The organism is Thalassospira mesophila (genome assembly GCF_002115755.1).
In the GTDB taxonomy this organism is placed as follows: domain Bacteria; phylum Pseudomonadota; class Alphaproteobacteria; order Rhodospirillales; family Thalassospiraceae; genus Thalassospira; species Thalassospira mesophila.
On sequence record NZ_JFKA01000001.1, the window covers coordinates 804,753 to 862,423 of the forward strand.

55 protein-coding genes, 1 tRNA gene and 2 riboswitches (2 of these 58 cut by a window edge) are annotated in these 57,671 nt (G+C 55.3%); of the genes, 32 read left to right on the forward strand and 24 right to left on the reverse strand.

Translation table 11 applies throughout. The features are described from left to right. The 4 genes from TMES_RS03555 to ispH all read right to left on the reverse strand — a co-directional run. Positions 1–353 carry the beginning of a putative bifunctional diguanylate cyclase/phosphodiesterase gene (locus TMES_RS03555; RefSeq protein ID WP_245835187.1) on the reverse strand. The gene continues 2,065 nt to the left of window position 1, outside the view, so 353 of the gene's 2,418 nt are visible here — the first part of the coding sequence; it begins with the start codon at positions 351–353; its stop codon lies beyond the left edge, outside the window. 239 nt (positions 354–592) lie between these two features. After that, a complete protein-coding gene (gene rnhA / locus TMES_RS03560; protein WP_085579872.1) occupies positions 593–1,036 on the reverse strand; it encodes a ribonuclease HI in 444 nt (147 codons plus the stop codon). Between the two features lie 4 nt (positions 1,037–1,040). Further along, positions 1,041–2,018 (reverse strand): homoserine kinase, encoded by a 978-nt coding sequence (locus tag TMES_RS03565; RefSeq protein WP_085579424.1) that lies wholly within the window; start codon positions 2,016–2,018, stop codon positions 1,041–1,043. Between the two features lie 14 nt (positions 2,019–2,032). Further along, the gene (ispH, locus tag TMES_RS03570) at positions 2,033–2,980 is read right to left on the reverse strand and encodes a 4-hydroxy-3-methylbut-2-enyl diphosphate reductase (protein ID WP_085579425.1); all 948 of its coding nucleotides are present in this window, start codon (positions 2,978–2,980) and stop codon (positions 2,033–2,035) included. Positions 2,981–3,287: 307 nt separating this feature from the next. Here ispH and TMES_RS03575 point away from each other — a divergent pair, with 307 nt between their 5' ends. The 7 genes from TMES_RS03575 (at position 3,288) to TMES_RS03610 (ending at position 10,395) form a co-directional block, all read left to right on the forward strand. Further along, a complete protein-coding gene (locus tag TMES_RS03575; RefSeq protein WP_085579427.1) occupies positions 3,288–3,842 on the forward strand; it encodes a hypothetical protein in 555 nt (184 codons plus the stop codon). Between the two features lie 108 nt (positions 3,843–3,950). Next, positions 3,951–4,054, forward strand: a riboswitch (glycine riboswitch). Positions 4,055–4,057: 3 nt separating this feature from the next. Further along, positions 4,058–4,170, forward strand: a riboswitch (glycine riboswitch). Between the two features lie 58 nt (positions 4,171–4,228). Continuing rightward, positions 4,229–5,344 (forward strand): glycine cleavage system aminomethyltransferase GcvT, encoded by a 1,116-nt coding sequence (gcvT, locus tag TMES_RS03580; protein ID WP_085579429.1) that lies wholly within the window; start codon positions 4,229–4,231, stop codon positions 5,342–5,344. Positions 5,345–5,413: 69 nt separating this feature from the next. After that, positions 5,414–5,791, forward strand: coding sequence for a glycine cleavage system protein GcvH (gene gcvH, locus TMES_RS03585; protein WP_085579874.1), 378 nt, complete (start codon positions 5,414–5,416; stop codon positions 5,789–5,791). After that, on the forward strand, positions 5,791–7,146 hold the full coding sequence (gcvPA, locus tag TMES_RS03590; protein WP_085579431.1) for an aminomethyl-transferring glycine dehydrogenase subunit GcvPA: 1,356 nt from the start codon (positions 5,791–5,793) through the stop codon (positions 7,144–7,146). The genes gcvH and gcvPA overlap by 1 nt, the downstream gene beginning before the upstream one ends. Next, complete coding sequence (gene gcvPB / locus TMES_RS03595) at positions 7,143–8,639, forward strand: aminomethyl-transferring glycine dehydrogenase subunit GcvPB (protein WP_085579433.1); 1,497 nt, start codon at positions 7,143–7,145, stop codon at positions 8,637–8,639. The genes gcvPA and gcvPB overlap by 4 nt, the downstream gene beginning before the upstream one ends. 216 nt (positions 8,640–8,855) lie before the next feature. Further along, positions 8,856–9,788 (forward strand): protein phosphatase CheZ, encoded by a 933-nt coding sequence (locus tag TMES_RS03605; protein WP_085579437.1) that lies wholly within the window; start codon positions 8,856–8,858, stop codon positions 9,786–9,788. Positions 9,789–9,984: 196 nt separating this feature from the next. Next, positions 9,985–10,395, forward strand: a complete 411-nt coding sequence (locus TMES_RS03610) for a hypothetical protein (RefSeq protein ID WP_085579876.1) — start codon at positions 9,985–9,987, stop codon at positions 10,393–10,395. 195 nt (positions 10,396–10,590) lie between these two features. Here the strand turns inward: TMES_RS03610 and TMES_RS03615 are convergent, their stop codons facing one another. Both TMES_RS03615 and TMES_RS03620 read right to left on the reverse strand, forming a co-directional pair. After that, on the reverse strand, positions 10,591–11,073 hold the full coding sequence (locus TMES_RS03615) for a peroxiredoxin (RefSeq protein ID WP_085579439.1): 483 nt from the start codon (positions 11,071–11,073) through the stop codon (positions 10,591–10,593). A 141-nt stretch (positions 11,074–11,214) separates the two neighbouring features. After that, complete coding sequence (locus TMES_RS03620) at positions 11,215–13,482, reverse strand: protein-disulfide reductase DsbD family protein (RefSeq protein WP_245835188.1); 2,268 nt, start codon at positions 13,480–13,482, stop codon at positions 11,215–11,217. Positions 13,483–13,739: 257 nt separating this feature from the next. Here TMES_RS03620 and TMES_RS03625 point away from each other — a divergent pair, with 257 nt between their 5' ends. Then, positions 13,740–14,318 (forward strand): YqgE/AlgH family protein, encoded by a 579-nt coding sequence (locus TMES_RS03625; RefSeq protein ID WP_085579443.1) that lies wholly within the window; start codon positions 13,740–13,742, stop codon positions 14,316–14,318. A 36-nt stretch (positions 14,319–14,354) separates the two neighbouring features. On the opposite strand, the gene TMES_RS03630 is transcribed toward TMES_RS03625, so the two are convergent. Continuing rightward, positions 14,355–15,278, reverse strand: a complete 924-nt coding sequence (locus TMES_RS03630; protein ID WP_085579878.1) for a LysR family transcriptional regulator — start codon at positions 15,276–15,278, stop codon at positions 14,355–14,357. A 105-nt stretch (positions 15,279–15,383) separates the two neighbouring features. Here TMES_RS03630 and TMES_RS03635 point away from each other — a divergent pair, with 105 nt between their 5' ends. Beyond that, positions 15,384–16,556 (forward strand): MFS transporter, encoded by a 1,173-nt coding sequence (locus tag TMES_RS03635; protein WP_085579445.1) that lies wholly within the window; start codon positions 15,384–15,386, stop codon positions 16,554–16,556. Positions 16,557–16,686: 130 nt separating this feature from the next. Here TMES_RS03635 and TMES_RS03640 read toward each other — a convergent pair whose 3' ends face one another. Both TMES_RS03640 and TMES_RS03645 read right to left on the reverse strand, forming a co-directional pair. After that, on the reverse strand, positions 16,687–16,986 hold the full coding sequence (locus TMES_RS03640; RefSeq protein WP_085579447.1) for a putative quinol monooxygenase: 300 nt from the start codon (positions 16,984–16,986) through the stop codon (positions 16,687–16,689). Positions 16,987–17,030: 44 nt separating this feature from the next. Beyond that, on the reverse strand, positions 17,031–18,050 hold the full coding sequence (locus TMES_RS03645) for an NADP-dependent oxidoreductase (RefSeq protein WP_085579449.1): 1,020 nt from the start codon (positions 18,048–18,050) through the stop codon (positions 17,031–17,033). Between the two features lie 89 nt (positions 18,051–18,139). Between TMES_RS03645 and TMES_RS03650 the strand changes: the two genes are divergently transcribed. Continuing rightward, entirely contained in the window at positions 18,140–18,757 is a 618-nt protein-coding gene (locus TMES_RS03650; RefSeq protein WP_085579451.1) for a TetR/AcrR family transcriptional regulator, read from the forward strand. A gap of 111 nt (positions 18,758–18,868) precedes the next feature. Here the strand turns inward: TMES_RS03650 and TMES_RS03655 are convergent, their stop codons facing one another. Then, positions 18,869–19,684: a hypothetical protein gene (locus TMES_RS03655; RefSeq protein ID WP_085579453.1), complete on the reverse strand. Its 816-nt coding sequence runs from the start codon at positions 19,682–19,684 to the stop codon at positions 18,869–18,871. 1,124 nt (positions 19,685–20,808) lie between these two features. Here TMES_RS03655 and coxB point away from each other — a divergent pair. The 12 genes from coxB (at position 20,809) to TMES_RS03710 (ending at position 32,268) form a co-directional block, all read left to right on the forward strand. Next, the gene (gene coxB / locus TMES_RS03660) at positions 20,809–21,660 is read left to right on the forward strand and encodes a cytochrome c oxidase subunit II (protein WP_085579880.1); all 852 of its coding nucleotides are present in this window, start codon (positions 20,809–20,811) and stop codon (positions 21,658–21,660) included. An 11-nt stretch (positions 21,661–21,671) separates the two neighbouring features. After that, positions 21,672–23,276, forward strand: coding sequence for a cytochrome c oxidase subunit I (ctaD, locus tag TMES_RS03665; protein ID WP_085579455.1), 1,605 nt, complete (start codon positions 21,672–21,674; stop codon positions 23,274–23,276). 79 nt (positions 23,277–23,355) lie between these two features. Then, on the forward strand, positions 23,356–24,282 hold the full coding sequence (locus TMES_RS03670) for a heme o synthase (protein ID WP_085579457.1): 927 nt from the start codon (positions 23,356–23,358) through the stop codon (positions 24,280–24,282). Continuing rightward, the gene (locus TMES_RS22745; protein WP_158091179.1) at positions 24,279–24,422 is read left to right on the forward strand and encodes a hypothetical protein; all 144 of its coding nucleotides are present in this window, start codon (positions 24,279–24,281) and stop codon (positions 24,420–24,422) included. The genes TMES_RS03670 and TMES_RS22745 overlap by 4 nt, the downstream gene beginning before the upstream one ends. 56 nt (positions 24,423–24,478) lie before the next feature. Continuing rightward, complete coding sequence (locus tag TMES_RS03675) at positions 24,479–25,123, forward strand: cytochrome c oxidase assembly protein (RefSeq protein ID WP_158091180.1); 645 nt, start codon at positions 24,479–24,481, stop codon at positions 25,121–25,123. A gap of 71 nt (positions 25,124–25,194) precedes the next feature. Then, a complete protein-coding gene (locus TMES_RS03680; RefSeq protein ID WP_085579461.1) occupies positions 25,195–25,995 on the forward strand; it encodes a cytochrome c oxidase subunit 3 in 801 nt (266 codons plus the stop codon). A gap of 53 nt (positions 25,996–26,048) precedes the next feature. After that, complete coding sequence (locus TMES_RS03685) at positions 26,049–26,417, forward strand: DUF983 domain-containing protein (RefSeq protein ID WP_085579463.1); 369 nt, start codon at positions 26,049–26,051, stop codon at positions 26,415–26,417. A 7-nt stretch (positions 26,418–26,424) separates the two neighbouring features. After that, positions 26,425–27,147 (forward strand): SURF1 family protein, encoded by a 723-nt coding sequence (locus TMES_RS03690; protein WP_085579465.1) that lies wholly within the window; start codon positions 26,425–26,427, stop codon positions 27,145–27,147. A 167-nt stretch (positions 27,148–27,314) separates the two neighbouring features. Further along, positions 27,315–28,802, forward strand: a complete 1,488-nt coding sequence (locus TMES_RS03695; protein ID WP_085579467.1) for a carboxypeptidase M32 — start codon at positions 27,315–27,317, stop codon at positions 28,800–28,802. A 113-nt stretch (positions 28,803–28,915) separates the two neighbouring features. Further along, positions 28,916–29,317, forward strand: a complete 402-nt coding sequence (locus TMES_RS03700) for a cyclic nucleotide-binding domain-containing protein (protein ID WP_085579469.1) — start codon at positions 28,916–28,918, stop codon at positions 29,315–29,317. A gap of 239 nt (positions 29,318–29,556) precedes the next feature. Continuing rightward, entirely contained in the window at positions 29,557–30,954 is a 1,398-nt protein-coding gene (gene thrC / locus TMES_RS03705) for a threonine synthase (RefSeq protein ID WP_085579471.1), read from the forward strand. Positions 30,955–31,008: 54 nt separating this feature from the next. Beyond that, positions 31,009–32,268 (forward strand): M16 family metallopeptidase, encoded by a 1,260-nt coding sequence (locus TMES_RS03710; RefSeq protein ID WP_085579473.1) that lies wholly within the window; start codon positions 31,009–31,011, stop codon positions 32,266–32,268. 80 nt (positions 32,269–32,348) lie between these two features. Here the strand turns inward: TMES_RS03710 and TMES_RS03715 are convergent, their stop codons facing one another. Further along, a complete protein-coding gene (locus tag TMES_RS03715; protein ID WP_085579475.1) occupies positions 32,349–35,414 on the reverse strand; it encodes an ATP-binding protein in 3,066 nt (1,021 codons plus the stop codon). 199 nt (positions 35,415–35,613) lie between these two features. On the opposite strand from TMES_RS03715, the gene TMES_RS03720 reads away from it, so the two are divergent. From TMES_RS03720 to TMES_RS03740, 5 genes are all read left to right on the forward strand, one after another. After that, positions 35,614–36,276 (forward strand): amino acid ABC transporter permease, encoded by a 663-nt coding sequence (locus TMES_RS03720; RefSeq protein ID WP_085579477.1) that lies wholly within the window; start codon positions 35,614–35,616, stop codon positions 36,274–36,276. After that, entirely contained in the window at positions 36,276–36,947 is a 672-nt protein-coding gene (locus TMES_RS03725) for an amino acid ABC transporter permease (RefSeq protein ID WP_085579478.1), read from the forward strand. The genes TMES_RS03720 and TMES_RS03725 overlap by 1 nt, the downstream gene beginning before the upstream one ends. A gap of 13 nt (positions 36,948–36,960) precedes the next feature. Next, on the forward strand, positions 36,961–37,695 hold the full coding sequence (locus TMES_RS03730) for an amino acid ABC transporter ATP-binding protein (protein WP_085579480.1): 735 nt from the start codon (positions 36,961–36,963) through the stop codon (positions 37,693–37,695). A gap of 37 nt (positions 37,696–37,732) precedes the next feature. Then, the gene (locus TMES_RS03735) at positions 37,733–38,656 is read left to right on the forward strand and encodes a glycosylasparaginase (protein WP_085579482.1); all 924 of its coding nucleotides are present in this window, start codon (positions 37,733–37,735) and stop codon (positions 38,654–38,656) included. Between the two features lie 104 nt (positions 38,657–38,760). After that, positions 38,761–39,561 (forward strand): transporter substrate-binding domain-containing protein, encoded by an 801-nt coding sequence (locus TMES_RS03740; RefSeq protein ID WP_085579484.1) that lies wholly within the window; start codon positions 38,761–38,763, stop codon positions 39,559–39,561. A 64-nt stretch (positions 39,562–39,625) separates the two neighbouring features. Here TMES_RS03740 and TMES_RS03745 read toward each other — a convergent pair whose 3' ends face one another. Next, positions 39,626–40,735 carry a LacI family DNA-binding transcriptional regulator gene (locus tag TMES_RS03745; protein WP_143589515.1) on the reverse strand — a complete coding sequence of 370 codons (1,110 nt, stop codon included), beginning with the start codon at positions 40,733–40,735 and terminating at the stop codon, positions 39,626–39,628. Here TMES_RS03745 and TMES_RS03750 point away from each other — a divergent pair. Beyond that, on the forward strand, positions 40,723–41,724 hold the full coding sequence (locus tag TMES_RS03750; RefSeq protein WP_085579486.1) for an ROK family protein: 1,002 nt from the start codon (positions 40,723–40,725) through the stop codon (positions 41,722–41,724). The genes TMES_RS03745 and TMES_RS03750 overlap by 13 nt on opposite strands. Then, positions 41,721–42,422, forward strand: coding sequence for a copper homeostasis protein CutC (locus tag TMES_RS03755; protein ID WP_085579488.1), 702 nt, complete (start codon positions 41,721–41,723; stop codon positions 42,420–42,422). The genes TMES_RS03750 and TMES_RS03755 overlap by 4 nt, the downstream gene beginning before the upstream one ends. 47 nt (positions 42,423–42,469) lie before the next feature. Here the strand turns inward: TMES_RS03755 and TMES_RS03760 are convergent. The 5 genes from TMES_RS03760 to TMES_RS03780 all read right to left on the reverse strand — a co-directional run bounded on the left by TMES_RS03760 (position 42,470) and on the right by TMES_RS03780 (position 47,993). Then, positions 42,470–42,544, reverse strand: a tRNA-Gln gene (locus tag TMES_RS03760). A gap of 93 nt (positions 42,545–42,637) precedes the next feature. Continuing rightward, positions 42,638–43,573, reverse strand: coding sequence for a 4-(cytidine 5'-diphospho)-2-C-methyl-D-erythritol kinase (locus TMES_RS03765; RefSeq protein ID WP_085579490.1), 936 nt, complete (start codon positions 43,571–43,573; stop codon positions 42,638–42,640). Positions 43,574–43,599: 26 nt separating this feature from the next. After that, the gene (locus TMES_RS03770; protein ID WP_085579492.1) at positions 43,600–45,315 is read right to left on the reverse strand and encodes a tetratricopeptide repeat protein; all 1,716 of its coding nucleotides are present in this window, start codon (positions 45,313–45,315) and stop codon (positions 43,600–43,602) included. Positions 45,316–45,526: 211 nt separating this feature from the next. Then, positions 45,527–46,150: a DJ-1/PfpI family protein gene (locus TMES_RS03775; protein WP_085579494.1), complete on the reverse strand. Its 624-nt coding sequence runs from the start codon at positions 46,148–46,150 to the stop codon at positions 45,527–45,529. A 205-nt stretch (positions 46,151–46,355) separates the two neighbouring features. Further along, complete coding sequence (locus TMES_RS03780; protein ID WP_085579496.1) at positions 46,356–47,993, reverse strand: electron transfer flavoprotein-ubiquinone oxidoreductase; 1,638 nt, start codon at positions 47,991–47,993, stop codon at positions 46,356–46,358. Positions 47,994–48,225: 232 nt separating this feature from the next. Here TMES_RS03780 and TMES_RS03785 point away from each other — a divergent pair, with 232 nt between their 5' ends. The 3 genes from TMES_RS03785 (at position 48,226) to TMES_RS03795 (ending at position 52,069) form a co-directional block, all read left to right on the forward strand. Continuing rightward, entirely contained in the window at positions 48,226–49,140 is a 915-nt protein-coding gene (locus TMES_RS03785; RefSeq protein ID WP_085579498.1) for a uracil-DNA glycosylase, read from the forward strand. A gap of 352 nt (positions 49,141–49,492) precedes the next feature. After that, positions 49,493–51,340 carry a lytic transglycosylase domain-containing protein gene (locus tag TMES_RS03790; RefSeq protein ID WP_085579884.1) on the forward strand — a complete coding sequence of 616 codons (1,848 nt, stop codon included), beginning with the start codon at positions 49,493–49,495 and terminating at the stop codon, positions 51,338–51,340. Positions 51,341–51,784: 444 nt separating this feature from the next. Continuing rightward, on the forward strand, positions 51,785–52,069 hold the full coding sequence (locus TMES_RS03795) for a hypothetical protein (RefSeq protein WP_143589516.1): 285 nt from the start codon (positions 51,785–51,787) through the stop codon (positions 52,067–52,069). 198 nt (positions 52,070–52,267) lie between these two features. Here TMES_RS03795 and TMES_RS03800 read toward each other — a convergent pair whose 3' ends face one another. From TMES_RS03800 to TMES_RS03830, 7 genes are all read right to left on the reverse strand, one after another. Beyond that, a complete protein-coding gene (locus TMES_RS03800; protein WP_143589517.1) occupies positions 52,268–53,347 on the reverse strand; it encodes a tetratricopeptide repeat protein in 1,080 nt (359 codons plus the stop codon). 90 nt (positions 53,348–53,437) lie between these two features. Continuing rightward, entirely contained in the window at positions 53,438–53,941 is a 504-nt protein-coding gene (locus tag TMES_RS03805) for a cytochrome c-type biogenesis protein (protein ID WP_085579502.1), read from the reverse strand. Next, a complete protein-coding gene (locus TMES_RS03810) occupies positions 53,938–54,477 on the reverse strand; it encodes a DsbE family thiol:disulfide interchange protein (RefSeq protein WP_085579504.1) in 540 nt (179 codons plus the stop codon). Before TMES_RS03810 ends, TMES_RS03805 begins: the two co-directional genes overlap by 4 nt. Beyond that, a complete protein-coding gene (locus tag TMES_RS03815; RefSeq protein ID WP_085579506.1) occupies positions 54,474–56,576 on the reverse strand; it encodes a heme lyase CcmF/NrfE family subunit in 2,103 nt (700 codons plus the stop codon). Before TMES_RS03815 ends, TMES_RS03810 begins: the two co-directional genes overlap by 4 nt. A gap of 147 nt (positions 56,577–56,723) precedes the next feature. Next, positions 56,724–57,212 carry a cytochrome c maturation protein CcmE gene (gene ccmE / locus TMES_RS03820; RefSeq protein WP_085579508.1) on the reverse strand — a complete coding sequence of 163 codons (489 nt, stop codon included), beginning with the start codon at positions 57,210–57,212 and terminating at the stop codon, positions 56,724–56,726. A gap of 15 nt (positions 57,213–57,227) precedes the next feature. Further along, on the reverse strand, positions 57,228–57,425 hold the full coding sequence (ccmD, locus tag TMES_RS03825; RefSeq protein WP_085579510.1) for a heme exporter protein CcmD: 198 nt from the start codon (positions 57,423–57,425) through the stop codon (positions 57,228–57,230). Beyond that, positions 57,422–57,671, reverse strand: the end of a protein-coding gene (locus tag TMES_RS03830) for a heme ABC transporter permease (protein ID WP_085579888.1). It continues 527 nt past the right edge of the window; 250 of the gene's 777 nt are visible here — the last part of the coding sequence; the start codon falls outside the window, past its right edge; its stop codon occupies positions 57,422–57,424. The genes ccmD and TMES_RS03830 overlap by 4 nt, the downstream gene beginning before the upstream one ends.

Here is a 57,671-nt window from a genome sequence, read left to right on the forward strand (position 1 = left end):
AGGCGCAATGTATCGTTGAGGTCGCCCTGCGATGCGCCGGTGCGGGCAAATTCGGTGCCATCGGCACCCAGGGCGCGCACGGCAACAATGTCGCGGTCGCGGCTCATGGCGTTCAAGGCTGATTCAATATTATCAACATCAAGATACCAGAACGGCGTTGCCAGAACGCGGGCATTGATATCGGCTGTTTGTTCGATTTTTTCATTAAGATCGTCGCGCAGGACGATATAGCTGGCATAGCCAAAAATAACGAACAGGATCAGACAGCACAGGGCCACGAGCGGCAGCGCAATAAACAGCAGCCGACTGCTAAGCGATTTTCGCTGCAAAAAGCCGTAAGACCCGTGCGGCAACTCATCCTCCTGACTGACCTAGTCTTTTGGTCAGTATTTGGCCCCCATCCGGATGTGTACTCTATACCCATCCCCCGTACTTAACTTGTATCGCATAGTTGCGACACGGCGAAGCACAAGATTGATTTTAGACATATAATTTGATCATACGAATAAAAAAAATATCCAGCGCCATTTTAAAGAGTTGTAATCAGATGAATTTTCGCACCATCTTTTTGCAAATGAACACGGATATGACGTTAACGGGGCACGGCCATCCGTGCCAGTTCGTCACACCGTTCGTTTTCGGGGTGCCCGGCATGGCCTTTAACCCAGTGCCATTCAATGGTGTGCGGGCGCGATGCTTCAAGCAGGCGCTGCCATAATTCCACATTCTTAACCGGCTTTTTATCGGCGGTTTTCCAGCCGCGTTTTTGCCAGCCAAACACCCATTTGGTAATGCCATCGCGGACATAGGAACTGTCGGTATAAATATCGACATTGCACGGGCGTTTGATGGCTTCTAACGCCGAAATTGCCGCCATCATTTCCATGCGGTTGTTGGTGGTGGCAGGGTCGCCGCCCGAAAGTTCTTTTTCCACCCCGCGAAAGCGCATAATTGCCCCCCAGCCACCGGGGCCGGGGTTGCCGCTACACGCGCCATCGGTAAAAATGGTGACCGTATCTTTATCGTCTTGTGTCATGGGGTTATCTGTCGCCAAAGCCATAGTCGCCAGCGGATCGCACCTTCTGGTGGAACCGCAGCTTGTTAATATATTCGCGGGGGTTTTTGGGGGTTACAAGCGCGCCCTGGGGCGTGTTGATCCAGTCGTAAAGACGGGTCAGCAAAAACCGCAGTGCCGACCCGCGTGCCAGAATGGGCAGGGCGGCAATTTCATCGGCCGATAGCGGGCGGGCCCGGTTATAATTTGCCAAAAGGTTTTGCGCCTTGGTGATGTTAAAGCTGTTATCGGGTTCAAAACACCAGGCATTCAGGCAAATGGCCACGTCATAGGCCAGCACATCGTTGCAGGCGAAATAAAAATCAATCAGGCCCGAAACATCATCCTGACCGGGAAAGAAAAACACATTGTCGGTAAATAAATCGGCATGGATGACCCCGGCGGGCAGTTTGGCCGGCCAGTTGGCTTCAAGAAAGTCCAGCTCGCCGCGGATCATGTCGCCAAGACCCGGCATCACATCATTGGCACCGTCATTGCCGCAACTGTCAAACAGCGGGCGCCATGCCTTTACCGACAGGGCATTGGGGCGGTAATAGTCAAAATCCTGCCCTGCTATATGCAGTTTTGCCAGCGCATTGCCCAGCCCGGCACAATGGTGCGGTAACACCCGGCGCGGCGACATGCCTTGTAAAAACGATGTAATTGCGGCGGGTCTGCCACACAGGCGGCGCAACGCAACCCCGTCAGTACCATGGATTGGGGTCGGGCAATTTAACCCCTTGGACGATAAATGGTCCATTAAACCCAGAAAAAACGGCAGATCATCGGGATCAACCCGTTTTTCATACAGGGTTAAAATAAACGGGGCCTGATCGGTATGAAGCAGGAAATTGGTGTTTTCAACGCCCTCGGCAATGCCCTTGAACGAAACGACTTTGCCGATGTCGTATTCAGCCACGAAACGGGCGATATCTTCATCGGACACATCGGTATAGACGGCCATGGGCACGTATTTCCTTAGCTGGCAAGTTCGCGGGGAAGTTTGAAAGTGACGTTTTCATCGGTCAGGGTAATGGTTTCAACGCTGACTTTATAACGTTCGCGGCAGGCATCAATCACTTCCTCGACCAGCACTTCGGGTGCCGACGCACCGGCGGTAATGCCAAGGGTTTTGATGTTTTGCAGTTTCGACCAGTCAATATCGCGCGCCCGTTCCACCAGCACCGAAACCGCACAGCCTTCACGTTTGGCAACCTCAACCAGCCGGTTGGAGTTTGATGAATTGGGCGCACCCAATACCAAAATCGCATCGGCACGTTCGGCAATCATTTTTACCGCGTGCTGGCGGTTGGTGGTGGCGTAACAAATGTCTTCTTTTTTCGGCACCGAAATGGTCGGAAAGCGGCCTTGCAAAATCGCGATCATTTTGGCGGTGTCATCTAGCGACAAGGTCGTCTGGGTGACAAAGGCAATGTTTTCCGGGTCGGCAACTGCCACGGTCTGCGCATCGCTTTCGGTTTCAATCAGGGTCATGCTGCCTTCGGGCAACTGGCCCATGGTGCCGACAACTTCGGGGTGCCCGGCATGACCAATCAGCAAAATGTGCTTGCCTTCTGCGTGGTGGCGTTCGGCCTCGCGGTGAACCTTTGAAACCAGCGGGCAGGTCGCATCAAGATAATGCAGGGCGCGTTGATCTGCATCTTGCGGCACCGATTTGGGCACGCCATGGGCCGAAAATATCACCGGCACGCCATCGGGCACGGCATCAAGTTCATCAACAAACACGGCCCCCATATCGCGCAGGCGATCAACGACGAATTTGTTATGGACAATTTCGTGGCGCACATAAACCGGGGCGCCATATTTAACCAGCGCCTTTTCAACGATTTCAATGGCACGGTCCACCCCGGCGCAAAAACCGCGCGGGTTGGCCAACAGAATGTGAAGGTCCGCTTTGTCGGGCATCGGCACCGCCTCGAAAATGCAAAGGACACCGGTTTGTGCCGGTATCAGGTTAACAGGTATTTCCGGTTACATAACGCGCCTGCGCCAAAGGTGCAATGATGGCGCGTTGATATATTGCCCCCAACGATGCGGTTTGCGACACCTGTTTGTGCTTTTCGCACCGGGTTGGCCCGGTGCCGGGGGCGGCGGGATGGTGTGCATTGCATAATGTGCATTGCAACGGGTTGTGCCGGGCAGATCAACAGCATAGACTGCGCGCAACTACCGGTGCCGGGTGAATTCGGCGTGTCTGATCAATGAGGCTTTGATGACGATTGCATGCAATCTGCGGCGCGCAAGTGCGCTTGGTGTGGTTTTGATGGCAGCGGGCCTTGCGGCCTGCGGGACGGATCCGTTTGGCGAAACGCCTGTGCCGGCATGCCCGCGCACCTTCCTGCCCAGCGACACCGCCCAGATCACCGAGTTTCGCGAAAAAGGCCGCGATCTGACCGATGTGGTGTTTGAAGCAGGCTTTGAAGGTTATACCGGCGAATGCAGCTATGATCTCGAAGACAAAACACTTGATATCCTGATCAGCCCGAAATTTTCCGCCCGGATGGGCCCGGCCGCATCTGATCGCTCGCAGCATCTGCAATATTTTGTCGCGCTGAAAAATCCGGGTGGCGAATTTGTGCAAAAATCGGTTTTCGATGTTGATCTGACCTTCCCCAAGGATGCCGACCGGGTGCGTTACACCGACGAACAGGTGTCTTTGCATGTGCCGCTGGCCGACGTTAATTACGGCCCGGATTATGAAATTTACATGGGCTTTCAGTTAAGCCACGATCAGCTCGATTATAACCGTACTTTTGCCAATAAATAACGATTGCGCGCCATTGGACCGGTTATAAATTATGCCCGCCACGGGGCGGATGTGTGATGTTTTGACTGGTGCAATGGCCCGACAATCCGTATAAGAGCCGATACCCAAGTGACCCCCGTGGGAGAGTTCTGCGGTCATTTCATAATGATAGCGCGGACGCCGAAGGAGCAACCTCCCCGGAAACTTTCAGGCAAACGGACCGCGGGGAGATGGGACTCTGGAAAGCAGGCGGCATGGTTTTTACATGTGCGCCTCGCCGAAGATGTAAGCCGGATCTGGTGCCAGTTTGGTGCCAGAAATGGTGATTCTTTCAGGCTCCAAGACAGAGGGGGATGTGGTTGACCAGGGGTCGGCTATGTTTCGCAACGACTGTCACGGAGAGCCTAATGGCGGACCCACAAGCCGAAAATCTATATAAAACAGCCCTTTATGACCTGCATGTTGAACTTGGTGCCAAACTGGTGCCGTTTGCGGGCTATGCCATGCCGGTGCAATATCCGTTAGGGGTTAAGGGCGAACACCTTCACACCCGTGCCAAGGCCGGGTTGTTTGACGTATCGCATATGGGCCAGGTTCGCCTGGTGGGCGAAAACCGCGTTGCCGAGCTGGAAAAACTGGTTCCCGGCGACATTGCGGTTTTAAAGCCGGGACGGACCCGCTATTCCGCCTTCACCAATGATGACGGCACCATCCTTGACGACCTTATGATTACCAATGCGGGCGACAGCCTGTTTTTAGTGATCAATGCAGGCTGCAAGGATGACGACATTGTGCATATGCGCGCCAACCTTGATAACGGCGTCGAGCTGCAAGAACTCAGTGATCGTGCCCTGATGGCGTTGCAAGGCCCCGAAGCCGCCAACGTTCTGGCGCGTTTTGCCCCGGATGTTGCCAGCCTTAAATTCATGTCCTTTGTTGAAATCGATATTGCCGGCATTCCGTGTTTTGTCACCCGTTCGGGTTATACCGGCGAGGACGGCTTTGAAATTTCAGTGCCCGATACCGAAGCCGAAAAGCTGGCCCGCCTGTTGCTGGCCGAAGACGAGGTCGAGGCGATTGGCCTTGGCGCGCGCGATTCGCTGCGCCTTGAAGCAGGGCTGTGCCTGTATGGCAACGATATCGACACCACCACCACCCCGGTGGAAGGCGATCTGAACTGGATTATCAACAAGCGTCGCCGCGAAGAAGGCGGCTTTCTGGGCGCAGATATCATTCTCGACCAGCTTGCCAACGGGGCAGACCGTAAACGCGTCGGGATTAAACCCGAAGGCAAGGCACCCGCCCGTGAACATACGATGGTGCTTAACAAGGATGGATACGACATTGGCGAAATCACCAGTGGCGGCTTTGGCCCCACCGTCGATGCGCCGATTGCCATGGGCTATGTCGCAATTGAATTTGCCGAGCCGGGCACCAAGGTGGACCTGATGGTCCGTGGCAAGGCCCGCCCGGCTGAAATCGTTGCGTTGCCTTTTGCGCCGCACCGTTATTTCCGGGGCTGATTGCGCCGTATTGCGTTCAAAACGCAGCAAGAATTAAGCAGACAACCATATTTGCAGGGACAAATCAAAATGGCTAAAAAATTCTCCAAAGAACATGAATGGCTTGAAATTAACGGCGATGTGGCAACGGTTGGTATTACCGACCACGCCCAGCAGGCCCTTGGCGATATTGTGTATGTCGAACTGCCCGAAGTCGGCAAAAAGCTGGCCAAAGACGGCGACGCGGCAGTTGTTGAATCGGTCAAGGCCGCCAGCGACGTTTACGCCCCGGTTGACGGCGAAATTGTTGAAGCCAACGAAGAACTCGACGCCAACCCGGCTTTGGTTAACGAATCGCCGGAAAATGACGGCTGGTTCTTTAAAATCAAAATGTCTGATGCCTCCCAGCTTGACGATCTGATGGACGAAGCCGGTTACAAGGCATTTGTCGAAGGTCTGGAGGACTAATGCGCTATCTTCCGCTGACCAAGGCAGACCGGGCCTCGATGCTTGAAACCATCGGCGCTGGCTCGGTCGATGACCTGTATTGCGACGTGCCTGACGGTGCGTTGCTTAAAGAGCCGGTCGATCTGCCACACCATTTGGGTGAAATGCAGGTTGAACGCGATATGGTCAAACTGGCTGCCAAAAACATGGGTACGGCATCGGCCCCCAGTTTTCTGGGTGCCGGGGCCTATCGGCACCATGTTCCTGCCACGGTGGATTATATCATTCAGCGCGGCGAGTTTTTAACGGCCTATACCCCCTATCAGCCTGAAATTGCCCAAGGCACGTTGCAGTACCTGTTTGAATTTCAAACCCAGGTCGCATCGATCACCAATATGGATGTCGCCAACGCATCGATGTGGGACGGGGCAACGTCCTGTGCCGAAGCGGTGCTGATGGCATGCCGCGCCACCCGGCGTAAAAAGGCGGTTTTGTCAGGTGGTTTGCACCCGCATTACCGCGAAGTCACCGAAACCTATTGCCAGTACAGCGATACCGAGCTTGCCGGTCGCGATGGCCACCCGGAACACCAGGCAACTGCCGATGAACTTGATGATCTGATCGACGATCAGACCGCCTGTGTCGTGGTGCAATATCCCGATGTGTTTGGCCGTCTTGACGACCACACCAAACTGGCCGATGCCTGCCACGCCAAGGGCGCGCTTTTGATTGTGGTGTTTACCGAGGCCGTGGCCTTTGGTGCCATCAAATCACCGGGCAGCTTTGGCGCCGATATTGTCTGTGGCGAAGGCCAGTCGATTGGCAATGCGCTGGGCTATGGCGGGCCATATGTTGGCCTGTTTGCCACCACCAGCAAGCTGGTGCGCCAGATGCCCGGCCGCCTGTGCGGCGAAACTGTCGATCAGGATGGCAAGCGCGGTTTTGTGTTAACCCTGTCGACCCGCGAACAGCATATCCGCCGCGAAAAGGCGACCTCGAACATTTGCACCAATTCGGGCCTGTGTTCGCTGGCCTTTACGGTGCATATGAGCCTGCTGGGCGAAGATGGCTATCGCAAACTGGCCGCGATTAACCACGAACGTGCGGTTAAAACCGCCGATGCGCTTGACGGCGTTGCCGGGGTTGAGGTTGTCAATGACAGCTTCTTTAACGAATTTACCGTCAAGCTGGCAAAACCGGCAGCAGAAGTGGTTGAAGCCCTGGTGGCGCGCGGCATTATGGGCGGGGTTCCGTTATCGCGCCTGTATCCGAACCGCGATGATCTGGGCGCGTTCATGCTGGTCGCCGCGACCGAAACCAACACCGACGAAGACATCGCGGCCCTTGCCGCCGCCCTTAAGGAGGTGCTGGCATGACGTTTCAGACCCACACTGGCAATCGTGGCCTTGTTCTTGAAGAAAAGCTGATTTTCGAACAGGGCGAAGCTGGACGTTCCGGCGTTGACCTGCCCGATCCCGAGCCGGTCAAAAGCCGCATGGGCGGCCTTGAACGCGACAGCGACATTGGCCTGCCGGGCCTGTCCGAACCACAAGTGGTGCGGCACTTTACCCGTCTGAGCCAGAAGAATTTCGGCATTGATTCCGGTTTCTTCCCGCTGGGGTCTTGCACCATGAAGCATAACCCGCGCCTGAACGAAAAGATTGCCCGCTTGCCCGGCATTGCCGATTTGCACCCGATGCAACCCGAAAGTACCGTTCAAGGTGCGCTGGAACTGATTGACCAGTGCGCGCATTGGCTGCTGGTGTTAACCGGCATGCCTGCGGTTGCCATGTCGCCCGCATCGGGCGCGCAGGGCGAGCTGTGCGGCATGATGGCCATTCGTGCCGCCCTTGATGCGCGCGGCGAAAACCGCCGTCGGGTGCTGGTGCCCGAATCGGCACATGGCACCAACCCTGCCACGGCCGCTGCCTGTGGCTTTACCGTAGACTCGATCCCCGCCACGGCGGATGGTCGCGTTGATCTGGCCGCGTTTGAAGCCAAACTGGGCGATGACGTGGCCGGTATCATGCTGACCAACCCCAATACCTGCGGGTTGTTTGAACGTGACGTGCGCAAGATCGCCGATCTGGTCCATGCGGCGGGCGGTTATTTTTACTGCGACGGGGCGAATTTCAACGCCATTGTCGGTCGGGTCCGCCCGGCAGACCTTGGCATTGATGCCATGCATATCAACCTGCATAAAACCTTTTCCACCCCGCATGGCGGCGGTGGGCCGGGTTCGGGGCCGGTGGTGTTTTCCGATGCCTTGGCACCGTTTGCGCCGATCCCCTATGTGGTTAAAACCGAAAACGGCTTTCATCTGGTGGAAACTGCCGATGAAAAAGACGGCAAAAAGCCGTTTGGCCGCCTGAAAGGTTTTCATGGCCAGATGGGCATGTTTGTGCGTGCGCTGTCTTATATGAAAAGCCACGGGGCCGACGGGTTGCGTCAGGCATCGGGCGATGCGGTTTTGAATGCCAACTATTTGCTGGCACGCCTTAAAACCAAGCTTAGCGTCGCCTATCCCGGCTATTGCATGCATGAAGCCCTGTTTGATGATGACTTCCTTAAAGGGACCGGTGTTTCAACCCTGGACCTTGCCAAGGCGATCATTGATGAAGGCTTCCATCCGATGACCATGTATTTCCCGCTGGTCGTTCATGGTGCCCTTTTGATTGAACCGACCGAGACCGAAACCAAAGAATCGATTGATCAGTTCTGCGATGCTGTTTTGTCGTTGGTTGCCAAGGCCGAGGCCGGGGATTCGGAATTCTTCAAAAATGCACCCTATTTAACACCGCGTCGCAGGCTGGATGAAACAGCCGCTGCCCGCAAGCCTGTATTGCGCTGGACCCCGGCAAACGCTTGATCCGCAATGCTGCGCTGCGATTTTTTGCACCCCGGTCTGTTGGCCGGGGTGTTCTTTTTCAAGGGCTTGATCTTGAAAGCCGTTGGACTCGTCATGATCTCGCCCTCTATAATCCAATTGCATTTGCGAATGACCGGCCCTTGTGGGAAGGCTGGTTCGGAAATGCAAGATTGGGAGACCAGGGTTTATAGCCCGCGGCGGAGGTAAGAGACTGTTATGACGCGTCCCGTGCAGAGAATTTTTACAGCCGAACGACGTTTGCGCGAACGTCAGGGGCCTGTCGTTGAAGAAGACTGGTCGGAGTCATTTTTTGATCCGTCTCTTGAAACCGGGCTTGGGGCCGGCGAAGTGCCTGCGCCATCACAGTTAGCTGCTCCTGTCGCCAAAGACGGGGGCAATAATCAGCTTGTTTTAGATGAAATTCGGGCAATGCGGGCCGAAATGGCCCAGCTGCGCAATGCGATTGCCCAGGGTGTGGCCATTGCGCCCGGTGCCGGGGCTGGCAATATTGCGCCGGCTGGCAGTAACGCCAATGACGAACCGCTTGATATTTTGCCAGAACCGGTGTCGAGCCGCCCGTCGCATTCCAGTCGCCCCGGTGCCAGCGAGCCCGACCGCGATGATCTGGAGCTGATTCGTGGCCAGATTCAGGAAATGAACGAACATATTCACAAGGCGAAAATTCAGATTGCCGCCTTGCGCCATCCCAAAGCATCGGATGACCGGCTGGTTACGGCGGCCAGTGAACTTGACGCGATCGTCAAAGATACCGAAATGGCGACGCATACCATTCTGGAATCGGCCGAACAGATCGACGATCTGGCGATGACGCTGAAAAATTCCGCCACCAGCGATTTTGTGGCCGACCATGTCGAACAGATCGCGTTCATCGTTACCAAGATTTTCGAATCTTGTAATTTTCAGGACATTACCGGGCAGCGCATCAACAAAGTGGTTAACACATTGGAATTCGTTGAAAAACGGGTTCACAACATGATCCTGATCTGGGGCGAGGATGCCTTTGCCGATCTGCCCATGTCCGAAGAGGAAGAAGACGAGGTCAAACACGAAGATGCCGATCTTTTGAATGGTCCGCAGATGGAAGGCGAAGGGATCAGCCAGGACGATATCGACAAATTGTTTGATTAAGCCTTTCATTTCCGCGCCAAACTGCCAATATCGAAAATAAGCAGATCCTTCTTAAGGGGAGGGTGATGTAACGCGACAGCCTTGCATTATTGCTTTTGTGGCATGCGCCCGCCGGGGCGGGATTTGCTGCTGGTAGATGGAAAACGAACATTCGGGCGGGTTTGGTCGTGCCCGGGTGTTCTGGAGGAAATGGATTATGGCATTTTGGTCAACAACCAAAAATAACGCCACACAGGCCAAGGCCCAGGATATCAAGTGGCGCGCAAGCCCGCGCGGCGATTATTATCGCCTTTATATGCTTGATGATCTGACGCCTTTAAAGATCGACGGTGTTGGCGGGGTTTATCTGGTGTGGCATGGCGGGGTAAAGCCGGGCTGGCTTTTGGCAGGCAATGCCGCGGATTTGGGCGAAGTTTTTCGCGAGCTGATGAAGGACCGCGACATTCGCGATTATGATGGTCGCGGCGGGGTTTTTATCAGCTGGTCACCAATCAAAAGCGAATTTCGCGATGGTGTGGTTCACTATCTGGCCCGCAGCATCAAACCGGTTTTTGAATGCGAATTTAACAGCCGCGAAGATGCTATTCCGGTAATGCTGCCGCGTTAATTCGCCTTCCTAACGGACTTTGCCGGGTTTTAGATCAGGCCGGGATGGATATATCGGTGCCGGTGTGATGCGCGGTTTGGCCAAGCGACAGGTCTATCAAACAAAACAGGCCGAACCGCATATATGACGGTTCGGCCTGTTTGATATTTACAAGGGCGCGCAAGGGCACCCTCTGTGCGTCGCGGTTTGTTTTTCTTACAGCGAAGCCAGAACAGATTCTGCACTTGAAACATCAAATGCACCCGGTTCTTCAACAGCAAGATGGGTAACCTTGTTGTCGTCAATCACCATGGCATAACGGTTGGCGCGTTCGCCAAGTCCCTTGCCGCGCAAATCCAGTTTCAGGCCGGTGCCATTGGTGAAATTCAAATCGCCATCGGCCAGCATGGTGATGGCATCGCCAACATTTTCCGATTTGGCCCATGCCTGCATCACAAAGGCATCATTGCTGGCAAGGCAGAAAATTTCGTCCACACCCTTGGCTTTGATCTCTTCGGCCTTGTTGATGAAACCCGGCAGATGTTTGATCGAGCAGGTCGGGGTAAAGGCCCCGGGAACGGCAAAAAGAACAACCTTGCGACCAGAAAACAGATCCTTGCTTTGGACGGCTTCGGGGCCATCTGCAGTGGCACGGTGCAATACGACGTCAGGTAGCGTTGCGCCTTCGGCGATGGTCATGGCGTTTCTCCGTTTTAAATGCCGCATTTTATGCGGACATGGATTACCGGTGTAAGGCCCGGCAGGGTTTGCATTGCTGCTTTCTAGAATGACTTAAAAAACCCTTCAGGGCCAGCAGCTTCCAAACAGGTGTGATGGCAATCAGTTTTTCGCAAGGCCGTTGGCCCCGCTTGCCGTGGCAATGCCCGAAATAACCTGATCCTTGCTGAGCAATTCCGACATCAAAATGCCGTTGGGTGCGGCCGGGCCAAACACGGCATTAAACGGAATGCCATAACGGTTATAGCTGGCAAGAAACGCCGCAATTGCCGGGTCAGGCCGGGTCCAGTCGCCTTGCATCAGCACAATGTTGTCGCCATCAAGGGCGGCGCGAACATCGGCGGTATCAATCACCAGGCGTTTATTAACCTGACAGGTCACACACCAGTCGGCGGTAATATCAACCAGCACGGTTTTTCCTTGTGCCACCAGCTTTGCGATCTGGTCGGGGGCAAAGCTTTGCCACGGCAGTCCAGTGTCTCCGCTGGCCTGCGTGTCGGCATTTCGGGCGCTGTTTGCCGGTGGCTTGGCAAAACCCGGCGCAAACAGGGCAACCAGCACCGCAAGGGTGGCAAAACCTGCCAGTAACGGCTTGCGTTTGGCATGGCTGGTTTTATGCCGCCACCAGATCAACCCGCTGGCAAGGGCAAGGCCCGCGCCGACCACAATCGCCCCGTTGGGGCCAATTTGCCCGGCCAGCACGCCAAGCAGCCAAATTGCCGTGCCCAGCAGTGCCAGCCCCAGCACAAATTTAACCACCGCCATCCAGCGGCCCGGTTTGGGCAACAGGCGGGCAATTTCCGGGCGCGCCGCAATCAGCAAATAGGGCAGGGCGAAGCCAACGCCCAATAGCGTAAAGATCCAGAAAATATCAAAGATGGTTCCGGCAAGGGCAAAACCAACGGCGGTGCCCAAAAATGGCGCAGAACACGGTGTGGCCAGCAAAGTGGCAAACATCCCGGTCAGGAAATGCCCGCCCATGCCCTCCTTGCCAGTTTGACTGTCGCCGGTGCGGGGCTGGTGATGGTCAATGGTGTCGTTGGCAAGGTCGTTTAATCGATTGGCGCTGATTTCAAACAGGCCAAACATATTGCAGGCAAACAGCACCACAATGATGGTCATCACCGTTAAAAACAGCGGTTGCTGAAACTGAATGCCCCAACCGATCGACCCGCCCGCCAGTTTAAGGATGCCTAACGCCCCGGCAATAATCCAGAACGACACCAGAATGCCCAGCGCACTGGCGATAAACCCGCGCCGGGTACTGGCCCGGTTTTCGGCCCCTAGTTTAATCGCCCCCATCACCTTGATCGACAGAACCGGCAGCACACATGGCATCACATTGAGGATCAACCCGCCCAGCAAGGCCAGCCCGCCAATAACCCACCACGCCATCGCCGGGCTTTGCCCGACAGCAGCCTTGGGGGCGGGGCTTGCCGTCGCCGCGGTGCCGCCGCCTGCACCATTGTTTGTTATCAAACCGGTCGGTGCGGTGGTGCCAATGGTAACGGGCTGTTCAACGGCCAAATCGCCCGCCAGAACGGTAACGGTTACATGTTGCCCGGCAAAACTGGCGGCCTTGGCATTGTTATGGATCGTCAACCGGTAAACCGGCGCACCGTTTATGGTTTGGCCGGTGGGCAACGGTGGGCCAAAACTGTCGGTTGGTTTGCCTTCGACCAGAATATCGGGTGTGACATCGGGCGCAACATCGCGCAGGGCAATATCAAGGAAGCTGTCCCCGCTGTCCCCGCTGGTCCCGGTCACCCCATGCGCCCCGGCATCGCTGTTTTCCCAAATGTCGGAAACCCCGATTGGCAAATTGTCGCCGCGAAGCGGAACTTTGGCGGCGAATTTTTCAATTTCGTGGGCGTGGCTGGAAATATCGGCGCGATCGGCAGGCAGGCTCAGGTTTAAAACCGCTGTTGCGGGCACGCAAATGTCGCTACATGCCAGATAATCCACCGATAAATGCAGATCAACCGGTTGGGACGGGTCAAGTACCGGAACATCTATCGGGAAAATAACCCGGTTTTCATACCCGAAGGTTTCCAGCCCGAAAATGGAAAAACGAACCGGCGCTGGCCACAACATGGTGGTGCCGGTTGCGTCAATATTGGTTGACCCGGTCCAGTCTGTTTTCGGTGGAAAACCGGCATCACCGGCACTGCGCCAATATACTTTCCAGTGCGGCTGCAACGAAAATTCCAGCCCCAGGCGCAGGCTGTGAACATCCTTGATACCGTCGCGCGCGCTGAGAACGCGGACAGAGGCAAAATCCTCGTCCTGCCAGGCGCTTTGTGCCGTTGCGGCCTGTGCCAGATGGGGCAGCAATATCAACATCAAAACGGCAAAAATACGCTTGGTCACAATAGACATTCCTGGAAAATGGGTCAGCGAGGCAGGGGTACGACGATGAATGGTTCAATGCAAGCCACGAACATGTTACTGCGGCGTCAACGAAGGCGGGCCGTTAAAACCGGACTGGTTTGAACAGCGGATTATACCCATATACAAAACAGGCGGCTTGATTAAGAGCAGGTGGGTGTGAATTTTTAACACCATGCTTGGCTTGACCCGTCAGAACGCGGTAGTCTTGAGTTTCAGTGAATGAGGATGGCGCAAAAATGGCATATGCAGGCAACGACGGAGAATATCTTTCGGGCAAGCTACTGGTTGCCATGCCCGGTATGCGCGATCCGCGGTTTGCCCAAAGTGTGGTCTATCTGTGCGCGCATAATGAAGACGGTGCCATGGGCATTGTCGTAAACCGCCTGATCGATTCCATCACCTTTCCCGAATTGCTCGAACAACTCGGCATTGTGCGCCCGGCCTCGACCATTTCCGATATTCAGGTGCATTTTGGCGGGCCGGTTGAATCGGGCCGGGGGTTTGTTCTGCATTCCAACGATTTCCACAACGACGCCACCTTGCAGGTGGACCGTGATGTATCGGTAACCGCCACGGTCGATATTCTGGAAAATATCGCGCTTGATAAAGGCCCGCATAACAGCATTCTTGCCCTGGGTTATGCCGGGTGGCGCAGTGGCCAGCTGGAAACCGAAATTCGTGCCAATGGCTGGCTGCATGTGGATGCCGATGCCGACTTGCTGTTTGGCACCGATTGCGAAGACAAATGGCAACGTGCCTTTGCCAAGCTGGGCTTTGCCCCCGAATTGCTGTCGGGCGAAGCCGGTCACGCCTGACCGTGTGTCACCCCGTGCAGGTCGGGATGTTCTGACCTATTCGATGCTGATATTTTTCGCCAGATAATCCAGAAAAACCCGCATCCGTAACGGCATTTGCCGCTGGCCGACAAACACGGCATGGATCTGTTCAAATTCCGGCTCAACCCCGTCTTCGAACAAGGATTCCAACCGCCCCTGTTTAATATCCTCGCCAACATGAAACCGGGCGAGGCGGCCAATGCCAACCCCGGCCAGGGCAAGCTGGCGCATGGTTTCACCGTTATTAACCTGCAAATTGCCGGTTCGCGCTCCGGGGTCGTCGTGACCGCCGCTGTTATCGTTCCCGTCACCTCCGGTCTGGTTCAGCGCCCATTGGTCTTGTGCGCGGCGAAAATTGAAATTCAGGCAATTATGGTTTTCAAGCTCTGCCGGGGTGTGCGGGCGACCGTGGCGTTCGATATAAGATGGTGCAGCAATGATCACCCGGCGGCTTACGCCCAGTTTACGTGCCAGCAAGCGTGAATCGCGGAGCGTGCCGCTGCGAATGGCAATGTCGGCACGTTCATCCAGAATATCAATCACATCGTCGGTCAGGCTTAAATCAATGGTGACTTCGGGGTATTTTTCCAAAAAACCACCAAGGACGGGCACCAGCACATGGTTGCCAAACGGAATGGTGGCATTAACGCGAATGGCCCCGCGCGGCGTGGCGCTGTCATGGGCGAGCCGGGCTTCCAGTGTGTTGATATCTTCCAATATGCGGCTGGCATCGTGGTAATAGGCATGGCCTTCGCGGGTTAATTTTAAATTACGGGTGGATCGCACAAATAATTGCGCCCCCAGCCGTTCTTCTAACCGCGCAATCAGTTTTGCTACTGCCGACGGGGTAAGCTGCAACCGCCGGGCGGCGGCCGAAAAACTGCCCGCATCGGCAACCCGCAAAAACACTTCCATTTCGCCCGACCGGTTCGGTAACATTTGCGAATAAAATTCCAAACTAATTATAATTGTTGAATTATAGTCACATCAAAGCAAAAAAGCCATAGTGCAAGCCATGTAAAGTATCAACCAAAAGGCTTTGTTATGCCCTTAGCAATCTATGCGCTTGCCGCCGGTGCCTTTGGCATCGGCATGACCGAATTCGTCATTATGGGCTTGCTGCTTGATGTGGCACGCGATCTTGATGTGTCCTTGTCCAGCAGCGGGCTTCTTGTTACCGGCTACGCCCTTGGCGTGGTTGTGGGTGCCCCGGTTCTGACGGTTTTTACCGGCAGATGGCGGCGAAAAAATGTGCTGCTGTTTTTGATGGCGGTTTTTATCATCGGCAATTTCCTGTGTGCCATTGCCCCTGATTACGCGACGTTAATGATCGCGCGTATCATTGCCGCCTTTGCCCACGGGGCGTTTTTTGGCATTGGGGCCGTTGTTGCCACCGACCTTGTCGCCAGGGAAAAAAAGGCATCGGCCATTGCCATTATGTTTACCGGGCTGACCGTTGCCAACGTGCTGGGCGTGCCATTTGGCACCTGGCTGGGGCAAATGTATGGTTGGCGCGCCACGTTCGAGGCCGTGACCGTGATTGGCGTTCTGGCCTTGATCGCGACCGCATTTTTGGTGCCGCGCGATAAAAAACACACCACCATCAATGTTGCTGCCGAAATGAAGGCCCTGCTACGTCCGCAGGTGTTGCTGGGGCTGGCGATTACGGTGCTGGGCTTTGGCGGCGTGTTTGCCGCCTTTACCTATATCGCCCCGTTATTAACCGAAGTCGCCGGTTTTTCCGATGCGGCCGTATCGCCGATTTTGCTGTTATTCGGGGTGGGGCTGTTTATTGGCAACCTGTATGGCGGGCGCTTGGCTGACCGCCGGTTAATGGCCACCCTGATCGGGTCGCTGGTGTTTTTGTCGGTCGTGCTGGTGGTGCTGACCTACGCGCTTGATAATCAAATATTCGCCATCATCACGGTCGGGGTTTTGGGCGCGGCGGCATTTTCAACCGTGCCACCGTTGCAAATGCGGGTTCTGGCCAAGGCCGAAGGCGCGCCAAGTTTGGCATCCTCGATTAACATTGCGGCTTTCAACCTTGGTAATGCCGGTGGCGCGTGGCTGGGCGGTGTCGCCATTGACCACGGGCCGGGCCTGGCCGGGGTGCCGCTGGTGGCCGCCGCAATTACCGCAGGCGGGCTGGTTCTGGCCCTGATCAGCTGGCGGATGGACCGATCCCCGGAACGAAAACTGGCGTCTCTGGCCGCGTAATTTAAACCGTGCCAATCCGATATGACTTGTGCCTTGGAATAATTGCAAAAGACGGCCATGTGATGTGGCCGTCTTTTGTGTATGGCGTGGCCGGTCAGGACCCCGAACGATGCGTTGGCATATTTCTGGTTTACGCCATCAGCGGGCGTTCATTCGCGGCATCATATTTTAAAACCTCGCCTTGCATCCTGTCCGACCATTTACCAACAAATGCCCCCGTTTCCCGGCGGGCCAAATGCGCGCTTAACGATGGCTGGTCTTGCCAGCGTTCCGCCACCAGCAATCGCGCCGCCTTTCGGTTTGCGATTGCAACCGCATAGGAAAGGCAGCCACTGCCAGCCTTGTTGGCGGGGTTAATTGCTTCAATGTCGTTTAAAAAATCGTCCACATCCGATGGGGCGATGTCAACATGCCCTAAAACAATAATCATCACTGTTCTTTCTGTTGGCGTGTGCGGTTTTAGAACCTTTGTCCCTAATCGACGGTAAGCACGATTTTGCCCTGAATGTGGCCTTTGGCGGCGCGTTCATGTGCCTTGCGCGCATCGGCCAGCGAAAAGGTGCTGTCAAGAACCACCCGGATCGACCCGTCATTAAGCAAACGACCAACCTCGGCCAGTTGTGCCCCGCTTGAACGGACCTGGGTTGCCGAAACGCTAACGCCCAGCTTTTGTGCTTCTTTTTCGCCCGAAAACCCCAACGGGAAAATCGGAAACAAGGCACCGCCGCGCTTTAGCGTGGGCAGGAAACGCCCTGTGGTGGGGCCACCAACGGCATCGATCACCAGATCAATGTCACGGGCAACGTCTTCGGGTGGGGTTTTGCTGTAATCGATGAAGTCATCGGCCCCAAGATCGCGCAACAGGGCTTCATGCCTGCCCGATGCCACGGCAATCACATGTGCCCCTTTCAGCTTCGCGATTTGCACGGCAAAATGCCCCACACCCCCGGCAGCCCCGTTAACAAGCACGGTCTTGCCCGCAAGCGGAACGGGTTGATGCATGGCGGGTTGCAGCGGGTTTGGTTCGCGGTGGCCCAGATCAATCATGAATTGCCACGCGGTTAGCAATGACATGGGCGCGCCAGCGGCATGGGCGTGGTCAATCCCGGCGGGTTTAATTGCCAGTTCCGATGCCGGCACGCTGACATATTGCGCATAAGCCCGGCTATCCCCGGCAAGGCCGCTGGGAAAACGCACCATGGCGTAAACGGCGTCGCCCATCGCGAAATCCGTCACGTCATCGGCAATCTCTGTTACCGCGCCCGATATGTCGGTGCCTAAAATGACAGGAAAGGCAACCTGTGGCCGCCACTCGGCCGGCAGCATTTTATAGCCGTCGCGCAGGTACCAGTCCGGCGGGTTCAGGCCCACGGCGTGAACCCGCACCAGCACCTCGCCGGCCTTTAATTCCGGCATCGGTGCGTCCTCGTAATGCAGGACGTCGGGTCCGCCAAACGCGTGCTGGCGAACCGCCTTCATCATGGTCGATGTCATATCTTTTCCTTGTCTCGCATGTATGATACTCCTATTCGGAACACTGCTCCATATAAACGGAACAGTGTTCCGTTTGTCAAGGAGGATCGATGCGCGCGGACGCCCGAAAGAATTATGACCACCTGCTTGTCATCGCGCGCGATGCCGTGATGGCGCAGGGGGCGGAGGTTTCATTGCGTGAAATTGCCCGCAAGGCGGGCGTTGGCCTTGGCACGCTGTATCGTCATTTTCCCACCCGCGAAGCACTGTTTGAAGCCTTGCTTCGTGCGCGGTTCGACGAATTAACGATCAGGGCGCGTGATCTTGAAACGGCAGATTCTTCCGCACAGGCCCTTGTTTTCTGGCTCCGAGAGGCGGTGGCGGTAACGCAAAATTACAGCGGGGTGATCGCCCTGATGGTTGCCGCCATTGCCGAGCCGGATTCCGCCCTTCATACATCCTGTGTTGCGATGCGTGCGGCTGGAACGCAGCTTTTGGTGCGCGCACAGGCGGCCAATATGGCGCGTGCCGATATCGATGGCACCGATCTTTTCGGTTTGGTGGGCGCCCTTGGCTGGATTGGCGACCAGCCTGTTTTGGTCCCGCGTGCGGAACATTTGTTTGACGTTATCGCCGATGCAATCCTGACCGATCAGGGGCGGGGCAATATTCGCGCGCAAACCAGCCCGCCGCAGCCTGTGGAAAACATTGTAAAACCGGAAGCATGAATTTGCCGGACGGACGCTTTAAACATTGAGCCGTGCCGGTTGGTAAGACGCCACATATAAAAAAGGCAGCGTCCCGATCAGGATGCTGCCTTGATGTGACGTTATCGCCGATCAATCGAACAGGGCGTCGATTTCGTCTTGCGAGAAAATCTGGTCGATTTCGGTCTGGTTGTTCTTTTCCTGATTTTGCGGCGCACGGGTCACCGTTTTATCAAGGTTATCGAGGCCCTTGGGATCTGGCGGCAGGTCAAAGTCGTCAAAGTCGTCTTCGCCCCAAATCTCGATGACGCGGTTTACGCGTTCCTCGATATATTTCATGGTGTTAACGACTTTGGTAATCCGCTGCCCGGTCAGATCCTGGAAGTTACAGGATTCAAACACCTTGACCACCAGTTCAACAATATCGTCGGCCAGCCCCTGCACATAATCATCGGTCGCCGCCGAGCGGATATTGTGGGCGACAGTGTCGATATTTTCGACATTTTCCAAAATATTGGCGGTGGCTTCCTCGGTTGCTTCGACAATCGAGTCAAGCTCGCCCTTCACAATATTCAGGCGCGTGCCGCTGGTATCATCGGGCGAGGTATAAAGGGCGGCGATTTCTTTTTTGGTTTCCTGGATCGAGTTGGCAAGCGCGCGAATTTCGGTTTTCAGCATCCGGAGTTCATTGCGGGCATCGCCCTGGTCTTCGGGCGTCTGAACCAGCTTGCGCTGCTCGTCAATCATGATCTTGATATCAGACAGAAGCTCCAGTTTCAGATCCTCGATCGCATTATGCAACGAGGAGAGGTCGGGTGCCTGTGCCGGAGCCTGCCCCTCACCGTAAATCGCCGGATCCGGCAGCGATACGATGTCGCTCATAGTTTCCAGCTTGTTTAACAGCCGCATTTCGGCAGTGAACAGCTTCTTTTGATTTTGACGAGCCATAGGCAAACCTCAATAACGGAAATCTGTCGTATCTTATACCCAAACGTCAGTTTTTCAACTTTTGTATAGGTTCGTGCGGGCGCGCCAGCAATTGCTTTTGGGCGATTTGCAGTCTGTCGATGTGGTTGTCATGCTTTGATAATGGGGAAAGATAGCGACATGTAAAGGGAACACTGCCGGTTAATTTTGCAAAAAGGCCGACAATGCGAATTATACCTGTCCTTACCTTTCGCCTGCGGCAACCTTTTATGACAACACGCCTCCGCGCCGGGCCAGCCAAATGGCCAAAAGGGCGGGCGCAAACGCGATTAATTCCCGGTTTTTGCCCTTAAATCCCCCCATACAACCAGATAGCGGGCAAAAATCGCAAAAACATGCCCGCCCGACCTGGCCCGGTGAACATGCAAGCCGGTCTTGCGACGGTTAAATTGCAGTGCGGCAAAAAATGGCGGTGTCACCGCGAAAGCGGGTTTTCAGGCGATTTTTGTTGTTCGGGGCCGATGGCAGGTGGAAATGATGCGGCGTTTGGGCGACTGGAAACGAAATTCCCCGGACGATTCGCGAAACTTTTACGCGCAATCCGGTAAAATCTTACCATAATATGTTAATTCAAGGTTGCGACGCGGCGAAACGCCGGCGCGCTAAAAAGATGAATTTGCAAAAATTTTTCAGATCACAGCGCGGTGCGCGCCCTGCGCACATTGCTTTGTTTGCTATGGCTACCGCAGGGCGATATCGGGTTGCAGGCGTTGTGGTTGGGTTGCTACAAGGGGAATATTCCTTTTGATCCATAGGTTTAGTTTTGGAAAAATGATGAAATCAGCTAAAACCCTATGACAGAACACAAAATTTATTTGTGCGCCGCAGCAAGGTTTTTTGTGGAACAGGTTGAAAAGATAAGCTATTTGCCACGCATACCGATATGCTTGGCATGTCTGGATAATAGAATTAGTCTTGGCTAATGAGTTTGTAGTTTTGAAGTCGGGACCGATCCGCGGTCCAATGTCATGGCGGGTCATTTTCGGGGGGCGATCGGGTCTTCCCGATCGGAATATGTCACGCTGTTCGGCGTCGCCGAAAATGGCAATAATGCCTTGAGTTGTAATGCGAGGGGGCAGATTCGCATGTCGATCAAGATGCTGTTTCCCATTTTGTTGCTGGGATTGGCAGTTCTGACAGGACTGGATTCATCTGCGATTGCCGCAGTGGGCCAGCCCGAGCCGTGGCAGATGGGTCTTCAGGACGCCGTTTCGCCAGTGGCGGTTGAGGGCCATAATTTTTTCATCTTGCTGGTTTGGCTGATGACGGCTGTTGTCGTTGTTGTGCTGGCGTTGCTGCTTTATGCGCCGTTTCGCTTCAGCCGCAAGCGCAATCCGATACCATCAAAGACCACCCACCATACCCTGCTTGAAGTGGCATGGACGGTGGTGCCGGTTCTGATCTTGCTGGTCATCGCCATCCCGTCATTCCGTTTGCTGTATTACGCAGACCATGTCGAAGATGCCGATATGACGCTGAAAATCATCGGCAAGCAGTGGTACTGGAGCTACGAATATCCCGACAATGGCAATTTCACCTTTGATTCGTTGATGCTCGATGAGGATGAAGCCGTTGCCGAAGGCAAAAAGCGTCTTCTCGATGTGGATAATCCCGTTGTTCTGCCGGTCGACACCGACATTCGCCTGATCATGACATCGGAAGATGTGATTCATAGCTGGGCGATGCCGTCACTGTTCATTAAACTTGATGCTGTTCCGGGTCGTCTTAACGAAACCTGGACCCGCATTCCGGCGAAATATGCCGGAACCATGTTTTATGGTCAGTGTTCGGAACTGTGTGGTGTTAATCACGCTTATATGCCGATTGCGGTCAAGGCCGTGACCAAGGAAGAATACGCAGATTGGGTCAAGACGGCTCAGGAACAGTTTGCCTCGGCGACCTTGCCGGCCGCTGTTTCCGTTGCCTCGGCCGAGTGAGGGAGAGTTCAATGGCTCACGCCGATACACATGCGCAAGATCACGATCACAGCCATGATCACGATCATACGCCCAGCTTTTTCCGCCGCTGGTTTTTGTCGACCAACCACAAGGATATCGGATCGCTCTATCTGATTTTCTCGCTGGTGGCCGGTTTGATCGGCGGGGCATTCTCGGTGTGGTTCCGCATGGAACTGGCACATCCGGGAACCCAGATCATTATGGATCATCAGTTCTTTAACGTGCTGGTGACCGCGCACGGCATGATCATGGTGTTCTTTGTCGTCATGCCCGCCATGATTGGCGGTTTTGGCAACTGGTTTGTGCCGATCATGATCGGCGCGCCGGATATGGCCTTTCCGCGCCTGAACAATATTTCGTTCTGGCTGCTGGTTCCGGCCTTTTTCCTGCTGCTGCTGTCAGCCGCGGTGGGGGCAGGTGCCGGTACCGGCTGGACGGTTTATCCGCCGCTATCCACGCTGGGCCATCCTGGTGCCTCGGTCGATATGGCGATTTTCGCGCTGCATCTGGCCGGTGCCAGTTCTATTTTGGGCGCGGTTAATTTTATCACTACCATTTGCAACATGCGTGCGCCGGGCATGACCCTGCATAAAATGCCGCTTTTTGCCTGGTCAATGCTGGTAACCGCCTTTTTGCTGCTGCTGGCCGTGCCGGTTTTGGGTGGTGCGATCACCATGCTTTTGACCGACCGTAACTTTGGCACCTCGTTCTTTAATCCTGCTGGCGGTGGCGACCCGATCCTGTATCAGCATCTGTTCTGGTTCTTTGGTCATCCCGAAGTTTACATCATGATTTTGCCGGGTTTTGGCATCATCAGTCACATCATTTCAACCTTCTCGCGCAAGCCGATTTTCGGGTATCTGGGCATGGCCTATGCCATGGTCGCAATCGGGGTTGTCGGCTTTATCGTGTGGGCACATCACATGTATACCGTTGGCCTTGATGTTGACACCCGTGCCTATTTCACCGCGGCAACGATGGTGATTGCGGTGCCAACCGGGATCAAGATTTTCTCGTGGATCGCCACCATGTGGGGCGGCTCGATCAGCCTGCGCGCGCCCATGCTGTGGGCAATCGGCTTTATCTTCCTGTTTACCGTTGGCGGTGTCACCGGGGTTATTCTGGCCAATTCCGGCATGGATCTGCCGCTGCACGATACCTATTTCGTGGTGGCGCATTTCCATTACGTGTTGTCGCTGGGCGCTGTGTTCTCGATCTTTGCCGGGTTCTATTACTGGTTTGGCAAAATGACCGGGTACGAGATTTCCGATCTGGGTGGCAAGATTCATTTCTGGCTGTTCTTTGTTGGCGTCAACCTGACCTTCTTCCCGCAGCACTTCCTTGGGCTGGCAGGCATGCCGCGCCGGTATGCCGATTATCCTGATGCGTTTGCAGGGTGGAACCTTGTTTCGTCTTATGGTGCGTATCTCTCGTTTGCAGCGACGATTTTCTTCCTTGGTGTGGTGGCACACGCCTTTATTCGTGGTAAGAAAGCGGCCGCAAACCCGTATGGCGAATATGCTGATACCCTCGAATGGACTGTCAGTTCGCCGCCGCCGTTCCATACCTTTGATGAACTGCCGCGCATTAAATAAGCCATGCGACCTTTTGTCTTTCGCCGGATAACCCCGGCGAAAGACAACCACCAAAGCCAGAAAGAAGACCGCACCTGTCATGAGCAAGACCGCACTTGATCAGACGCTGACCCTTGATACCGTGCCCAGCATTCCGGTTTCGACCGTGCGTGATTATTTCACGCTGCTTAAACCCGGTGTCATGACGCTTGTTGTTTTTACCGGTGCCGTTGGCTTGCTGATAGCGCCGGGTCACCTGCATCCGTTTCTGGCCCTGGTTGCCATTGGCTGCATTGCCGTTGCCAGTGGCGCTGCTGCCTCGATTAACATGTGGTATGATCGCGATATTGATCGCCACATGAAACGCACCATGAACCGGCCGATACCGGCCGGGCGTGTGCCCGCAGACGAAGCCCTGTCGATGGGGATTTTCCTGTCGATTGTGTCGGTCACGGTGATGGCAGTTGCCATTAATCTGGTCGCGGCCACCTTGCTGGCGGTGTCGATCGGGTTTTACGTTTTTGTCTATACCATGTGGTTAAAACGCCGCACGCCGCAAAACATTGTTATTGGCGGGGCCGCCGGGGCGTTTCCGCCCATGATTGGCTGGGCCGCTGTTACCGGTGGCATCGACCTTAATTCGCTGGCGTTGTTCATGATTATTTTCATGTGGACCCCGCCGCATTTTTGGGCGCTGGCCCTGTTTCGCTGTGGCGATTATGCCAAGGTCGGCGTGCCGATGATGCCGGTTGTGGTTGGCCCTGCGGCAACCAAAAAGCAGATGCTGGTTTACACCATTTTGCTGCTGCCGGTAACGCTGGTGCCGTATTTTACCGGGTTGCTGGGTGTGTTTTATGCCGCCACGGCCGCCCTGACCGGGCTGTGGTTTTTACGTCATGCCTGGCGTGTTTTGCGCAATGCCGAGGAAAAGGCACCGCAAAAAATGTTTGGCTATTCGATTTTGTACCTGTTTGTGCTGTTTGGCGCGATGGTTGCCGATATCTGGCTTGAAAGGCTCATCGCATGACCGAACAGCGCAAAATGACCGACGAAGAACTCGTTGCTTTTTATGCCAGTCGCCGGCGTAAAAACTGGGTTCTGCTGGGAATACTGACCGGGCTTGCCGTTTTGTTTTTTGTGATCACCATCCTTAAAATGAGCGGCTGACAGACATGACCCGCCGCAAACGCAGAAATCAGGAAAGTGGCAGAAAGATCGGGGGATTGATCTTTTGTCTCGCGGCGATCCTGGTGGGCGGGTTTGTGGGCTTCAAGGTCGCATCCTCGCTCGGTTTGCGCAGCACCAACGGTGCGGACGTTACCATCGGCGAGATAACGCCTGCACTGGCAACACCGGCAACACCGGCAGCCGCATCTGGCACGGGTGGCAATGCGCAGGTGGTGCAGGTTGGCGGGGCGGCGATGGAAACCACTGGCCTTGCGGGCAGCAACAATGCGCCCGTCCGGGCCAAAACGATTAAAATATCGTTCGGGGCAAGTTCTGATCCGGCAATGGATTGGGAATTTGCTCCCGAGCAGGCATCGATGACGGTGGCGCTGGGCGAAAACAAAATGGCGTTTTATGCCGCCCATAACCTGTCGAACAAGGTTGTAACGGGCGAAGCCGCCTATAGCGTAACGCCGGTTGAAGCGGGCCGATATGTGAACAAGCTGGCATGCTTTTGCTTTGATGCGCAGCGGCTGGCACCGGGCGAAAATGTGGATATGCCGATCAGCTTTTTTGTTGATCCGGCCATTGCCGATGATCCGGCATTACGGGATTTGAGCGAAATTAAGCTGTCTTTTGCCTTTTACGCCGTGAAAACGGCAGCCCAGGCGACAGACAGATCCGGTGAGAGCGGAGGCTGATCCGACAGGTCCAGCATCCGGCAATGAGTGGTTTGACAATTAATTTATTCAAGGACTGAGGGGGGCGAGGAATGAGTGATCAGGCTCAGAAGCATCCGTTCCATCTGGTAGACCCAAGCCCGTGGCCGATGATTGCGGCACTTTCTGCGGGCATGTTTACCGGTGGCATGGTTTATTTCATGCATTCGGATCGGATGCTGACCGATTTCTGGCTGGCGGCCATGGGCATTGCCGGTATCCTGTTTGTGATGTTCCGCTGGTGGAGCGACGTGGTTCATGAATCGCGCATCTATCACAATCCGGTTGTTCAAATCGGCTTGCGGTATGGCATGTCGCTGTTCATCGCATCCGAAGTCATGTTCTTTGTCGCGTTTTTCTGGGCCTTTTTCCAAAGCGCGCTTCTGGACTTCAACCCGTCCATCACGCAATGGCCGCCCGCAGGCATCGAAGTTCTTGATCCGTGGGACTTGCCCTTTATCAATACCCTGATTTTGCTGCTGTCGGGCTGCACCCTGACATGGGCGCACCATGCCTGCATCGAAGGCCATAAAAAGCATATGGTCCAGGGGCTGGCGATTACCGTTCTTCTGGGCATCGCGTTCCTGTCGTGTCAGGCCTATGAATATCATCACGCGGCCTTTGCCTTTGATGGCGGTATTTATCCCTCGACCTTCTATATGGCGACGGGGTTTCACGGGTTTCACGTTTTTGTCGGCACGGTGTTTCTGGCAGTTTGCCTGTATCGTGCCAATCGCGGCGATTTCAAACCCGACCATCACTTTGGCCTCGAAGCCGCGGCGTGGTACTGGCATTTTGTTGACGTGGTCTGGCTGTTCCTGTTTTTCTCGGTTTATATCTGGGGCGGTAAATAACGCCCGCGACCGTTGAAAAAACACCATCCTGACCCAAAGGTTTTAAAGGCCTTATGACCCTGGATTATTATCCGCCACTTTCCCCCATTCGCACCGGCCTTGCGTGCAAGTGCCCGCGCTGCGGTGGGGGAAAGTTGTTTTCAGGCTTTCTGGTTGTGCGTGAAAGCTGCGATGTGTGCGGCCTTGATTTGCGCGGCCATGATACCGGCGACGGGCCTGCGGTTTTTATCATTTTCATCCTTGGCTTTTTGGTGGTCCCCCTTGCCTTATGGGTGGAATTAACGTACCAACCGCCTTTGTGGCTGCACGCTGTTATGTGGTTTCCCACCGTGATCGGGGTTACCCTTTTGCTGTTGCGGCCGCTTAAAGGGGTGATGGTTGCCCTGCAATATCGTCACCGTTCGACCACGGAACAGGAATAGGCCCTTTATGGCGCTTCTTAACACGCGGCCCACCGTCGCAATTTCGATTTCGGCCGGTCTGGCATTGCTGATTTTGCTGGTGTTGGGGGTCTGGCAGGTGGAACGCCTGTTCTGGAAAGAAAACCTGATCGCCCAGCGCGAAGCCCAGGCCAGCATGGCGCCGATCGATTTTCCTGTTGACGTCACCGAAATTAATCCCGACCTGTCCTTTCGTGCCGTTCGCGCCCATGGCCGTTTCCTGCATGATCAGGAAATGTATTTAATGGCGCGCACCATGCAGGGCAGCGTTGGCTTTCAGGTGATTACGCCGCTTGAACAGGCCGATGGCCGCATCATTCTGGTTAATCGCGGCTGGGTGCCCGACGATAAACGCGACCCCGCCACCCGTGCGCAAGGCCAGGTAACCGGCCAGGTGGACGTTACCGGCGTTTTGCAGGTCGCCCGGCCCCGCCATTGGGCTCAGCCCGAAAACGACCCGGTGAAAAACCAGTGGTTTTATGTGGACCCGCAACACATGGCCGAAGAAGCGGGCGGCGACCTTGCCAGCCCCTATTACCTCGAAGCCGACGCCACACCCAACCCCGGCGGTTTTCCCATTGGCGGACAGGCCCATGTCAGCTTGCCCAACAACCATTTGCAATATGCCATTACGTGGTTTTGCCTTGCGGTTGCGCTGGTGGTGATTTTTATCGTTTATCACCGTCGCCCGGCCCCGCCCAAAGCGGATTGACCTTGCAGCCGCCCCCATTGGCAGACTAGTTTTCAGTGTGATTGTAACTTGCGCCCGTTTTTCCTGCCCGCGTTGGGCCGGGGCGGGGCATTTTACGTAATCCCGCCTGTTCGTCATTCAGTTTCTGTCCTTGTCCCTTTTTCTGTCCCTAACGCTGCGGAGCCCCCATGACCAAAGCCTATCTTGCGCTTGAAAACCGTTTTCGTCGTATGAACATTCTGGCGGATATCGGCGGGATGCTGCATTGGGATATGGCAACCATGATGCCCGATGGCGCAGCAGAATCGCGTTCCGAACAGCTTGCCACCCTTGATGTCATGTCCAACGAACTGATCAAGGATGCTGCCCTGGTCGACCTTTTGGCCGCGGCCGAAGGCGAAACCCTGACCGACTGGCAGCGCGCCAATCTGCATGAAATGAAACGCGAATGGGTGCATGGCAATGCGGTGCCGGGCGATCTGGTCGAGGCGATTTCGCGCGCGTCCACCGCGTGCGAGGTTGCATGGCGCACCGCGCGTGCGGAAAATGATTTCGCAGGCCTGTTGCCCAAATTGCAAACCGTGCTGGACCTGTCAATCGAAGCTGGCACCGCCAAGGCCGAGGCGCTGGGCTGCTCGGTTTATGATGCCCTGCTTGATCAATACGATCCCTCCATGCGCTGTGACCGCATTGATGGCCTGTTTGCCGATCTGGAAGCCTTCCTGCCCGATTTTACCGCCAGCGTGATTGAACGCCAAAAAGCCGAACCGGCCGCCTTAACCCCCGAAGGTCCGTTTCCGGTCGCAACCCAGAATGCCATCGGGCTAGAGCTGATGAAGGCCGTCGGGTTTGATTTTGACCATGGCCGGCTTGATATTTCCCATCATCCGTTTTGTGGCGGCACGGCCGACGATGTGCGCCTGACCACGCGTTATAACGAGGCCGATTTTACCAGCGCTATCATGGGTGTGATGCACGAAACCGGCCACGCCATGTATGAACGCGGCCTGCCCGAGGCCTGGCGCATGCAGCCAGTGGGCAAGGCGCGCGGCATGAGCATGCATGAAAGCCAGTCGTTACTGATTGAAATGCAGGCCAGTCGCTCGCAGGAATTTTTAACCTATGCTGCCCCGCTGTTTAAAACCGCCTTTAACGGCAATGGCCCGGCATGGGACGCTAAAAACCTGTATCGGCTTTACACAAGGGTGGAACCGGGCCTGATCCGGGTCGATGCCGATGAAGTGACTTATCCGTCGCATGTGATTTTGCGGTATCGCCTGGAGCGCGCCCTGATCGAAGGCGACATGAAACTGGCCGATTTGCCCGGTGCCTGGAACGATATGATGCAGTCGCTTTTGGGCATTACCCCGCCCGATGATGGCAATGGCTGCTTGCAAGATATTCACTGGCCGTCCGGCGCATGGGGGTATTTCCCGACCTATACCATGGGGGCAATGGCGGCGGCCCAGCTGTTTGCGGCTGTGCGCAAAGCGGTGCCCGATGTGATGGAACAGCTTGCCATCGGCAATTTCGCCCCGCTGATGACGTGGCTGCGCGCCAATGTGCATGGCAAGGGTTCCAGTGCCACAACCGATGAAATTTTGCACGCGGCAACCGGGGCACCTTTGCAAACCACGGCATTCATTACCCATTTGCAAACCCGTTACGGCGGTTAAATTATTGCCATGCTGTTTCTGCCGGCTGGTTCTTTGATTATATAATCGATACACTTGCCAGCGGGCAGACCCGAAATAAACATACGTTACATCGAACAGGACCAGACAGGCACATGTCATCAAAGGTAATGGACCGTCAGGTCTTTGCAGCGGGACAAATCATTTTCCGCGAAGGAAAACCCGGCGGTGCCGCCTATGTGGTGCAAGAAGGCTCGGTCGAGATTTATAAAGCCACCGGCGGCGAAGAGGTCGTTTTGGGCCATATCGAACCGGGCGGCCTGTTTGGCGAGCTTTCGCTGATCGATGATGCCCCGCGCATGGCCTCGGCGCGCGCGCGCGATCGCACCGTGGTTATCGCCATTTCCCGGCGTCAGTTCGAATATAAACTTAACGAATCGGACCGCTTTATTCGCGCTATCTTGCGTATTTTATTGTCCAATTACCGCCAAATCACCCGCCGCTCGGTCAAGCTCGAAGCCCAGTTGCGCAAACACGGCATTCCCATCGAAGATTGACCCGGCAGGGCAGGGGCGACGTGCCCTAATCCTGTTGCGGCTCTGTTCGGGCTTTGTGTGCCCTTCGTTTGGTCTGCGCGGATTTTGGGTTATGCAGGGCACATGCCCGCTATTCATCCTTGACTATGGCGGGGTAAGTCCGCACTAACTCGGTATTCTGTGGAAATGGTGATGCTGCCCGTTTTGTGTGTGGCGCGTCGCGTTGCTGCAGGACCGTTGTTTGTATCAGGAGCAATCAAGTGCGTTATATCAGCACGCGGGGAACGGCCCCCGTCTTGCAATTCGACGAAGTTCTTTTGGCCGGTCTGGCCCGCGATGGCGGTCTGTATGTGCCCGAAACCTGGCCGCAATTTACGGCCGACGATATCAAATCGTTCCGCACCATGAACTATGCCGACGTGGCCTTTGCGGTGATAAAACCGTTTGTCGCCGGTACTGTCGATGACGCCGCCCTTAAAACCATTCTTGATGATACCTATGCCGGGTTTAATCATGCCGCCGTGGCCCCGCTCAAGCAACTTGGTGCCAATGACTGGATGATGGAACTGTTCCACGGCCCGACTTTGGCGTTCAAGGATTACGCCCTTCAGGTCGTCGGTCGTTTGTTTGACCATGTTCTGGCAAAGCGCGGCAAGCGCATTACCATTGTGGGTGCCACTTCGGGCGATACCGGCTCTGCCGCAATTGAAGCCTGCCGCGACCGCGATAATGTCGATATTTTCATTTTGCATCCCGCCGGGCGTGTGTCCGAAGTGCAACGCCGCCAGATGACCACCGTGATTGCCGATAACGTCCATAACCTTGCGGTCGATGGCTCGTTCGATGATTGCCAGGATCTGGTCAAGGCGCTGTTTAACGATCATGCCTTCCGCGATGAAATTGGCCTTTCGGCAGTTAATTCCATTAACTGGGCGCGCATCATGTGCCAGATCGCCTATTATTTCTGGGCCGGTGTGCAGTTGGGTGCGCCTGACCGCGAGGTTTCTTTCTCTGTGCCGTCGGGCAATTTTGGCAATGTTTATGCCGGGTATGCCGCCCTGCAAATGGGCCTGCCGATCAAACAGTTTGTGGTGGGTTCTAATTCCAACGACATTCTGGCGCGGTTTTTTGACAAGGGCGTGATGAAAATGGACGGGGTTCACCCCACCATCAGCCCGTCGATGGATATTCAGGTCAGCAGCAATTTTGAACGTTTGCTGTTTGATTTATATGACCGCGACGGGGCCGCGATTGTCGAATTAATGACCGAATTTCGCAAAACCGGCATCATGGAAATGTCGCAGGGCCGCTTTGCCAAAGCCCGCGAGCTGTTTGATGGCTATCGCCTTGATGATGATCAGACCCGGGCCGCCATTCTGGATGTTTATCAAAAAACCGGTGAACTGGTGGACCCGCATTCCGTAATTGGCATTGCCGCCGGGCGGGCGTGCAACCGCGACCATACGGTGCCGATGATTGCCCTGGCAACCGCGCACCCGGCCAAGTTCCCCGATGCCGTTAAACAGGCATCGGGCATATACCCGGACTTGCCCGAACGCCTGTCCGACCTATATGACCGACCAGAGAAACTCGAACCGATGACCAACGATGCCGCTGCCCTGATGGCGCATGTTCGTAAAAACCGGCGTGCGGCCTGATAGATGGCAGGGATCGGATCGTTGGACCTTTATTTGCAACAGGAGAATATCTGAATGACAGTCGAGCTGACCGAGCTTGACAATGGCATGATTGTCGCCACCGACCGCCTGGAACATGTGCAGTCGGTGGCTTTGGGTGCATGGGTAGATGTGGGCGCGCGTAACGAAACGCCCGATATTAACGGCATTTCCCATATGCTTGAACACATGGCATTTAAAGGCACGCGCAAACGCACTGCGCTGCAAATTTCCGAAGAAATCGAAGCGGTGGGCGGGCAGATGAATGCCTATACCTCGCGCGAAAATACCGCCTATTATTGCAAGGTTCTGCACGAAGACCAGGCGCTGGCGATTGATGTGATCGCCGATATTTTGCAAAATTCCACGCTTGATGAAAAAGAGCTGGAACGCGAACGCCAGGTGATTTTACAGGAAATCGGCCAGGCGATTGATACGCCTGACGACATCGTGTTTGATTATTTTCAGGAAACCGCCCTGCCAAATCAGGCGCTGGGCCGCTCTATTCTCGGCACGCCTGAAAATGTTTCCAGCCTGTCGCGCGATGATTTGTTTGATTTTATGTCGCGGCGCTATAGTGCCAAACGCATGGTGTTTTCGGCCTCGGGCAATGTGAACCACAATGAAATCGTCGATATGGTTTCATCAAAATTCACCAATCTTCCGACCCACGAAGACCACGATATGGAAACGCTGCGCTATGAAGGTGGCCAGCGCATTGAACAGCGCGATCTGGAACAGGCCCATGTTATTTTCGGCCTGCCCACGGTGGCCTATGCCGATGACAGTTTCTATGACGTGCAGGTGTTCAACACCCTTCTGGGCGGCGGCATGTCGTCACGCCTGTTTCAGGAAATCCGCGAAAAACGCGGGCTGGTTTATTCGGTTTACAGCTTCTCGTCGCACTATGTCGATGGCGGCCTGTTCTCGATCTATGCCGGTACCGGGCCGGATGACCTTGGCGAACTGATGCCCGTCATGTGTGACGAACTTAAACGCGCCACCGTTGATCTGACCGAAGAAGAAGTTAACCGGGCGCGTGCGCAGCTTAAAGCCATGGTCGTGATGGGCATGGAAAGCAATTCGGCCCGCTGCGAAACGCTCGCCCGGCAAATTCAGGTCCATGGCGGCCCGCAAACCATCGCCGAGATTATTGAAAAGATCGAAGCCGTTGATTTGAACAAGGTCCGTGCGGCGGGCGAAGCCCTGCTCACCGGCAAACCCACCGTCACCGCCTTAGGCCCGGTCGGTAAAATGCCGGAATATGACACGCTGGTAGATCGGCTCCGCGCGTGATCTGACGGTGTTGGGCGGTCTGATACCATACTTTCAAACGGCGTCTGTCTGATGGCAGGCGCCGTCTTAAAAAGTTCTGACTAATTTTTGATTAACAGCATTTCTGAAATGTGTTGAATAGCTTCATCGATGGTTCGATGAGGCTCACTTCCGTATTTGATGAGAAAGTTGTTGCTGAATCTATCTGAAGTTTTGATTAGTCGTTCTAGCATTTTTTTTCCCTGATTAAAGTCAACACGATTGCAAGCATCTTCTCCTATGTAAAAAGCTGCGTTTGCCTCAGCTACCGCTATTTTGTAGTTCTTCGGAAATTGCAAAAGAAGTAGGTCAAGTCTTCCCAACATATCTGCGACCCAAATTTTGACACCTTTTTCGCTTGATATTGTGCTGATATTACTGGCTGCGCTGGCTTCGGCTTCTGCAATTTCCGGATTTTCATAAAACTGCGCGCGTAAATTATCTAATCGCTTTAGCATTTCGTTCACGCGGTTCCAGTCATTTTTTTCACTGGAAAAAGTACAAATATTAGCTGCTGTTAATGCTTCAGAGATAGCGATATCAATGTTGTGGGCGAAGTGGGTGCGCAGATTATCAAATCTTATCAGCATTGCTTTAACCCGTTCCCAATTTCCTTGTTCACAGCATAGTGTGCCGATGTGTGAAGCAGCGTGCGCCTCTGTTAGTGCGACTTCCGTGTTCTTGTCGAACTCTGTACGTATTGTATCGAGTCTATTCAATAATTTATCGGTTTTTTGCCAATCGCCTATTTTGCTTGCATCAAAAATAATATTGAAAACGATTTTCGCCTCTCGGGATACAATTTCAGGGCGATTTCCGAAAGTTTCGCGAAGCTTGTCAATGCGCTTCAGCATGACAGTAGTCTGTTCCCAGTCGTTTTGTTCTCCAGCACGTAGGCTTATGTTCACTGCGGCCTTGGCTTCTGCTAAGCCGATTTTGAAGTGGTCGTTAAATTTTGTCCTCAGAGTATCAATGCGTGAGAGCATTTCATCAATTTGTTTTCTGTTGTATTTTTCTTCTTTGCGGAAGAAAATATTGCTGTACGCTTCAGCCATAATTAGTGAAATTTCTTCGTTATCACTGAATTGAGCGCATAGAGTGTCAAGGCGGAGTAACATAGTATTTGTTCGTTGCCGATTTGTATTGAGATCATCAAGGATCATATTGAACACTGCTTTAGATTCTTCTTGCGCTATCTTGTGATTTTTTGGAAATTTGATGCTCAACATTTTGAGCGCATCCATGAAATCATCAGCCATTTTGGGATTGTTGACTTTGTTGCATTGGTCTAGCCAATCAATAGCCATCCAAGCGTAGGAATATGCAGCTATTTCGTGTTCGCAAGACAACATGGCTGCAGGAATATCAATATCAACTGTCTTTTGAGGGAAGTCTTGAAGTAGGCGCAAAATCGAAGCGATTGGCGCAATCTTTCCGTTTTTCAAGCTGTTGTTCACAAGGCAATGTCGGTGCTTGGTTGAACATTCTAACAGAGTTCTAGCTACAAAAAACTCACCCATTATGTCAGGTTCAACTGGTGCAAGGAATGTTCCTGTTCCTCCAAGGGCGCTGATCAGCCCCTGATGATGATCGGGGGGCGGATCGGGCAGGTGGCGGGCGACGGGGCCGTAATCGGCGTCTTTGGTCTCAAGGTCATTTAGGTCCAACCCTTGTGTAAGTGTTGCCAGTGCCAAGGCGAGTTTATAGCGGGTTAGGGTGCCGCCACCATCATCGGGCGCGGCGTGTTGCCAGCAGGTGTCTTCTTCGCGCCTTAGCATTCCGGCAAGGACGTCTTCCTGATTAAGCAAGGCCGCGATTTTTGTAAAATCGGGTTGTGATTCTGGTTCTTTTTCGGCTTCAGCGATCATTGCTTCTGCCGTGGCAAGGGCAAAAAGCGGGCGGGGCTGGTTGGCATCGTTTGGTCTGGTATCAACCCTTTGCGCCGCTGCCAGAAGAAGATCTCCGCATGGCGGTGTTTGCCCTGCTTTGGCAAAGCGCTCCTTCATCATCTTCTTGATAGCTGTTGCATCTACGGGCGGGATGGTCAGCCCGTTTTCATCCTCATGCCCGAAGACATGGTCCATCACCATCGGTTTATCGCCGTTTTCGGGTAGCATTTTTGCTAGCCAGCTTTTGTCGACCTTGCGTTCCAGCAATAAAACTCGGACAGGAAAATCATAATGCGCAGCATTGTTCGCAAATATGCGTAAGAGGTCGCCCGTTTTTTCTGCCTGTCCACTGACATAATCAATCACAATGAAGGTTGGTTGACGAGGAAGCCATTTTTCTGGATTGCGAAACTTTTCGAGATCATGGAGATGGAGCTTGCCTGCCTTCCAGATATTTCGGTTCAGCTTTTCTGTGGTAAAATCAAAGGCGAGCCGAGTTTTCCCTGTGCCACCATCACCTTTTATCAGCATCCAGCGGAAATTAAATTCAGGTCCGCAAATCTCGATGTCACCTGCGAAATTGGTCAGAAGTTCAATTTCTTTTTCGCGGCCATATAGACCGTTAAGGTTTGAGTTATATTTGACACGATCAAAAGATCCGAGCTCTCGCCGTGGCTTAGGCCATCTAAGCTCCGGGGAAACCATGTTGTGAAAAAGCTGATCAATTTCTTTCTGGAAGGCCGTGATCAGGGTATCTGTCTGTCCCTCAAGCTCGCTGAGGACTTTCTCGAATCCCTGAATATTATGCAAGGCCAGCATGGTTTCGATGGGGGTGGTGTCGTCAATTTCTAGGGCATCAAGATCAACTGGCCTGCCTTCTGTTATGACAGTAAGGATGCTGGTTTTAAGGGCGTCTTTGGTTTCCGTGCCATGCTGGATAGTGATTAGTCGTTGTAGCAGTCCAGCCAGTAACGGAGTGTTTTCAATAAAGGTTTGCAAGCGGGATGAAATTGCCTTGCCGATAAAGGATTCTGACTTTGCAACAATGGCGGTGATCAGGCGTAAAACGACGTAGTGCAAAGGCGGGCGAAACCCTAACTCGCGTATTTCACCCAGCAACGTCGCCTTTACATCCTTGTCTGCCAGCAAGTCAGACAAAAACCCGGACTGTGCCAGTTTGTCGATGATCGCGTTGGCATTCAGGGAACCCGGGCTTTCTTCGGTTTGTATTTCTGCCACCTGTGTTCCCCCTTATTTTATCGCCTGAAACGACTATACAAGGCAGGGTTGTTGATACCATCTCAAAATCCGTAACGCCGGTGGCTGCGTATGGCCTATATGCGGTTTGCCTTTTTGTTTGCGCGGGTTTTTGAATGTGCTAAAGTGAAAGCGGTTTCATGATAAAAACAAATAAAATCATCAGGTTATAAAACATAAAATGAACTTTTCGGCGATCATCGGGTATCTGGGCATGTTCTGGGACGGGTTTTTGGTCACCGCGTCGGTCAGTGCCTTGTCGATTGCGGGCAGTTTTATCATTGGTGTGATTGTGGCCTTTGGCGCGGTGTCGCGTCGGCCTGCTGTGCGGCGGTTGGCGCGGGGTTATATTGGCCTGTTTCGCAATATTCCGTTTATCGTGCAGGTGTTTTTCTTTTATTTCGGCCTGCCGGAAATCGGCATTTATATCGACGCTTTCACCACCGGCACCATGGCGCTGTCGATTGCGGTGGGGGCCTATGCCGCCGATGTGTTGCGCGCGGGCATTGAAAATGTTGATACCGGGGTGATCGAGGCGGCCGAGGTTTCCGGCTTGTCGCGCCTTAAAATTTATCGCCGAATCATTTTGCCCATCGCGCTGCGCGTCTCGCTGCGCCCGCTGGGATCGGTGTTTATCAATCTGGTGCTGACCACATCGATTTTATCGACCATCACGCTTAACGAGCTGACCGGCAATGCCAAAATTGTCGCGTCCGATACCTTCCGCCCGTTCGAGGTCTATTTCTTCCTGCTGCTGTTTTATTGCGTGCTGACCTATCTGTTGTCGCTGTTGATCAATCTGTGGCACCGGCATTTAAACCGTTTCATGCGGGGGGCTGAATAATGCGCAATCAGGGCTTTAACTGGCATGACCCGATATTGTGGGCGCAGGGGCTGGGCGTTTCGGTGGGTGTGTTTGCGGCATCGATGATTTTGGGCAGTCTGATTGGCATCTTCATTGCCCTGTGCCGGGTTTACAAGGTGCCGGTGGTGGCCCCGCTATTGCTGGTGATTAGCGAATTTTTGAAAAACTCGCCGGTGCTGGTGCAATTGTTTTTGGTGTTTTTTGGCGTGCCGGTGCTGTTGCAGGTTAACATCACCCCCGCCGAAGCTGCGATTTTTACCCTGACCGGGAATACAGCCGCCTTTATCGCCGTGATCGCCATTTCCGCCATGGATGCCCTTGATCGCGGCCAGCTGGAGGCCGCGCGCAGTTTTGGCCATTCCGAACGCAGCATTTTACGCAAAATCATCGCCCCGCAGGCGTTGGTGGTGGCGATGCCCGCCCTGATCGGGCTGGCGGTGAACCAGTTGCAGGTCACATCGCTGATTTCCGCCATTGGCGTGATTGATTTAACCAAAGTCGGCCAGATTTTGAACCAGCGCACCTGGCAGCCCTTTATCGTCTGGGCGATCATTGGCGTGACCTATTTTGTCTTGTCGCGCGTGCTGGCAATGGCAGGCGGGCGCATTGAAAACCGGTTGCGCCGCCATATGGACTGGGCCGGGTTATGAGGAAGGCGCTATCGTGATTGAAATTGATCAACTGCACAAAAAATTCGGCGATACCGAGGTTCTGAAAGGCATCAGCCTGACCATTGCGCCGGGCGAGGTTGTCTCCATTTTAGGCGCCAGCGGGTCGGGCAAAAGTACGCTGATGCGCTGCATGAACGGGTTGGCCGGGTTAAATGGCGGGTCGCTGTTGATTGACGGGCTGGATGTGTCAAAGCCCCGCGAATTGCGCGAAATTCGCAAACGCTGCGCCACCGTGTTTCAGCATTTTAACCTGTACCCGCATTTATCGGTGCTTGAAAACATCACACTGGCGCCGATAGATGTGCTGGGCCGCAAAAAGGCCGAGGTTGAAGCCGAAGCCTTTGCGTTGCTCAAACAGGTGGGGCTGGCAGACCGTGCAGATGCCTATCCCGGTCAGCTTTCAGGCGGGCAAAAACAGCGGATCGGCATTTGCCGCGCACTTGCCATGCAGCCGCGTTATTTGCTGCTAGACGAGGTGACATCGGCCCTGGACCCGGAAATGACGGGCGAAGTGCTAGATGTGCTGGCCGCCCTGGCGCGCAGCGGCACCACCATGATTTTTGTCACCCACGAAATTGCCTTTGCCCGCGAAATATCATCGCGCATCGTTTTTCTTGATGATGGTGTGGTGCGCGCCGACATGCCGACGGATCGTTTCTTCGCCGAAGATGGCGGTTATGGCGATGAACGCATTGCGCGCTTTTTGGCCAAGATGCGCAACAAATAACAAGTAAATAACAATAAGAAAGAAGGACGAGCGACCCATGATCATTGTTGCCAATTCCGAAGCCGGTGCCGGGATAGAGCAGGCGGTGGATATTTTAAAATCCGGCCGCCACGGGCTGGATGCCCTGGAAACAGCCCTGAACCGGGTGGAAGAAGACCCCAAGGTGCGCAGTGTTGGCTATGGTGGCTGGCCCAACCTGATTGGTGAAATGGAATTTGACGCCGGGGTGATGGATGGCACCACGCGCCGCACCGGGGCAGTTGGCGCGTTGCGCGGGGTGGTTCATGCCGTGTCGGTGGCGCGCCGGGTGATGAGCGACCTTAACCATGAAATGCTGGTCGGCGAGGGCGCTTGCAGGTTCGCAAGTGAAAGCGGTTTCACCCCGCAGCCCACGCTATACCCCGATTCCAAAAAGGTATGGTGGGACAAACTGGCGCGAATGTTAAGCCCGGAAGAACAGGCCAAATTCCCCGATATGCCGCTGGCCCCGTTAAACAGTGCCATTACCGACCCCGAAAAAGTGCGCGATACCAGCGTGTTTTTGACCATTGATTCCCATAAGGGCATCCATGCCGCCACCAGTACATCGGGCTGGGCCTGGAAATATCCCGGCCGGTTGGGCGACAGCCCGATTGTCGGGGCGGGGTTTTATGCCGATAGCCGCTATGGGGCGGCGGCCTGCACCCATACCGGCGAAATGACGATGCGGGCTGGCACCTGTCGCACCATCGTTCTGGCGATGAAGCTGGGCTATTCGCTGGATGATGCCGTGAAAATTGCCGTGGATGAATTGCGCGACCTTGAAACAGGCTATCTCGACGGGGTGGTTCTTCATGCGCTTGATGCACACGGAAACCACAAGGTGGTGAATTTTCGCTGCCGCGAAACCATTCGATACTGGTACTGGGACGAAACCCTGACCAAACCGGAAAAAAGAGAAGCGGAAACGCTCAAGGACTAGGACCAAAGCGTGTTGAGCGAAACGGTTCATCGCGCGGCCCGATCCCCATAAGCCAATTTTATAGGGACCGGGTATAAGTTTTATAAAAAACAGGAGGCTTCAAAATGCGGTTAAAAGGATTTGTGCTGGCAGGCGTGATGGCGCTAACAGCGATTGCGGGAAGCATGTCCCATGCGATGGCGGGCAAGCTCGAAGACATCAAGGATCGCGGTGTGATCCGGGTGGGGGTATCGCTGGGCGGCGAGCCGATTGGCTTTCGCGATGCCGAAAACAACCCGGCGGGCTATGATGTTGATCTGGCAAAACGGCTGGCGGAAAAGCTGGGCGTTAAAATTGAATATACCGATGTGAGCGGCGACGCCCGCGTGTCGATGTTGTTGTCAGACCAGTTGGACGCCGTGATTGGCAACCTGTCGGCAACGCTGGAACGCGCCAAGTCGATTGATTTTACCATTCCCTATAACCGGGCCGGTTTGCGGGTGGTGGTACAAAAAGACTCGGGCATTAAATCGCTTGATGATCTGGCCGGGCATAAAATTGTGGTTGGTCGCGGCTCTACCGGTGAAAGTTTTATCAAGCGCCGGGTGCCGGATGCCGAAATGGTTTACACCGACAATTTCGCGCCCGATGGCGTGTTGCTGTTAAAACAGCGCCGGGTTGAAGCCGGGATCGAGGATAGCTCGCTGGTCGATTATCTTGCCGCACAGGAAGACAATCTGGTCACCATGAAGGGTCTGTTCTCCAACGATCCGATTGCGATTGGGGTGCGCAAGGGCGACCCGGAATTTCTGCGCTGGATGGACATGTTTGTGTCTGACTATATTTCGTCGGGCGATTACGAAACCAGCTATAAAAAATGGTGGGGCGATGATGCCAACCCGCCAACGCTGAACCCGCTTTGGTAAGATTTACCATGCCGATGACGCCGTCCTTCGGGGCGGCGTTTTGGCGCTAAGGGCCGTAATTATTTTATCCGGTCTGGCGGCCATAAAACCGGGTGGGAACCCCCAAATGGCGCGGGCCCTTGCGCGCCTGGGCCGGGTCAACCAGCAGCGACACCACCTGTTCCACATAATCGCGCTTGTCAAAGCCGATGGACGATATCGGGTAACTGTGAAGGTCGGTTAGCGACAGGTTATCAAACCCGTACAGGCGCATGCGCCCCGGAATGATACCGTCTTCGCGGTCGCGCAAAACATCGAGAACCCCCATTGCCATGGCATCGGATGTGCAAAAAATGGCGTCGGTATAATGGCGCGGGTCAATCTGGCGGGCGGCGGTAACGCCGGAGGCATAGGAATAATCGCCATGCAATTGGGTGCTGACGAGAATGCCGTATCGGGCCAGTGCAGTGCGGTAAAAAGCAATGCGCTGCTTTTCAAGTTCAGAGCTTTCGCGCCCGGTAATCAGCGTTGCGGTTTCAACCTGATGGCGGGCGGCATTTTCAACCGCCTGTTGAATTCCCGGGGCGTCATCTGGCTGAACCGACAGGCTTTGGCTGTCTTGCCGGCCATTTAACATGATGACATGATTGGTACGAAAAAAATCCCGTGCTTGCCTTGGACCAATAAAATCGGAAAAGATAAGGGCGGCGTCGACATGATAGCTGATGCTGCCCCGCAAAAAGTCCCGCGCACTCTTTACCGATCCCAACCGCACAATTGATGCCTGCTTGCCGACATCCTGCAATCGGCCAATCAGGATATCAAACAAATCCAGGTCACTAAGATCGCCGATATGATTGACAATAATACTGACCAGCCCGGTTTGCCGGGTGGACAAGCCCTGAGCCAGCGGGTTGGCGCTGTAGCCCAGCGCGCGCGCGGCGGCCAGCACACGTTCGCGTTTTTCCGCCGCCACCGGTTTTTGATCGCGCGACAATGCACGCGATGCCGCCGACAGCGACACACCGGCACGCTCTGCCACATCTTGCAAGGTGGGCAGGCGCGATTTTTTGTGGCGGGTGCGCGTCGTCTGGTGGCCGGAATGTTGGTCAGACAGGGTCATTTCCCCCGAGAAAATCACATGATGAAGGGCGAAACTATGGGATCGCAAGGCAAGGTTCAATGAAATACGCATTTGATATTGGCGGCACGAAAATCGAATTTGGCGTTTTCAATGATCAGGACAAGATCCTGTATCGCCAAAAGGTTCCCACCCCCCTTTCCGATCGCGAGGCCTTTGTCGGCGCCATTCGCGATCTGGTGCAGGCCGCAGATGCGCGTTTTGCCCCGCAACAGCCGGGCGGGGGCGCCTCGTTGCCCGGCACAACGCAGGATATTTTGGCAAACGCCACCGGTGTGCCACCCGTCGGCATCAGCTTTGCTGGCGGGCTGGAGCCCGAAACCGGGGCGGTTATTTCGGCCAATGTGCCACCGATCAAGGGCTGGTCGATCGGGCGGGAACTGGGGTTGATTTTAAAGCGCCCGGTGCGGGTGGAAAACGATGCCGATTGTTTTGCCCTGGCCGAAGCCCGTTTGGGGGCCGGGGCCGGGCACCGAACGGTATTTGCCATCATATTGGGCACCGGGGTTGGCGGTGGTATTGTGGTGGATGGCCGGTTTATTGGCGGGCGCAGCGGCATTCGCGGCGAATGGGGCCATGGCAACGATGTTTCAGGCGCCCTTGCCCGCCACGGGTTAAAGTCGCGCCAGTGCGGCTGTGGCGGGGCCGCCTGCCTGGACCCGTGGGGGGCGGCACGCGGCATGGAACGTATTCATAACTTGCTTAATGGCGGCGATTTGGCCAGCCACGACATTACCGCTGCCTGGCGGGCGGGCAACCATGCCGCCCTTAAAACCATTGATGTGTTTGTGGATCTGGTGGCCGGGCAATTGCGCCTGATGATCAATGTGCTGGACCCCGATTGTGTGCCGGTTGGCGGCGGGCTGGCCGGGGAAAGCGGGCTGGTGGCGCGCATTGATGCAGCGGTGCGCTCTGGCGTTTTGGGCCGTTATGATCATGCCTTGGTGATGCCGGGCCGATTTTACGAAGATGGCGGGCTGCGCGGTGCGGCCCTGCTTCATGACCGGGACGATATGACACGTGCGACAGGAGGCAACCGATGACCCGTATCAGCCATATGACGCTGGAAATCTGTGTTGAAAGTTTTGAAGATGCGGTAATTGCGGCCAAAAATGGTGCCGACCGGATCGAATATTGCTCGGCGCTGGGCGTGGGCGGGTTAACGCCAACCCCCGGGGCGATGGCGCAAATTGGCACCATACCGGTGCCGTGTTTTGTCATGATCCGTCCGCGACCGGGCAATTTTGTGTATCAGGACAGCGAAATAGACACCATGGCCCGCGAAATTGCCCTGGCCCGCGATGCCGGGGCCAAAGGCGTGGTGTTTGGTGCGTGCCATGACGATGGCAGCCTGCATGAAGGGCATTTGCGGTTGTTATGTGATGCGGCGGGCGGCATGGCGAAAACCCTGCATCGTGCCTTTGATATAACGCCCGATGCATTTTCGGCCCTTGAAACCGCAGTTGGGCTGGGGTTTGACCGTATTTTAACCTCGGGCCAGCAAAACACCGCCGAGGAAGGCTGTGCCATGATTGCCGACCTGATCGCGCGCGCGGGCGAGCGGATTATCATTTTGCCCGGCAGCGGCGTCACGGCCGCCAATGCCAGCACCCTGCGCGCCAAAACCGGCGCGTCGCAATTACATGCATCGTGCAAACGAACCGCACAGAAGGGCGAAGAAGGCCGCGTTGCCACCGATGGCAAAGCCGTGCGCGATTTGCGCCGGGCGATGGATCATTAAGGGCAAAAGAAAACCCCTTCGAGGGCGAACCTCGAAGGGGTTTGTCTTGGCTGGGGCGGTAGGATTCGAACCTACGGTACACGATACCAAAAACCGATGCCTTACCACTTGGCCACGCCCCATCAGCGTGTGTGGCGCGGAAAATAGCGCCCTATTCCGCCAAGTGCAACCCTCTATTTTGATCCTTTTTTGTCACGGCGATTTTTTTCTGTTTTTTATGCGGTTTCAGGCATTTGGCGGCTGGCGGGCAGGGGCCCGTGCGCCGGGCTGCCCGCAAATTTTCCGGCCTGCACCCACCAGCCGGGGTTGGCTTGGGCAATTGCTGTGGCCGCCGCCTGTGCCTGATCTGCATTGGGATAGAGGCCAAAGCAAGTAGCTCCGCTGCCTGACATACGGGCGAGCAAGCAGCCGTCGGCGCGCGCCAGCGCATCAAGTACATCGCAAATTTCGGGCAGCAGGGTGATGGCGGGCAGGGTTAAATCGTTGCGGCAATCACGCAGGGCCGTGGCAAGCGAGGTGACATCGGCGAAGCTGGCGTCGGTTGGCCATGATCCGGCCTCGGTAAAGTCGCCATCGCGGGCGGCGAAAATGGCCGGGGTCGACACCGCCTTGCCGGGGTTAACCAGCACCAGCGAAAAGCCGGGCAGGGGTGACAGCGGTGTTATTTCCTCGCCAATGCCCTGCATTAAAACCGTGCCGCCGGTTAAGCACACCGGCACATCCGCGCCCAGCGACAGGGCAATGTCGGCCAGATCGGCTGGCGGGACATCATCAAGGCCCCATAATTTACACAAAACCCGCAAGGCCGCCGCCGCATCGGCCGACCCGCCCCCAATGCCCGAGGCGACGGGCAGGTTTTTTTCCAAAATCAGGTCGGCACCCTGGGTAACACCGTATTTTTCCTGCAACAGGGTGGCCGCGCGCATGACAAGGTTGTCTTTGGGGCTGCCATCTTCCAGGGCGTCGGCCATGGGGCCGGTAATGGCGAGGGTTAAGGTGGCGTCATCGCGTAGGCGCGCCCGCAGGGTGTCGCCGATATTGGCAAAACACACCAGACTATCAAGCGTATGATAGCCATCGTCGCGCTTGCCCGTCACATGCAGGAAAAGGTTAATCTTGGCCTGTGCCGGTTCGATCAACTGGGTTTCCATCACCCTTGCCCATTTTTACGGGTTAATTATTTGGTGTCTGCCGTGCCAATGGCCGGTTTTTTACCGTTCAGCTTGTCCATCACGTCTTTGCGCTGTTCGGGTGTCGGATCAAACGACAAGGCCCGGCGCCACTGAAATTCCGCCTCGTGGTGGCGGCCAATCTGGTAATAGGCATCGCCAAGATGGTCATTTACCGTTGGGTCATCGGGGATCAATGATACCGCATGTTCAAGCTCGTTCACTGCGGCTTCGTACTGGCCCAGCTTGTAATAAACCCAGCCCAGACTATCGACGATAAAGCCGTCATCGGGTTTAAGTTCGATGGCGCGTTTGAGCATTTCCTGCGCCTTGTCGAAATTCATGCCCATATCGACCCAGCTATAGCCAAGATAATTCAGGACATAGGGCTGGTCGGGTTCCATTTCGAGGGCTTCGAGAAAATCCTGCTCGGCCTTGGGCCACTGGCCGTCTTGTTCATAGGCAATGCCACGACGATAGAGCAAGCGCCAGCCAACATTTTGCGGCCCGCCCAAACGGTTGATCGCGTCGCTATAGGCATCGGCGGAGGCCCCGAATTTTTTGGTCGCCCGCAAAACATCGCCCAATTGAATCAATGCATCGGCGCGGTCATCGCGTTCGCGCACCATTTTTCGCAAAATGGCGATGGCTTCGTCGTTCTGGTCTATTTCGGTCAGGCTGGAGGCTTCGCGCAGCCGGGCGTTCCAGCTGTGCGGCGAATTTTCGGGGATGGATTTATAAATCGCAATCGCTTCGGGCCAGCGTTTTTGAATTTCCATCACTTCGCCAACCAGCAATTTGGTTACCGCATCCCCCGGGCGCAACGACAGCGAATAGCGCGCCATCAGTAATGCCGGGTCAACCGCGTTTTCCTGGCTCAGCAGCGTTGCGATATCGAGATACCCTTCGGCCAGTCCCGATGCCGGGGTTAGTGCTGTGCTGATCGGCGGTTCGCCTTTTTTCAGGCGTTCGAGATGATAGGGCATGGCAAGGGACTGCGGATGGCGGTCCATATAGCTTTGATAAAGCAGCTCGGCCTTTTGGGTTTGGCCCTTGCGTTCGTAAATAGCGCCCAGTGCCTCGGCAGCGCGGAGCGGCGCGTCGGCCGGGTCGCCATAGGCGCTGGCAAGGGCGCGTTCGGCCCCGTTCAAATCGCCAAAATAATCCAGCACCAGCCCACGATGATATTCCGATAACGGGGCCAGCGTGCCGTTGCCCTGCAAATGGTCCAGTGCGGCGAGCGCATCGGCTTTGCGGTCAAGGGCGGTAAACAACCATGCGCGCGCCAGCGGGCGGATCAGCGAGTTCAAGCCGCGATCGGGCAGGGTGTTTATGGTTTCAAGGGCGCCATCGTAATCTTTGCTGCGAATATCGGCATCAGCCACAGCCAGAACGGCAAACAGGTCCTGGGGTTGATCCACAATCAGCTGGCGGGCGATGGTTTCGGTGTCTGAAATGCGGCCATCCGATATCAGGGCTAAAAAAGCCCGGCGGCGCAGATCGTCATTTTCGGGGTCCAGTTGCTGGGCGCGCAGCAAATATTGCGCGGCCTGCGATGTGGCATTGTTGCTTTGCGCAACTTTACCCGCCAGATAATTGCCAGCGAAACCGTCGCTTTGCGGATAATCGAACGGCTGGTTAAGGGCATTTTGACCGACTGTGCCACAGGCAGAAAGGGCAAGGGCCGTTACCGGGACCAGAAGATGTAACAGATTGCGCTTCAAGAATTTTTCCTGCGTTTCGTTTTTGGTCGCGGTGTAAAACCGTATTGATCAAACGGCATAGGCAATCCGTTCGAGGGCATTTCGATACCCTACCTATTCGGCCAATATAAGGCAAAGCATTTGCCCGGTTCGAGTGCGGCATTTCATCACATCATTGCGATCCTGATGCATGGGGGCACATACCGCCGCGCGACAAAGGAGAATGTGGCCCCTAGCAATAAAGGGCCGGTTGGGTTGGCACGTTGAGTTGCGGTTTGATAATATCGGCAGCGGTTTTAACAAAGGTCGATTTTTGGCCGCACGGGGCGACATATTCCAAAATACCCAGTGCCTGTTCAAGGCCAAGGGCGCGGGCAATAACCCAGCCCGCCAGATATTGCGAGGCCAGGCAGCCGCCGCTGGTGACGATATTGCCCTGCGCGATCAGGGGTTTATCCTCGATCAGGCAGCCGGTTTTAGCCAAAAGGGGCCGGGTTTTGGCATCGGTGGTGGCGGTGGCGGGTAAAATATCCAGACGGTGTAAAAACAAAACGCCCGAGCATTGTGCGCCAATCAACTGGCGGGTCGGGTCCAGCGAAAACTGGCTGATCAGGTCGGCATTATCAATATGCTCGCGGGTGCGTGTGCCACTGCCAAACAGGACCACATCGGCCTCGTTGGCAAAGGAAAGCGGTTGCTGGGCAATGATTTCGACACCGTTCATCGAGGTAACAGATTTTTCGGGCGATGTGATTTGCACCGACCAGCCCTCGACCTTGACCCGGGCAAGGATGGACAGGGCGACAAAGCTGTCGATTTCGTTAAAACCATCGAGTGTCACAATCGCAATTTTCATCTGACATTCCACCGCGCAACCAAAAGGGCGGCTATTGAACGCGCAGCACGGCGTTCAAACAAGGAAAAAGACGAAAAACCGTGTGAATTTTGAAATTTTACCGGGCAAGTTGGCCCCGCCAAGGCAACAGGCCGCCATGATGGTTGATCACGGCGGCCTGAAAAGTCTTAGCCGGAATATAACATGTCGTTATATCTCAGGCTGGCTACATATTGGGGTAATTCGGCCCGCCGCCGCCCTGTGGCACCACCCAGACAATGTTTTGTGTCGGGTCTTTGATGTCGCAGGTTTTGCAATGCACGCAGTTTTGCGCATTGATTTGCAGGCGCTGACCGCCTTTTTCCGCGTCGGCGACAAATTCATAAACCCCTGCCGGGCAATACAGGGCTTCCGGCCCGCCATATTTGGCAAGGTTCACATCCACCGGCACCGTGACATCTTTTAACGTCAGATGGATCGGCTGGTCTTCTTCGTGGTTGGTGTTGGATAAAAACACCGACGAAAGCCGGTCAAAGCTGATTTTGCCATCGGGTTTGGGATAGGTGATTTTGGGCATGTCGGCTGCCGGTTTCAGGCAGGTATGATCGGCGTGGTTTTTAAAGGTCCAGGGGGCCTTACCGCCAAAAATATAGGTATCAACCGCGCTATAGGCCATGCCGCCCCAAAAGCCCCATTTGGCAAAGCTGGGGCGAATGTTGCGCACCTTGTAAAGTTCCGGGTAGATCCAGCTGTTTTCAACCGCGGTCGGATAGGCGTTTAGCACCGGGGCCGGGGCATCGCTGATTAATTGCTCGAATGCGGCTTCGGCGGCCAGCATGCCGGTTTTCATCGCGGTGTGCGAGCCCTTGATTTTGGGCACATTCATAAAGCCGGCCGAACAGCCGATAATGCAGCCACCGGGAAAAACCAGATCGGGCAGGGATTGAAATCCGCCTTCATTAAGGGCGCGCGCGCCATAAGAAATGCGACGGCCATTTTCAAAAAACTTGCGAATTTCCGGGTGGGTTTTAAACCGCTGAAATTCTTCAAACGGGCTCAGATGCGGGTTTTCGTAATCCAGCCCGATCACAAAGCCGACCGATACCTGATTGTTTTCAAGATGATACAGGAACGACCCGCCATAGGTTTTTGAATCCAGCGGCCAGCCCACAGTATGCTGGATTTTGCCTTCTTCATGCACAGCCGGGTCAACTTCCCACAATTCCTTGATGCCAATGCCATAGGTTTGCGGGTCGGCTTTTTCGCGCAGATCGAACTTTTTAATCAGCAGTTCAGACAGCGACCCCCGGCAACCTTCGGCAAAGAAGGTGTATTTCGCGTGCAGTTCCATGCCCGGTTCGTAATTGGGGCCCTGGCTGCCATCGCGTAAAATGCCCATATCGCCCGTGGCAATGCCGCGCACGGAACCGGCATCGTCAAACAGCACCTCGGCGGCGGCAAAACCGGGGTAAACTTCAATCCCTAGGGCTTCGGCCTGTTCGCCCAGCCAGCGGCACACATTGCCCAGGCTGACAATATAGTTGCCTTTATTGTGCATTTGCGGCGGGGTTGGCAGCTGTCTGGCGCCGGTTTCGCTTAGCATCATGAACTGGTCTTTGGTGGCAGGCACGTTTAACGGTGCGCCGCGTTCCTGCCAGTCGGGGAAAAGTTCGTTCAGCGCGCGGGGTTCAATCACCGCGCCTGACAGGGTATGCGCGCCAACTTCAGAGCCCTTTTCCACCACGCAAACCGTGATTTCCTTTTCCTGCTCGTGGGCGAGTTGCATCAGGCGGATGGCAGCAGCGAGGCCAGATACACCGGCACCAACGACCACCACGTCAAATTCCATGGATTCCCGTTCCATCTCGTCTCTCTCCTTTGTCACAGCGGGGCTTTATGCCTTTTTTGCTGTGGCCGTGTCGTCATGATCGGGGTCTCGCCCAAGCCCCGTGTTTATTTGGCAGTTAATCGGTAAAGCTATACCGATTTAACGTCTGTTTGTATATGGCACAAGTGGCGTAAAATCGTTAAAGTCATCCCGAATTGTGCGGTCGCTTCACCGGGACTGCGCTGCAACATACGCCTTATTTGTGTAGATGAGCAAACCAATAACAAATTTTGATGTAAATAGCCTGGATGCCCTGCAAGCCCTGATCTGGCAATATGAAATGGGCGCAGACGAAGCCATTGCCGACGAACCGCTGGACCGTTTTCGTGCATCCGAAAGCCTGTCACGACAAGGCACGATGCCGCAAACGGCACCGGGCGGGCGGGGCATTTATGGCATGAAGGGCGCGAATGCGGCCCGTGCGGCTGGTGGTGCCAGTGGTGTGGCGGGCATGGGGGCAGGTGCGGCCGGGGACATGCCGCCTGCGGCCATTGGCGGGTTTGTGTTATCCGATGCACCGCAGGAAGCCCGGGTTTCGGCGCAAAAGGCTGCATCGGATGCCGCAACGCTGGACGAATTACGGGCCGCCGTTCTGGCATTTGAGGGATGTGCGCTTAAAAAATCGGCCAGCAATACCGTTTTTGGCAGTGGCAACCCGGCGGCAGAGATTTTGCTGGTGGGTGAGGCGCCCGATGCTGACGAAGACCGCAAGGGCGTGCCCTTTGCCGGGGCCGCGGGAAAGTTGCTTGATGCGATGTTGCGTTCCATCGGCCAGTCACGCGAAACGGTTTACCTGACCAACATTTTGCCGTGGCGCCCGCCGGGAAACCGCCAGCCGACGGCAGACGAGCTAATGGTATGCGAGCCGTTTGTGCGCCGCCTTATCGAACTGGTCGGTCCCCGGATTGTGGTTTGTCTGGGCGGCAGTGCGGCCAAAATTCTGATGGAGCAGGATAAAGGCATTACCCGTTTGCGCGGAACATGGCACGAAATGTCGTTTTCCGACTCGCTCCAGTCGGACGTAACCGCGATGTTTCATCCGTCCTATCTGCTAAAAACACCCGAACAGAAAAAGATCGCCTGGCAGGATTTACGCAGCATTATCAAAAAAATGCGCAGCTAGGCAGGCGTGCCAATGGTGCCGGTTTTGCGGGGTGGCTGGCGGGCGGGAAAACGTTTCTGGCGCGTCAATTTCGCGCGGCTCGACGTGGTTTTGCCGCGGGTTTAAGAATTGTTTTTGGAAAATAACCAGAAAATCAGCCAGTTTTTAGCGGAGGCAGGTCTGATATGCGTTTGGGGTGCCGGGGCTGGCAACTTCCTGAATACAGGATAAAAATGCTTCGTTAGAGAGCGTTTTGCTGGTATATATGCCCGCTTCAAGACGGGGAATCCGCTTACACAGGTTGCGACGACAAACTGCTTCGGGTTAGAAAAACCGCGTTTACACCGGGGTCTGTTTGGGGAAAAGACAGGTTTTGATCGAAGCACGTACATTGTTTATTTCGCGTTTAACTGCGCGGATCAGGCGCAGCGTTATCATTTTTGCCCTTGCCGCTGTTTGCGTGGCAGGCCCGAAAGTGGTTCACGCCGCACAGGAACAGGCTGCGCTAAGCAGTCCTGGCCTTGACGAGTCGACTGATTCTGACGCGGTTAAAATTCCAAGTGTCCTGTCAAACCGGGATGCGGAACTTTATCGCCAGATTTTCAAGGTGCAAAAGGATGGCCGCTGGAAAGATGCGGACAACCTGATTTCGCGCCTGTCTGACGATGTGCTGATGGGCCATGTCATGGCCCAGCGCTATTTGCACCCCACGGCGTATCGGTCGCGGTTTTCCGAACTGCGCGACTGGCTGGCAAAATATGCCGATCTTCCCGAAGCAGACCGTATTTATGATCTGGCGATGTCGCGTCGCGGGGCGGCCGCAAAGCCCAAGCGCCCGGTTGGATCGTATCTGAAAGGTGCCGGATATGATTACGAAGATATCCGCCCCTATTATCATAAATCGACCAAAAAACTGTCCGCTGCCCAGCGCAGCCGGGTTTCGGTTTTAAAGCGCCGCATTCATTCGCGTATCCGGTCGGGCTGGCCGACAGGCTCGCTCGAAGTTCTTGAGAGCAGCGAAGCACAGCACCTGTTTGATGCCTATGAGCAGGATCAGGCGCGCGCCTCGATTGCGGCGGGGTATTATTATTTTGGCAAGCCGGATCTGGCGCTGAAACATGCGGCGAAAGCGGCAAAACGGTCGGGTAAATATTTGCCCGAAGCCCTGTGGGTGGCCGGTTTGACCGCGTGGCGGCTTAACAAATTTGACGAAGCCCACCAGCAGTTCGACGATGTTTCGACCAACCAGTATGCCTCAAGCTGGACCCGCTCTGCCGGGGCATTTTGGGCCGCACGGATTGATTTGTCTGAAGGCAAGTTTGACCGTGCCGACAAACTTTTGAACCGGGCTGCCAAATATCCGCGCTCGTTTTACGGGTTGCTGGCGCTGCGTGCCCTTGGCCGGAACGATGTTTTTGACTGGGACAGTCTGAGCCTGACCCAGGATCGTGCCAACAAGTTACGGCTTGATCCGCATGGTCGCCGGGCATTGGCGCTGTTGCAAATTGGCAAGCGCCACGATGCCGAACGCGAAATGCGCAAGGCCGCCATTTCCAAAGACCCCAGCCTGCGGCGGGCGATTTTATCGCTGGCCGATACCGAATCGTTTGCCGCCATGACCATGCGGCTGGGCAATTACATTGCCCAAAAATCGGGTGAAGTGATTGTAAACGCCCTGTATCCGGTGCCGTCATGGGTGCCCGAAGGCGGTTATAATGTGGACCGCGCCCTGATTTATGCGTTGATGCGCCAGGAATCGGGCTTTAACGCCGAGGCACGCAGCCATGTGGGTGCCCGTGGTTTGATGCAGTTAATGCCCGCCACGGCCAGCTATATTGGCAACACCCGCTATCGCGGGGCCAAGCGCGAAGAGCTGTACGAACCTGAGGTCAATATTGGTCTGGGCCAAAAATATGTTGGTCATTTGCTCGATCAAAACGGGGTTGATAACGGCTTTTTGCAGCTGATGGCGGCGTATAACGGTGGCATTGGCAATTTGGGCCGCTGGCAAAAAGCGCTGAAAGACAACGAAGATCCGTTATATTTCATTGAAAGCATCCCCTCGCGCGAAACCCGCCTGTTTATCGAACGGGTGATGGCGAATTTGTGGATGTACCGGTCACGCCTTGGGCAGGACCGCCCGTCGCTGGACCGGCTGGCCGCAGGGAAATGGCCAGTTTACCAGTCGCAGGATGCCGACGGATTGGCAGCGGTACGCTAAGTCTGATAACCAACGGGTGTAACGGGTTGGTTTTTACAGCAAGGCATATGGCATAGCTGTTTTGGTCGCGCCCGAATGATATATCCCTTAAAACCGTCACTGGCGATAAATTGGCCTTTGGCGGTTTTAATGTTTCAGGCCCAATATCAGGTTTTGAAAAGTTGTTCTGATCGGAACTTGGCCTGTTTATAATGCCCCGTATGGGGCCAATAAACCGGACAAGCCGGGTGAAACAGTAACGGGTGTCAGGTCCGACAAGTGAAAAAACCGAAACCTTCGCAGCCAAAGCCGCGATTATCGCAGCAGCCATCCTCGTCGGGGACGATACTGGACCGTATCGTTATGCCCGCCATGAGCGGTGAGGAAGCGTTGCGTCGGTTTGGTGGGACGTTGCCCCAGGATAAAAGGCCGCAGCGAGAACCGTCGCAAGGGAAGGCATCCCTGATGGCTTCTGGGAACAGTGCTGCCGAAGACGGGGGCCGAACCAGCGCCCGTGCGCATGACGCAGATGGACAAGATGCCGACGAAGGGCCGTCGGTGCGTCACAGCAGCGCGGATGCGGCGTCACAGTCCTCCTCAACCCTGTCGCGCTATGATCGCGAGGATTTGGCCGCATTGGCCGAATTGCCGTTCGTGATACGGGCTGTGTCTGTGGTGGGAACACTTGCCCTGATCGTCGGGATTATTTTGCTGTCGCTGTTTATTGTGAACTGGCTTAACGCCCCGTAACATCGGGATGCAGTGCCATTGTGCCCGGCCAGACTGATATCTGACTAATACTCACAGATGCATCGGCTTTGCTGTCGCCCAAAAGGGTGTTCGGCGGCATGGCTTTGTTATGTAAGGATGCTGGAAGTACGTTGTTTCATCTGTCGTCATATCACAAGGCTTGATATCTCGTGCTGCGTGCGTCGCGGGTATCACGGGTTAATTGCTGCGATTGGTGGCGCTGTTTTTGTTGTTTTCGCTGGCTTCAAGCTGTGCTTCGAGCGAGGCAATTTCGGCGGCTGTCGAGGCGCTGAGCGGGGCGTCGGCAGGAAGGTCGTGGATCAGGTCGCGCAGGACATGCAGTGATTGCATCAGGTGGCCCTGCTGTTCGAGCATGATGCCGTAATAATAACGGCTCAGCCGGTGATTGGGCATTTGGCCCAACGCGTGCAGGACCAGGTTGCGCGATATTTCGTCGATCTGCCCCCCCTGGGCGGTGATGCGGGTATCGGCATATTCAATTGCCAGCAACGGGTTTTGCCCCGACAGGGCATAGGCCCGGCGATAGGCGGCAACGGCGCGTTCAATATCACCCAGTCGTAACGAGCCACGCGCCAGCACCAGCCAGCCTTGTAAATTGCGCGGATTGGATTCCAGCGAAATGACGATTTGCCCCAAAAGACGGCGGATCTGTTTGTCGGTTTGGGCATCGGGGTCGTCGGGGTCGGCCGCTGCCGCGGCGGCAGCGGCAATATTGCGTTCGCTGGTGCGCTCGGCATAGGGGCGGGCGGGCATGTCGGGGTGGCCCTGCCATATATAAATGCCAAAGGCCGCAATGACAGGAACAGCAGCAAACACACTTGCGAAGATCAGGTTTTTTGTGTTTTTGGTGGTCGCGCCGGTTTTGGGCAGATTGACATCGGTGCGGGCATCGGCAGCAGCGCCCGCATTGGCACTGACAATTGCGTCTTGCCCGCCAATGATTAACGATTGCGCGCCCGCAACCGCACGCGGGTTTAAGGTTGCGTCGTTGCGGGCCTGGGCCGTGCGGTATTCGATATAGCCAAAATCGTCATCAAGGTCGTCGTCGTCATCGTCATCATCGTCATCATCAACCACGTCGCCAATCTGGTATTTGGGTTTGGCGGTGGCGGTTGTTTGCGTAGGTGCGGCGGCGGGAGGCAGGTCGGTTTGGGGCATGGTCTGCCCGGCATCACCGGTTTTGCCATGCCAAAAGGCCGTGAAAAACACGGTTGCGAATGACAGTAAGGATAGCCCCGCAATACCCCACCAGATCATGGTGTATCCCGCAAGAAGCTGGCTGCGGGTGTCGCTATCGCTGTGGCGCGGGTAAGGGTAATGCTGCCGTTCATAGCGGTCATCAGTGGCTTAATCCCCCGAAGGACTTAGAATTTCGTCAAGGCGTTTGCGTTCCTGATCGGTCAGGTTTGCCGGTGCGATGCGGCCATCGCGTTTTTTGCGGCGATAGAACCCAACCACGGCCAAGGCTGCCAGAATAAGCAAGATAAACGGGCTGGCCCACAGGATATAGGTATCGGGTTTTAGCGGCGGGTTCAGTAACACATAATCGCCATAGCGCGCGACAATGTAATCGATGGCTTGCTGGTTGCTATCGCCCGCCAGCAAACGTTCGCGGACCAGAACGCGCAAATCATGGGCCAGATCGGCATCGGAATCATCGATCGACTGGTTCTGGCACACCAGACAGCGCAGTTCCTGGCTTATTTCGCGGGCACGGCCTTCCAGCACCGGGTCCGACAGCATTTCATCGGGGTTCACCGCAAAAGCCGGGCGGGCATAAAAAGTCAGGGTCAGCACAACAGCCAGCATTGCCAGCCAGATCGGCCTGTTTGGGCGAAAGAAGCGCATCATCCTTTTTTCAACTCCCTGATTTTCGGCAAAAGCACGTTTTCCAGTGTTTCGGCATCAATCGGCCCCACCTGTTTATAGGCAATTTTGCCATCCCCATCGATGATGAAGGTTTCCGGCACGCCGTATACCCCGAAATCAATACCGGTTCGTCCGGAAATATCCATACCTACCGCAGTATAGGGATCGCCCAGTTCATCTAGCCAGTTTACCCCGTCCTGCGGGTCTTTTTCCTTGTAGTTCAGGCCATAGACCGGAACGCCCGCTTCGGCGGCAAGGCGTTTGATCATCGGGTGTTCGGCACGGCACGGCACGCACCAGGAGGCAAAGACATTAACCACCGAAACATGGCCCTGCGTCAGATCGGCGCGCGAAATGCCCTTGTCGCGGCCCGGAAGCGGCGGCAGCGAAAATTCGGGCGCGGGTTTGCCTATCAGGGCCGATGGAATAACGGATTGATCCTTGCCGATATTGGTCAGAAATATCCCGGCCAATGCTGCAAAAAGGACTAGCGGTATGACAGCGATCCAGAACCTCATGGGGCGGATACTCCGTTCTTCTTGAAAAGCAGGATCATGCGGGTCAGCATGTTAATGACCCCGCCTAGTAAGATAAGCAGCATGCCCGCCCAAACCCATGGCATCATGGGTAAAAAGCGCACATCAACGATGCGGCCACTATCTTCGGCGCGATCCCCGATCGACACATGCAAATCGCCATCGCGGCCATGCCAGATCGCCGATTCCTTGGTTTCAACACCGCGGATCGGGTAATAGCGAACTTCAGGGTAAAGTTCGCTGACCGGCTGCGCATTGCGATAGATGATGAATTTGGCTTTGCGGGTGGCAAAGTTTTCGCCCGGCAATAAGGAAACCCCCTCATATTGCAAATTATAGGGCCCGATTTCGATGCTTTGCCCGGTGCGGGCGGACAAAACCGCCTGTTCTTCCCACAGGCTGCTGGCCGAACCACCGGCAATCAGCAACGCCATGCCAATATGGGCCAGCGACATGCCGATATAGCGCGGGCCCAGCATTTTGATGTTGCGGTATTTGCTTTCACCGTGGTCGCGGTGGCGCCACAGTTTTTCCCACAGATCGCCAAGGGCTGCCGTTACCACCCATGCCGCCAGACCAATGCCGAGCAACGGCAAGGGCGGCGCATCGATATGGCGCATCCAGACAAACAGGGTCACAATAACCGACAGGATCAGGGCCAGTTTCATGCGCCGTCCCACCGATGCCGCGCCGTCTACCCGCCAGCGCAGTGTGGGCGACAGGCCCATTAACAGCAACATGGCAAGGGTAACGGGCATCAGGGCCTGAACAAAAAATGGCGGGCCAACCGTAATGATGGTGCCGCCCAGCCAGCGCAAAAACAGCGGATAAACCGTGCCGATCATGACAATGGCCGCCGCAACCGCAAGTAGCACGCTGTTGATAAACATGCCGCTTTCGCGCGAGACCAGGGTGAAATCGGCATTTTCGCGCAAATGCCCGGCAGCGCGTGAAAACAGGTAATAGGCCCCGGCAAAAAGAAAACAAAAGCCGATCAGCAAAACCGCATTATCGCCACTGGCGCGCAAGGATTCGGGAAGCGGCCCCAAAAGGTCGGAGCGGGCCAGAAAGGTGCCAAACCAGCCTGCGCCGAATGTCGAAAGGGCCAAAAGGGCGGTCCAGGGTTTAAGGGCTTCGGTTTTTTCTAGAACCGCCAGGCAATGCAAAAACGCCGTTGCCAGCAACCATGGCAGCAACACGGCATTTTCAGAGGCATCCCAGTACCACCAGTTGCCCCAGCTTTGCTCGGCATAGGCGCGATAAGCGCTGATCATCATGGCGGCACCCAGCAACGTCCATGACAATAACGCCCACGGGCGCAGCATTTCGGCCCAGGCGCGGTTCAGGCGGGCACGCGGCAGGGCGGCAACGGTGGCGGCAAAAATGATCGAAAGCCCGGCCAACCCGGCATGCAGGATGGGCGAATAGAAAATGTCGAGGATATCTTGGGATTGCGGATCAAACCCCTGGCCATCAAGCGGCGGGTCACCAATGCGGGCAAACGGGTCGCCGTCGATCAGGACACTGGCGGCCAAAAGCGCAATGATCAGGCCCATCACGCCGACAATGGCGTGGGCATTTTCCGATTTTTTAAAAATCGCGTTTTGCAGCAAAACCAAAATGGTCGCCAGCGATGTCAGCGTGATCCACAGCAGGGTCGCGCCGCGATCGGGGCTGATGGAGGCCGCAATACGGTAAAAAACCGGCGTTGACGAATGGCTGTAATGGGTGACCAGCGGCAGGGTAAAATCGCTGATGACGAAGCTGTAAATCAGGCTTCCTTGCGCGCCAATTGCCAACAGGCAAATCAGCAAGGGCAACGGCCAGATCGGGCCGGTTGGGGCCGGTGCGATATTGTCCGACGAAAAAGGCCGAAAAGCCGCCTGTGAAAAGCTGCGCCACCAGCCGGTTTTGTCGGCCGTTATCGTGCCTGCAGTGCCCGCCATTTGCAACGACGGGCTGCTTGTCGCCGATAAAGACGGACGGCGAAACAGCACCCCAAGCGGCGAAAAGATAACAGCCTGGCAGCAGCCCAGCATCAACAAAAGAATAAGGGCGAAATGTCCGGTTTCTGCGATCATGCCGTGTGGTGCTTTATCCTGTCATGCGGAAAACAGGGTTCCCCCTGCCATCTTGCGATGGTCGGTGATGCTATACGAAAGTGCGCCAAACTGAAATCGTCCCAACAAGAAATATCCCTGATATTTCTGATGGTTCAAAAATATGGCTTAATTACGCATATTTTTGGCATTTTTCTTTTCGATTTCTTCCCAATGGCCACTTTTTTTCAAGGCATCCGCCACTTCGCGGGGCATGTAATTTTCATCGTGTTTGGCCAGAACTTCCTGGGCAACGAACTGGCCTTTGGGGTTCATATGGCCTTCGGCAACCACACCCTGGCCTTCGCGAAACAGGTCGGGCAGGATGCCGGTATAGGAAACCTGCACATCATGCTGCAGGTCGGTGACGGTAAAGGTGACCGTGCTGCCATTATCAAGTTTTTGCAACGATCCTTCCTCGACCAGCCCGCCAATGCGCAGGCGGCGGCCCGTGTCCATGGGTGATTGTTCGGCAAGTTCGGTCGGGCTAAAGAAAAACACAACGGAATCGCGAAACGCCGTCAGGCCAAGGGCGGCGGCACCGGCAGCCGCCAGCAGGGCCGCGCCGATCAGATACAGGCGTTGACGTTTGCGCGATTTGGCACGGGACAGGGACACGTGGATGACCTCCGCTTAAGGCTGGCGGACGGGCGCTTTTTTGCGCCGGGGCCGTCGGGATTTTAACAGGGTTTCAAGATGGGCAAGGTCGCGGCGGCTTTTTGTCAATCCGCGCAGGCTGACCATCAGTAAAACCAGCAAGGCAATGGTGGCAAGGCCGTAGCTGGACCAGACATAACCGGCATAGCCGCCCATTTCAAAAAAATCGGTCATTTGCCGGCTCCTGCCTGTTCGGGGTTATAGGCCGGTTGGGCATTGCCGGGGCTGTCCTCGCCAATGCCGCTAAGTTGCAGGGCGCGAATGCGGCGTTCGTTCAGTTCAAGGCGCACGCGCAAAATCAGCACGATCACGTAATAGCCGGTAAAGCCGACCGCGATCAGAAACAACGGCCAGAGCATGCTGGGGTCGATGCTGGGCCCGCCCATTCGGGCCACCGATGCCGGTTGATGCAGGGTGTTC

Coding starts and splice junctions, on each gene's coding strand:
- TMES_RS03630 (WP_085579878.1), bottom strand. CDS start 15,278: ATGTTACCGAACCGGTCGGGCGAAATGGAAGTGTTTTTGCGGGTTGCC.
- TMES_RS03685 (WP_085579463.1), top strand. CDS start 26,049: ATGACCCTGGATTATTATCCGCCACTTTCCCCCATTCGCACCGGCCTT.
- rnhA (WP_085579872.1), bottom strand. CDS start 1,036: ATGACACAAGACGATAAAGATACGGTCACCATTTTTACCGATGGCGCG.
- TMES_RS03735 (WP_085579482.1), top strand. CDS start 37,733: ATGATCATTGTTGCCAATTCCGAAGCCGGTGCCGGGATAGAGCAGGCG.
- TMES_RS03635 (WP_085579445.1), top strand. CDS start 15,384: ATGCCCTTAGCAATCTATGCGCTTGCCGCCGGTGCCTTTGGCATCGGC.
- TMES_RS03750 (WP_085579486.1), top strand. CDS start 40,723: ATGAAATACGCATTTGATATTGGCGGCACGAAAATCGAATTTGGCGTT.
- TMES_RS03645 (WP_085579449.1), bottom strand. CDS start 18,050: ATGACATCGACCATGATGAAGGCGGTTCGCCAGCACGCGTTTGGCGGA.
- TMES_RS03800 (WP_143589517.1), bottom strand. CDS start 53,347: ATGATCTGGTGGGGTATTGCGGGGCTATCCTTACTGTCATTCGCAACC.
- TMES_RS03690 (WP_085579465.1), top strand. CDS start 26,425: ATGGCGCTTCTTAACACGCGGCCCACCGTCGCAATTTCGATTTCGGCC.
- TMES_RS03740 (WP_085579484.1), top strand. CDS start 38,761: ATGCGGTTAAAAGGATTTGTGCTGGCAGGCGTGATGGCGCTAACAGCG.
- TMES_RS22745 (WP_158091179.1), top strand. CDS start 24,279: ATGACCGAACAGCGCAAAATGACCGACGAAGAACTCGTTGCTTTTTAT.
- gcvPA (WP_085579431.1), top strand. CDS start 5,791: ATGCGCTATCTTCCGCTGACCAAGGCAGACCGGGCCTCGATGCTTGAA.
- TMES_RS03775 (WP_085579494.1), bottom strand. CDS start 46,150: ATGAAAATTGCGATTGTGACACTCGATGGTTTTAACGAAATCGACAGC.
- TMES_RS03640 (WP_085579447.1), bottom strand. CDS start 16,986: ATGATTATTGTTTTAGGGCATGTTGACATCGCCCCATCGGATGTGGAC.
- TMES_RS03785 (WP_085579498.1), top strand. CDS start 48,226: ATGAGCAAACCAATAACAAATTTTGATGTAAATAGCCTGGATGCCCTG.
- coxB (WP_085579880.1), top strand. CDS start 20,809: ATGTCGATCAAGATGCTGTTTCCCATTTTGTTGCTGGGATTGGCAGTT.
- ccmD (WP_085579510.1), bottom strand. CDS start 57,425: ATGACCGATTTTTTTGAAATGGGCGGCTATGCCGGTTATGTCTGGTCC.
- TMES_RS03725 (WP_085579478.1), top strand. CDS start 36,276: ATGCGCAATCAGGGCTTTAACTGGCATGACCCGATATTGTGGGCGCAG.
- TMES_RS03795 (WP_143589516.1), top strand. CDS start 51,785: ATGGCTTCTGGGAACAGTGCTGCCGAAGACGGGGGCCGAACCAGCGCC.
- TMES_RS03625 (WP_085579443.1), top strand. CDS start 13,740: ATGGCATATGCAGGCAACGACGGAGAATATCTTTCGGGCAAGCTACTG.
- TMES_RS03680 (WP_085579461.1), top strand. CDS start 25,195: ATGAGTGATCAGGCTCAGAAGCATCCGTTCCATCTGGTAGACCCAAGC.
- TMES_RS03575 (WP_085579427.1), top strand. CDS start 3,288: ATGACGATTGCATGCAATCTGCGGCGCGCAAGTGCGCTTGGTGTGGTT.
- TMES_RS03710 (WP_085579473.1), top strand. CDS start 31,009: ATGACAGTCGAGCTGACCGAGCTTGACAATGGCATGATTGTCGCCACC.
- TMES_RS03720 (WP_085579477.1), top strand. CDS start 35,614: ATGAACTTTTCGGCGATCATCGGGTATCTGGGCATGTTCTGGGACGGG.
- TMES_RS03670 (WP_085579457.1), top strand. CDS start 23,356: ATGAGCAAGACCGCACTTGATCAGACGCTGACCCTTGATACCGTGCCC.
- TMES_RS03655 (WP_085579453.1), bottom strand. CDS start 19,684: ATGGCTCGTCAAAATCAAAAGAAGCTGTTCACTGCCGAAATGCGGCTG.
- gcvH (WP_085579874.1), top strand. CDS start 5,414: ATGGCTAAAAAATTCTCCAAAGAACATGAATGGCTTGAAATTAACGGC.
- TMES_RS03755 (WP_085579488.1), top strand. CDS start 41,721: ATGACCCGTATCAGCCATATGACGCTGGAAATCTGTGTTGAAAGTTTT.
- TMES_RS03700 (WP_085579469.1), top strand. CDS start 28,916: ATGTCATCAAAGGTAATGGACCGTCAGGTCTTTGCAGCGGGACAAATC.
- TMES_RS03805 (WP_085579502.1), bottom strand. CDS start 53,941: ATGATGCGCTTCTTTCGCCCAAACAGGCCGATCTGGCTGGCAATGCTG.
- TMES_RS03615 (WP_085579439.1), bottom strand. CDS start 11,073: ATGACCATCGCCGAAGGCGCAACGCTACCTGACGTCGTATTGCACCGT.
- TMES_RS03695 (WP_085579467.1), top strand. CDS start 27,315: ATGACCAAAGCCTATCTTGCGCTTGAAAACCGTTTTCGTCGTATGAAC.
- TMES_RS03605 (WP_085579437.1), top strand. CDS start 8,856: ATGACGCGTCCCGTGCAGAGAATTTTTACAGCCGAACGACGTTTGCGC.
- TMES_RS03815 (WP_085579506.1), bottom strand. CDS start 56,576: ATGATCGCAGAAACCGGACATTTCGCCCTTATTCTTTTGTTGATGCTG.
- TMES_RS03565 (WP_085579424.1), bottom strand. CDS start 2,018: ATGGCCGTCTATACCGATGTGTCCGATGAAGATATCGCCCGTTTCGTG.
- TMES_RS03610 (WP_085579876.1), top strand. CDS start 9,985: ATGGCATTTTGGTCAACAACCAAAAATAACGCCACACAGGCCAAGGCC.
- gcvPB (WP_085579433.1), top strand. CDS start 7,143: ATGACGTTTCAGACCCACACTGGCAATCGTGGCCTTGTTCTTGAAGAA.
- TMES_RS03765 (WP_085579490.1), bottom strand. CDS start 43,573: ATGGAAACCCAGTTGATCGAACCGGCACAGGCCAAGATTAACCTTTTC.
- ispH (WP_085579425.1), bottom strand. CDS start 2,980: ATGCCCGACAAAGCGGACCTTCACATTCTGTTGGCCAACCCGCGCGGT.
- TMES_RS03650 (WP_085579451.1), top strand. CDS start 18,140: ATGCGCGCGGACGCCCGAAAGAATTATGACCACCTGCTTGTCATCGCG.
- gcvT (WP_085579429.1), top strand. CDS start 4,229: ATGGCGGACCCACAAGCCGAAAATCTATATAAAACAGCCCTTTATGAC.
- TMES_RS03810 (WP_085579504.1), bottom strand. CDS start 54,477: ATGAGGTTCTGGATCGCTGTCATACCGCTAGTCCTTTTTGCAGCATTG.
- ctaD (WP_085579455.1), top strand. CDS start 21,672: ATGGCTCACGCCGATACACATGCGCAAGATCACGATCACAGCCATGAT.
- TMES_RS03780 (WP_085579496.1), bottom strand. CDS start 47,993: ATGGAACGGGAATCCATGGAATTTGACGTGGTGGTCGTTGGTGCCGGT.
- TMES_RS03745 (WP_143589515.1), bottom strand. CDS start 40,735: ATGCGTATTTCATTGAACCTTGCCTTGCGATCCCATAGTTTCGCCCTT.